We start from the raw sequence: 57,671 nt of genomic DNA, 5'->3' as shown, positions 1-57,671 counted from the left end.
AACTCCATATCACCTAAGCAGATTTCTCCCTGATTGTATTTTAGTAATCCCAGTAATATTTTAATCACAGTGGATTTTCCAGAGCCACTTTCTCCTACAAAAGCTATTTTTTGTCCCCTTTTTATGAACAGGCTCAAATCATCAATAATTTTCCGTTCTTCATATTGGAACGATAAGTTTTTTATCGCTATTTCACCAATGTCCGTATTAATTGCGTTACCATTTCTTAATTGATTATCATCTTTTAAATCTAAAAATTCTTCAAATCTCTTATAGGATGCCTTGTCCAATTTATATTGAACATAAAGTACATTAAAAATAGCGATCGGCGTGTAAGCATTTTCAATCAGCGCAATGAGTGCAACTATAGAACCCACTGTAAGATTTTTTGTTTTCCATGCGTAAAATAAAATACCAATATCTAACATTGCCACAAGTAGCGCAAATATTGTAAAAAATGCTTCATGAATCATATTCATTTTTACTTTTGATGAAACAATATTCTCTTTGGCACTACGAGTTTTCTTTATTTCACTCGGAAACTGTTTGCTCATACGGAATACCAACATTTCCATAAAGCCCCTAACCAGAAAATGATTGAATAGCTCCTCACTGTTCAAAATCTTTTCTTTTATTTTGTATAGAAACTTTAGTAGAATATTGGTTATTATAAAAATAAGCATATAGCCTACAAACAAAATATAAGTAATTATTTTATCAATCTTCCAAATAAAATATACACTAAAAACAATGGTAGGAAGTAAATCACGAATCAAACGTAACCAGAAATTGAATACTACATTTCTGCCTGCGGATGAGCCATTCTCGATCCTTTGAACAAGTTTTCCAGTACCTATTTTCTGATATTCCGTATAATCGATTGTACTTATTTTTCTAAGCGACAAAAGCTTAAAATCCAGATAAATACCATACTCCAATTTCTTTTCTGGATAATTATCCAGATAATTCATACAATAATTTACCAGCAAAATAAGACCGTAGGTTATAACTCCTGCAAATGTAAGTGTTCCAGTCGCCAATCCGTCAATAACCTTCTGAAAATAGTCCGTCTTGTAATTAGCCATAAATGCATTAAATATACCTAGTCCAATGTAAGCTAATACCCATATTCTGTTATTCTTTAGAATTTCTTTTATATAGCGCATAACTGTACTCCTTTATATATTGTAGTTCAATCATTTGGACAGTACAGTTAACGACTGCTAGCAAGTTTATTTTCACCTCAGCACAATCTGCCAACAGTTTACATCAACTGTACTGAGTAATTATCTCGGATATATTTCATATCGTTCTCACCTCTTTCAAATAAAGTATTTCCGTTAATCTTATCATATCAAGTCCCAATATTCTAGCGCCATTTCTATAATTTGTTACCAGATTTTCTTTCCCTTATTTTCCCTTATGAGAGTTCGTAAATAAGGGGAGAACGATATAACACGATACAAAATGTAATGAAAAGGACACTTAATAGTATAGTTATAGTTTGGGTGTGATTTTAAGGCTTGCTTAATTTGAAAATACATGTATAATTATCATATAGAAATACTAGGAAATAAAAGCGATGAAACAGGAATGACTGGAGAAAGAGATAATAAGCAGCGAGATAAACTGAGACAGAGTGAGAAGTTTTTATAGCATAGGATAAAGTTACAAAGAAGACGAAGATATGGCAAAGTTGATTACACCGGAGATTTTTCAAAAGAATACAGCAGAAGATTATTTGAAAGCGGCGATCGATACGGCGGAATGGATCGATACGTTGGCGATTAAGACGGAATATGGAAGAATCTGGCAGGCGTTGCCGGAAGGACAGGATGGATATCGGGAGGATGTTCCGTTATTTACGCCGAAGAGTATGTATGACGGTTCGGCAGGTATTGGTATTTTCTTTATCCGGCTGTATGAAGCAACCGGAGACACACGCTGGCTGACTGAGGCAGAGGAAGCGGCGGCGCATATCATTTCGACGAAGGTTGGTGTGGAATGGTATCAGACGACGCTTCATTCAGAGGTAAAGGGTATTATTCCGGTTCCGGGCTGGGCGGCAGGCCCTTATAATGGTCCGGTTGGTGAGGCATATTTCCTTGAAGACCTATATCAGGTGACAGGAAAACAGGAATATCGGGATTATGTATTATATGTTGCGGATGTCCTGCTTGAAGCAGCAGTAACCGATGAGAGAGGACTGCATTGGAGTGATCAGGAGGATATCACCGCAGATGGCGGATTTATCGTATTCTTAGATATCCTTTACCGTAAGACCGGTATAAAGAAATATCTGGATACGGCATGTGCGGCTGCAGACCGGATCGCACAGGATGCTCTTCCTGCACCAAATGGTGGAAAGTTCTGGAAGCTGCTTGACTTGTCGATGATTGATTTTGCGAAGGATACGACATTCCCGAACTGGTCACATGGAACGACCGGAACGGCATGGATGTTCGCAGCCTTATATCAGGATACAAAGAAAGAGGAATATCTGGAGCTGGCAAAGGAAGGACTTACATAAGCAATGAATATCGCAGTTGGAGATGAAACCGGACGATTGATTCCATATCAGGATCATCCGGTAACAGGTCCGACGTATGACAAATATTATCTCAGTACATGTCATGGCCCGGTTGGAAGTACGCTGGCATTTCGTGAACTGTATGAGATTACCGGAGAGGAGATCTACCGGAACTGGACGATCGAATTATCGCGCGGTATCGTCCGTGCCGGTGCGCCGGAGAAACATTCCTGGGGCTTCTGGAACTGCCAGTGCCAGTGCTGTGGAACAGCAGGTATTCTGGAGCATTTTGCTGCCATGTATGAATATACCGGAGAGAAAGAGTTCTATGATTATATGATCCGTACGGCTGATGTGATGCTTTCCGATTCGGATCACCGGACACCGGGACTTCGTACCTGGTATGACAGTTGGTGGAGAACGATCCCGACCAGAGTTGTGAGCTATCCGGGACTGTATGTTGGTGTGGCAGGTTGTGCATCCTCGCTACTTCGTACCTATGCGGCACTGACAGGTAAGAAGCTGACCAACCTGTACGAATATCATTTCTTTGAGAAGTTTTAAGCGGAGCCTTATATAAAAATGTAGATCATGCTTCTATGGCTACAGTGATCTCGGTAATGTAGTCTTGCGGGTCTTCGGCAGTGAAGCTATCTATAACATTGTGCTCCAGATATTCAGAGGAAGTATGGATGTTGTGTTCATGTTTAAAGGTCATCAGGCGGTCGTAAGTATCGCCGATCGTATCCCAGTGACCGGTGTGGTAGGCGGTGAGATATTTTCCTGCAGGCAAGGTATGGACAGGAAGCCCGTAAGGCTTGTTATCTAACAACAGGGCGACATTATCATAGACAGCGTACTTATCTGATTCGATATGGGAAACATGCTGGAAATATGCCATATCATAATCATTTTTGAAAGTAGAACCGACCGTTAGCAGAAGATTGATCAGGTCATCGGTTTTTCGATACAGTTCAGCATCTGTAGCGGTTGGTGCTTCTGCATAGAGATAGTAGCGTTCCGGGAAGTCGGCGATAAAGATGGCTGTCGGATCAATCTGCATGGCGAAATGGATCTTGCTCTTTTGCTGCGAGATCCATTTTTCCATAGAACGTAATTTGGCAATCTCCGTATTGATCTGATGTTCACGTTCTTCTAATATATGGAGCATCTTTGCCGGATCACGGTTGGCAAGCTGCTGTTTGATCTCTTTTAACGGCATACCGAGGTCTTTTAATAAAAGGATGGTGTCAAGGATCTCGGTCTGATAGATTGAATAATAGCGGTAACCATTTGGCTGGGTGAGCTCCGGCTGAAATAAACCGATCTCATCATAATGAAACAGGGTTTCTTTTGTTATTCGCATGATCCTGGCGAACTCGCCGGTCGTCATATATATCTTTTTATTCATTTGAATTTCCTTTCATTTTCAAAATTACACTTGACTATAGGGTTACCCTATAGTATATGCTTGGCTTTGTCAATTAGAAAAGTGTTATAAAACGGAGAGGACTTGTTAAAATGGGTAAATCATTAAATCGTCGCATTACGCCATGGTCGCTGCTGAGCTTTGCGGCACCGTCAATCATCATGATGGTATTTATGTCATTGTATACCATCGTGGATGGTATCTTTGTATCCCGATTTGTCGGAAGTAATGCATTATCATCGTTAAATATCGTATATCCCGTAGTAAATGTGGCGATCGCTATTGCCATGATGTTGGCATCGGGTGGAAATGCGATCATTAGCAAATATCTTGGAGAGGGAAATAAAAAGAGAGCATGTGAGAGCCTGACTCAGTTTGTCACGGTATGTATTCTGGTCAGTCTTGTGATCGTGGTGATCAGTCAGGTGTTCCTGACAGAAATATCCAGACTGCTGGGTTCCAATGAAGTGCTTCTGGCAGACTGTAAAAGTTATCTGGGAATGGTGAGCTTATTCATTCCTGCCTGTATGCTGCAAACGTTGTTTCAGATGTATCTGGTCACAGCGGGACGGCCAACGATGGGCTTGCTGCTTATGATCGGTGCAGGTATTGTAAATGCTGTTCTTGATTACGTATTGATCGTGATCTGTGATATGGGAGTTGCAGGTGCGGCACTTGCAACAGGAATCGGTCAGTGCATTCCTGCGATTGCCGGACTTGTATTTTTCATGTTTTCCAAAGGTGAGCTTCGGTTTACCGGATTCAAGCTTTCCTTGCGGGAGCTTGGACATGCCTGCTATAACGGTTCTTCAGAGATGGTATCAGAGCTTTCAAATTCTGTTGTAACGGTATTGTTCAATCTTGTTCTGATGCGTCTTGCAGGAGAAGCCGGAGTTGCGGCTATCTCGATCCTGCTGTATGGACAGTTCTTATTCAATGCATTTTATCTGGGATTTACAATCGGGATCAGTCCGATCGTTGGGTTCCAGTATGGCGCAAAGAATAAGAAAAAACTTCGGAGTATTTATAAGATTGCATTCCTTTTTGTGGCGGTATCGGCGGTTATTCTGACGGTTATTGCAGAGGTACTCGCGACCTGGATCATTACGGTGTTCACACATGACCCGGCAACATTTGAACTGGCGGAGATTGGATTCAAGATCTTTGCGATCAATTTCCTGTTCAGTGGATTAAATATCACATCCTCCGGTTTCTTCACAGCCCTTTCAAATGGTAAGGTGTCGGCGATCATTTCATTCAGCCGGACATTTATCTTTACGGTGTTAAGCCTTCTGATCCTGCCGCATTTCCTTAAGATCTATGGAGCATGGCTGGCTGTACCGATCGCAGAAGCGGTGACACTTCTTGTGACTGTGCCGTTTCATAAGGTGTATTTTATTGGCAGGGGGGAGAAGAATTATCTGCGGGGGTAGATTCGCTATTTTTCATTTGTACGTCCGAGAATATAGTCGGCAGATACCTGATAGAGGTCACATAATGTCAGCAGATGGTGAATTGGCAGTTCGTTTGCACCACGTTCGTATCGGGCGTACATTGTCTGGGATGTGCCAAGAACATGGGCAATGTATTCTTGTGTGTAGTCAGCGTCTTCTCTTAAGTTTCGAATTCTCTGAATATATTTCATATACTTACCACCTGTTGTTTGATAGATATAGTATATCTAGTACAAATATTTACTATTGAAATTAGTAAACATCTGTACTAAAATATTTAAAACAACAGGTGCTTTTAATCAAAAAATCTATTTGATTAAGAGCTTTATAAGGACGAAGGAGGAAAAACTATGAAGAAGCAGATGAAAGTTATTGCAATGCTTATCATTGCAGTTGCAGTTATGCTTGGCTGCAGTATTGGCAGTCCTGTGAAATGGAAGGCACAGGCAGCAGAAACAGTGGTGCCGGAGGGATATGAACCGATCAGTTCAGCAGATCAGTTGAATGGTATCCGGAATAATTTGTCCGGTAAGTATATTCTGACGGAGGATATTGATCTGACAGAGTATACAAAGGAAGGAGGCATCTTTGATACCGGTAATGGCTGGACACCAATTGATAATTTTACAGGTACCTTTGATGGAAATGGACATCGTATCATTGGTATGCATATCTATGGAAAGATTGATACGGTTGGTCTGTTTGGAACTGTCAGTGGAGCAACGATCAAGAATCTCAGTCTGACGGATGTGGATATTGAGATGAATACAAATTATGGAGACTATACCGGTGCATTAGTTGGAACGTGTGGTAATAATACTCAGATATCCGGAATCTATGTAGATGGTTTAATATCGGTTAGTGATGGCGGTGCTTGTTTAGGTGGAATTATCGGAAGGATATGGAATGCAGAGCAGAATATAGTACAAAATTGTATTAATAACTGTAGTGTTAGTAATAGTTATTCTGGGTATTTAGGTGGAATTGTTGGACGTAGTTATAGTGGTTATGCGAATTCTGTAACAAATTGTTATACAAGAGGAAATTTGCAGCAGGCTGATGATGGCTATTATAAACCAATAATGGGAAGTTATAACTATAATGATGAAATCAAAAACTGCTACTACGATCCAAAGAGCCTTATGGAATCAAAAAGAAATACACAGTATAATAATGCAACCCCTCTCACCGAAGCTATGATGAAATATTCATCTTCCTATGTAGGTTTTGATTTCAAGAATGTTTGGTTTCTGGATGAATACAGCAGTTATCCATATGCGCAGCTTAGAAGCAATCCAACGGTGCGTGTAAAGAGCCTTATGATCAAACAGCTTCCAACAAAACAGGAGTATTTCCAGGGAGATAAACTCAGTTTGAATGGATTTTCCTTGTATGCAGTGTATGAAGATGAATTAGATGCATTGATGATTCCATCAGAATCTATGCTTGGAAGTTACAATATGAATAAGATCGGTACACAGACGATAACAGTAAGTCTTGGCGGCAAGAGTGTTTCATTTTCAATTCTTGTAAAGGAGATTCCGCCAACATCCATTAAACTGAATGTATCCAGTGCAAATATTCAGAAGGGAAAAACCCAGACATTAAAAGCAACGGTTCTTCCTGCAAAAGCAACATATAAGACAGTAACATGGAGCAGTCAGAATCCAGCGATTGCAACGGTAGATGCAAATGGCGTGGTGAAAGCCAAGAAGGCAGGATCAACAGTCATTACAGCAAAGACAAAGAATGGTCTGACAGCTAGATGCATAGTAAATGTAAAAGTACCTGCAGTTAAGGTTTATCTGGATCGAAGCGAAGATACTGTAGAGCAGGGAAAGAAAATAACCTTAAAAGCAACGATTTCTCCACTTGATTCCACAGATATTGTTTATTGGGGATCGGCAGATGAGACAGTGGCAGTTGTTTCAGGAAAGGGTGTAGTAACAGCCAAGAAAGCCGGAACTACAAAGATATATGCAATTACAGACAGCGGAGCATATAAGACTTATACGATTACCGTTAAAGCATCTGTAAAGAATAAAGCGATTGAATTAAAGAACCTGACAGCGCAGAAGAATAAGAAGGCAAAAGTAAAGTATTCTTCTGTAAAAGGAGCAACCGGATATCAGATCCAGTATGCAACCAAGAAATCATTCAAGGGCGCAAAGACAAAAACAGTAACAAAGACAACCGCTAATCTTACCGGATTAAAGGCCGGTAAGCGGTATTATGTCAGAGTCCGTGCAAAAGGAAAAGCGAGTGGCAAGACTGTTTATTCCAAGTGGAGTAACGTAATGTCAGTAAAGGCTAAGAAATAGAAAAAGGATAAGAAATAAAAAGAGATCATATGGTCAACTATTTTGAAGTGTTAAATGTTTCAGAAAATGCAGAACCAGAGGTCATAAAAGCATCATACCGTGCACTATGTAAGAAATATCATCCGGATAATCAATCCGGACATAGTGCACAGGATGATGAAAAAATGCAATTGATCAATGAAGCGTATCAGGTGTTATCCGATCCGGTAAAAAGAGCGGAATATATATCAAATATTCATTTGAATTCATCAGGTGAAAGTCCCAAAGAGCAGGCTGCAGCAAAAACATATAAGTCAGCGTCAGAACATCCCCCTACAAATACAAAATATACTTATAAAGATGTAACAGATGTGGAACAGCGTAAAGATACATCGACATATTATTCTGGAATTTTTTTCAGAAAAGACTGGCAATGACAAGGACAGGCAGAAGGTATACAGGCAGGCGTGAAATAAAGAGGTGAAGGGAGACTGCTTATGAAATGTGAATGTGGAAAAGAATTTGAAGGTCGGTTTTGTCCGAATTGTGGAAAACCGGCACAATATAATCAACAGAATAATTATAATGGCATGAATGGACAAGGGATGCCAAACCAAAATTATTACAACGGCATGAACGGACAAGGAGTGCCGAATCCGGATTATAACAATATGAACGGACAGGGGATGCCGAATCCGGATTATAACAATATGAACGGACAGGGGATGCCGAATCCGAATTATAACAATATGAACGGACAGGGAATACCAAATCAGAACTATTATAACGGTATGAACGCTCAGGGGATGCCAAACCAGAATTACTACAATGGTATGAATGGTCAGGGGAATCAGACTCAGATTAAAAATGATATTCCGAATCCTTTGACAGGAATGCGTGGTCTTTGCTTTTGGGGCATTATGATTCTGGCAATTATATTTGCAATTGTATATTTTTCTGATGGAGAAATAGTAAGTGGTTTTTGTTTTCTGATTGCTGCATTTCCTTTGTGTCCCCTTGTATTAAACAGACTATCTGCCAAAAGACAGCGGGCGATTGGATTTGTAACAATTATTTTTATATTAGCCGGAATGTTTTGGGCTTGGGCATCAGATGATGAAAATGGTGGTTCTGGTAGAAAAACCACACAGGAAGGATATTTAGGAGATACGATTACCTGTGACGGATGGGAGATTGTTGTTACTGATGCATCAGAGGATGAACACTGGGTATTTGGAGATTCCGTATATGTGTATTGTGATGTTTCAATTACAAATATCAGCAGCGAAGATCAAATATTTTATCCGGATGATATTTTTGTATTAAATGATGCCGGTATTAAAGATCAAGTGGGAATCAGTTGTGATTATTATGGAAAAACCATATCCAGTGGAGCTTCATTTACGGATCACTTTGTTTTTGTTCTGCCCGAAAGTGCAAATAAAGATTTAAACAATATGACATTAGAAGTAGGGGGATTGCCGATACATCTGTATCGTTATAACTAGTATTGATTTTATAAGTAAATTAAAAAAGGAAGGTGAAGAGAATGTTTTGTAGCAATTGTGGGAAAAAATTTGAGGGAAATTTTTGCCCTTTCTGTGGGGCGCAGGCATATGATCTGCAAAAGGGACACAATGGAGGGGATGGAACCGAAACGAAAGAAAGCGGATCAAAGATATTACGGGAAGCCTATCATGAATCAAAGATGGCTCGTTTGAAATGGATGTTTATTGGAATGTTTCTTGTTGCTATTATAGCTTTTCCAATGGGACATATCCTATCGGGTATTGCATTTGCGATAGCGGGAATATTGGCAATGCCATGGTTGATAAAAAAGGCAGGATCAAAGAAAGTTCTGTTGATTATCGGCAGTACCATATTGGTGTTGATTGGTATTTTTACCTGGTACTGGGATGATGCTTTGCGGAAAGAGGGCTGTATTGAATATATTAAGACATATCCAATGGCGACCGCAGATTATACGATAGAGGACTTTTTTGGATTTGCTTATAGTGAGGATGATCTGGATTGGTCGTATGAGAAAGTTGATGATAAAGAATATGTAACAGTCAGTTTTACAGAACCGGATGGTGTGGATGAATCTGTAATATTTGGGTTTAATAGTGATGGCTATCCGGTATTACATGATGTAATTTATGATGGCAAATCAAATGAAAGTCTTTTTGAGGATTACAATAGCCGTTTGTTTGGTGAGAGTGGGGCAAAGCCGGATAAAACAGATGGAAGCGTGGTTACGACAGAGCAGCAGACTGTAAATACAACGGAGGCGGCGGAAGAAAAGAGTGAGAAGGCAGATGTATCTTCCGATGTGTATTATCTAATGGAGACTATAGATCAGGATCCATACTGGAGCGTTCAGGTAAAAAATGCGCGTGTCCGGGCAAGAAATGATGGTCAAGGGTTGGAAGTCCATTGCACGGTTTATGTCTATAATAAGGATGAAATGACATCTGGATTTGTATCATCCAATATATTTAGTGATGTTGACAATGATGGAGTAGCCTGCAAAAGAATCTGGTCAGATTGGGAATCTGGCAATTTGGCGGGAAATACAGGAGCTAATGTGGAGGTAGTTTTTGATTTCCCTGCAAATGCAAATGAAGATACCAGTCGCATCAGCATGACAGTGTGTGGAGAATATAAATTATGTCTGGCAACCCGGCCGGGATCAGATGTAACACAGGATGAATCCGTAAGTTATAACGAGAATGATCTGTATTGGTATACAAATTACAGTGCTATGTATACACAAGTAGGAAATGGTTCCAATCTGCAGGTTATTAATATGAGTGATCGTTATTTGCAGTTAATGTATAGTGGCTATACATTGTCATGGTCGTTTGAATTAATACCGGATTATATTAATGAAAATGGGGTATTTATTTATTATTCAGATGGTGCAATGCTGACATATAATCCTCAATATGAAAGAATTTATCTGGCTATATCTGACCGGGATTTGTTTAATGAATATGGAGGAATATACGATAAAAGTGAGTATGAGTATACACCATAGATAAATGAATAGAAGAAAGGGAAGGTGAAAAATATGTTTTGCAGTAATTGTGGAAAAGAATTACAGGATGGATGGGCGGTATGTCCAAATTGCGGACAACCTGTAGAACAGACCTCACCGGAGCAAATTTCCGGATCTGGTCAGTCTCAGAATATAGAATACAATACTCAGACTTTTGATTATATTCAGCCTGATTTGCAAAATGGCCATAATGATAGAGAGAGCAAGAAGGTAACAGAAACAACTTCATTGACAGGATACCAGAAGTTTCGTTTTTGGAGTGCGATGGTATGTGGCATCATAGTTGCAGTAGTGTTTTTTATTATGGGACAGTATCTGGCTGGAGCAGTTATGATGTTGGCTGCTGTATTATTTTGCCCTCTGATCTTAGGAAAATTTGGCGGATGGAAACGGGCGATATTTATATGCTTCGCTATCCTGGCAGCAGGTTTATCTGCAGAGATCTACTATGTTTCGAATGGGAAAAAGGATGAAGCTTCCGATAAAGTCACTACAAAACAAAGTGAGGTTTCCGAAGATCAGACAGAAATGATAGCAGATGCATCAGAGGATTTGTCAACAGATACATCAACAGATGCCCAGGTTACGGAGGAAAATAGTTCAGAGAATACAAGTGAGGCACAGACTGCATACAGTGCAGATATGGTTATTGATTCCGATATGTCAGCACAGGTAGAAACTGTAAATTATACAGGTGTATATTATTTGCCTTACATAAATTATGACGGTGCAGCATGTGACGAAGTAAATAAAAGAATCGAGAAGCTTGCACAGAATTACATAGAAAATACAGATGAATATGGATCAGGCTGTATGGGAATCAGTTATAAATGGACTCTGTATGGTGATATATTATCGTTGATCATACCGCTTCAATTTGATGCAGATATGGTTGAGTATAATGTGTATGTTCTGGATCTGAAAAAGGATAAGCTGCTTACGAAGAAGGATCTGCTTGCAGAACTGAATATAGATGAAGCAGATTATGAACAGGATGCACAGGACACCATGGATGCCTGCTTTTATTCATTGTATGGAAGCTTTAAAGATACAGATGACTATTATGATGTCGTTTATAATGAAACAATAGCGTCTGAAAATGTTGCAGAGGCACTTCCATATATTGATGAAAATGGAACCCTGGGAGCTGTTGCAAAGATTTATTCTATGGCAGGAGCAAATTATTATTACCATATGGTTACGGTATTGGCGTTGGATGGAGCCTGTGAATATAGCGGAGAAAGTGATAATTATAATTCTAAGGTGCTCGCCAATACAGATAACCAGTCAGGCTCACAGGAAACAGGGGATACTTCAGATTCCGAGTATATGCTTCCGAATAGTGATTCTGAATACATATCAGATAGTGACCTGGATGGGCTGACACCGGATGAATGCCGTCTCGCTCTTAACGAAATATATGCCCGCCATGGAAGAAAATTTAATGATCCGGATTATCAGGCATATTTCAATTCCAAGAGCTGGTACAATGGAACGATTGATCCGGATGATTTCGATGATACAGCAATGTTTAATCAGTATGAGCTTGCAAACAGGGATTATATCATCGATTATGAGAAACGGATGGGGTATCGTTAGAAATATGTGATCGAATAAAATCAATCAGCTCATGATTTATACGTTCATTTTTTTCTTCGTCTTCCATGTATTCTGGAAGTGGTAGATCCGGTTGGCATTCACCGCAGATATCGATGCCGCATACGGTTTCATGGCTTAAGATGATGCCAAGCAGATGTTCCAACATGTCAAGTGACATGTCGCCCTGATTCCAGTTGGTTTCTGTGAAACGGGTAGAGAGAACATCTTTATCAATAGAAATATAAAATGGGACACCTGAGAGGATGTTTGCTGATTTCTTTCGGGCAGTCCCATTTTTTAGTTCTTCAGCAGAAAAGGTCAGAAGACGGTCTTTGCGTACTGCATCAATCTGGAAAATGTCGGCTGCTTCCGGTCCGATCAGAATTAACTGTTTCAGATTTGGATTCTGGTCCAGAACAAGCCCCGCCCAGTCACCACAGCTCATCATTCCGTCAACGAGTGGTCGCTGCATATCTGTATGGTGGTCGAATACTACGAGCGAGAACGGTCGTTTGATCTGGTCGGTTGTTATCTTTGTTACATAATGAAAATTCCCGGAGTCAATAAAATGGATACCGTTGATTCCATATGGCATGATTCGTTTCCGGATCTCGGCAGCGGCTTCATCTGAACAATACAGGTCGCAGCCTTCAATGTCAGAGCAGTCGATCCAGTGAAACCGTGGGTTATCCTTCATATCTTCATCGCAGTATACATGCGTAAAATCCAGGATGTAGTTGTTTGGTTTGTTGTTCATTATCAAAACTTCTTTCTTCAATGCATTCCGCAAAATCAGCATCCTTGCGAGCAAATAATTTTGCGTTCATTATATCATGGTTCAAAAATAATGTACAAATCTTGTATAAACGGACAAAAAATATAAAAATAACCTTGTATAAACGGACAAAAATGCAAAAATAACCTTGTATAAACGGACAAAGATATGGCATAATATATATGAAAATATGAAAGAAGGTGTAGAATGAGAAGAAAAATAAAAAATGATATTTTGAATTTTTTGAATCAGGATGCCAAAAAGAAGGCTTTGCTTGTTACTGGAGCTAGACAGATCGGTAAAACATATATAATTAGAGAATGTATAAAGGAAACCACAGCTTCTTTTGTTGAAATCAATTTTATTGAGAATAAAGAGGCAAAAAAATTATTTTCGGATTTTAAAAATACACGCGATTTTTTGCTCAGATTATCGGCATTTGCAGAAGGTGAATTAATAAAAGGTGAAACGATTATTTTTTTGGATGAGGTACAGGAGTGTAAGGAGATAGTTACGGCAATAAAATTTTTGGTTGAAGAAGGAAATTATAAATATGTATTAAGTGGTTCTCTTCTTGGTGTTGAATTAAAGGATATTCGATCAATTCCTGTCGGATATTTGCAGGTTATAGAAATGTATCCTATGGATTTTGAAGAGTTCTGTATGGCAAACAATGTGAGCCAACGGATATTGGACTCATTAAAGGATTGCTTTATAAACAAAAAAGTCGTAGATGAAGTTATACATGAAAAAATGTTGGAATTATTTCGCTTATATTTGATCGTTGGCGGAATGCCAGAGGTGGTTAAGCAATATATTGATACAAATAATCTTCAGAATGTTATTGATTTGCAAAGCCAGATTATAATGCAATATAAAAAAGATATTGCTAAGTATGATCCGGAAAGCAAATTATATTTGGAAGACATATTTGATCTGATTCCAAGTGAATTGAACAATAAGAATAAACGATTTATTATGAAAAATCTTAATGAAAATTTTAAGCTTTCCAGATATGAGAATAGTTTTATATGGCTGAAGGATGCAGGGGTTGCGCTTCCGGTATTTTGTGTATCGGAACCCATGTTACCGTTGCTTATATCCAAATCGACTAATTTATTTAAGTTGTTTCTTGCAGATGTAGGACTTCTTACAGCCATGTATGCAAATGGAATTCAAAAGAAAATGTTGATGAATGAGCTCAATATAAATTATGGTGCAATATATGAAAATGTTGTTGCACAGGAGTTGAAATGTCATGGATTTAATTTGTTTTATTATAACAATAATCGATCTGGAGAATTAGATTTTATTATCGAATATGAAAATTGCGTATTGCCTATTGAGATAAAATCAGGAAAAGATTATGAAAGACATGCGGCTCTTAATAATTGCATGAAAAATCCTAGATATAATATTCATGAGGCGTTTGTTTTCTGTAATGGTAATGTAAATAAAAAAGACAATATTATATATTATCCTATTTATATGGTAACATTTTTGAATAAGGAAAAAAAACTGGGAGATATGATATATAAGCTTGATCTAAGCGCATTAATAGAATAAAAATAATTCTATGTTCATCCCATCAGATAGACATAGACAAAAATTCCTCTGCATACATTGTAAAAATGAGATTTGCAGGGGAATTTTTTTGAGAGATTATATTGAAGAAAGAGCAGAAGAAATTGGACAATATATCGTGGAAAGCGGAGCAACGGTCCGGCAGACAGCAAAGAAATTCGGAGTAAGCAAAAGCACGGTACATAAGGATGTAACCGAACGTCTGGTAAAGATCAATCCATTTCTGGCGGCAAGGATTCGCGTGGTTCTGGATGTAAATAAAGCGGAGCGGCACATCCGGGGAGGAATGGCGACGAAGGAAAAATATCTGCATGAGCGGGAAGAACAGGAGTGTTGATTTTGCCTGGATAGGAAAAATGATGTTTGAATTTGGCTTTGCTTTAAGATTTTATAAAAAAATAGAAGGAACTCAAATTATCAGAACAAAATTTGAGTTCCTTTTTGAGTTCGTGAATATTATTTGTTTTTTGATAACATGCTGGAAACATTCTGTAAGAAGATTGTATCTGGAATTGCAAATAGAATTAGGTTACAATGAAAAGTAGCTAAAGCAAGATAGCGGTTAAGAAAATGGGTAAAAAATAGATATTGGAGGCGGTTATAATGAGACGAAAGTTATGGAGAAATAAAAAGCTTGTAATGCTGGCGGCAGTATTTTCATGTGCTGCAGCACTGACAGCATGCGGGAAAAAGAATGCAGATTATGATATAGACGGAGGAAATGCAGACGGAGGAAGTGTTCAGAGTAAATATGATATTCCGGAATCCTGTGATGTCACATTTGACTCAGGTTCGACCGGACTTAAGAAGATACAGCTGACAGATGCGGATATCACAGTACCGGAAACCGGTGCGATGTATGTGGCTCCGGTAAAAATGAAAGAGACAGATCCGGAAAGCCGAAAGGAATTGGTAGACACATTATTTGATGCGGATAAAGGGGTCTATGTTTATTATGACATGGAACATATGGACAAGCTGTCAAAGGAAGATATTCAGGCGTATATCGATCTGTATGAAGTGCAGAAAAAAGCAGATCCGTCGCATGCTTCGAATTATGACTCGGATATTGACCGCATGAATCGTTTATTGCAGACGACCTCAAAGCAGAGGGAAAAGGCGGGAGATTATTCCGCTGATGAATATATGGGTATGGTTGGAGATCTGGAGTACAGATTGAGTTTTCCACAAGAGGGAGAAGCAGATACGCTATTCCGGATCAAGGAGGATCTGCTGCAGTACCGTCCGATGGATGGGGCGACCGGAGTTATCACGTCCAGTGCAGAGGAATATAATACCAGCATGAGTGAAGAATATGGAGAATTATCAGATATAAATGAGTGTTCGCTGTCAATTGATGAGGCGCGGCAGATGGCAGAAGAATTTCTGGATAAGATCGGTGGTTCGGAGGCAGTTTTACAGAGTGAGTCAGATCTGTGCTGGTTATATCGGAATGATGGTGAATCCGACCAGGAGCTTCCGGTTGTTGTCGATGGATATTCCTTTGAATATATAAGATCTGTCGAGGATCAGCCTGTGTCAGATGTAGCGGTCTGGACCGCAGATAATCTTCGTCAGGCAAATGGATTTGTGAATGTCCCAATCGAGAAATATACGATTCAGGTAGATGCAAATGGTGTAATTGAAGCTCTCTGGAACAGTTATCTGGAAGCGGATGGCAGCCCACAGGCGGTGGAGCTGTTATCCTTTGATGAGATGCTTAAGAAAGCAAATGAGTCTATAGCAGCATATTATACCAAATATCCGACAGCATATAAACAGATTGCATTTAACGATATTACGTTGTCTTACTATCTGAAACAGAAGGAAGATGGAAGCGGGTTTGAGTATGTTCCGGCATGGATCCTTGCGGAATATGAAGATCCGGAGGATCCGGAGCTGCCGGAGCAGGTTGTCATTCTGGATGCCAGAGATGGCTCGGCCATCGACCTGATGAGTCTTGCCGAAGCAGTTGGCGGTATTTCCAGCGCAACCGAATAGAAAGCACAGCTTGTTTGTTACAGGACAGACTATGATACATGGTGCACATTCGGCTAGCCACTTCTAGTTGACGGTGGAAGTCGGCGTAATGCTCTGGCTGGTATCCCCGGCTGTCAGGGTATAGGTGCTGCCTATTGTAAGCTCCGGACAACTGACGATGATCGAGTTGTAGGATTTTGTGGTTTCGTGTGACAGGAGTACATTTTCATCGTTATCTGTCAGAGTAACCGTGGTGGTTTGGTGGTTCCACTGACATTTGAGGACAGTGTCAGTATGTAGGTGCATTGTGTGGAGTCCGAGCCGAAGCTCTGTGCCATGCCAGAATACCCGGTTGCAAGGAAACAGCCGCCGGTAATGGACGCGGAGATACTGTAATCCAATGCACTGTCGCCATTGCTTTCCGGACCTTCCACATATACAGTACCGCCATTCATATAGAAATAGCCGTTGCTGTCGATTCCATCTCCGCCTGCATTGATCGTAACAGTGCCACCATTGATCGTGAGTACACAGGATTCGTCGGCATCCATGTCAAAGCCGCCCATACCACCTGGAGTGTTGCTCTGTGGCTGGCTGGTGCTGCTGCCTGAAGTATCGGCAGAGCTATTTGATGGAGGATTCTCCGGCATCTGATTGTTGTCAGGGAACTGTGTATTTGTGTATTTTTGAAGCTTGCAGCATTGTCAGAGGAATTTGAAGTCTGGGTTTCTGAGGTGACGGCATTTGCATTCATAGTCACAACACTGTTGTTGGTTGAATTATCATATGGATCGGATTTGTTATCCTTACTATTCACACCTTTCATTTCTTATTTGATTTGCCCCGATTTATGTGGCTGTATACCACTGATCGATTCTGGTGCAAACAAGTTGCGCTTTCTATTCGGTGTATATGCCTAATTTGCTCATGCTCCTGTGCTACGAAAATGCAGCCCAATAATTGCTTATTGTAAAAAAGTTTCTATCTATAAAATAACAGCTATAACTTAAATCAACTTAAAAATATAGCCAAAGTATACCGCACCTGCTTTTATATCGCAAATTAAAAAGACTCGTAGTTTGGGATATTCCGGCTGCTGGCGCAGCGACCGGAATATCCATGTTTGCCAATCTTTTTAATTGCGATATAGGGGCAGGTGGGGTATAATCAAGAGTGAGTTGCCAGAGGTTTTTCTGGCTGAGAAACAGAAAAGGGGTTATCCTATGAGATTTATTCATATAGCGGACGTCCATCTGGGCGCCGTTCCTGATAAAGATAAAAGCTGGAGCAAAGAGCGGGCAGACGAGATCGAATCAACATTTGACCGCCTTTTGGCTGTGGCAGAAGAACGCAAAGTAGACCTGCTGCTGATCGCGGGAGATCTGTTCCATGCACAGCCATCCCTGCAGGATCTGAAGAGTCTGGATTATAAGCTGTCGAAGCTCACAAATACAAGAACGATCATGATCGCGGGAAATCATGATTATATCAGTAAAGGATCACCGGCAGAGAGTTATGAATTTACATCGAACACAGTGCTGATGCCGGCAGACACATTCAGTAATGCATATCTGGACGATATCAATGTCTGTGTGACAGGATTCAGTTTTGGACAGGTGGAATATACAGAAGATGTCTATGCGGATATCATGCCGCAGATGGAGGATGTGGTCAATATTCTGCTGGCACATGGTGGAGATGAGAAGCATATTCCGATCAATTTTCGGCAAATGGCAGAGGCGGGATTTGACTACTGCGCGTTGGGACACATCCACAAACCAAAGCATATCGTGAAGAATAAGATGGCATATCCGGGTTCGTTAGAGCCGCTTGACCGGACAGAGACCGGCAGACATGGATTTATCTATGGACAGATTAAGGATGGCGAGACAAAGATACGTTGGGAGCCATTTAACTGTCGAAGTTATATTAATCTGGGGCTTGCTGTGAAACCGGAATATAGCGAAGCAAAGATTCTGGATGTTCTTGCGAAGCAGATGGAGAATATGGGGACACAGAATATTTACCGTATTATTCTGTCCGGACATATGGCAAATGGATTGAAACCGGATTTTTCAGGTCTGATGAGAAACTACCGTATCTATGAGATCGTGGATAATACATTGTGTGAGTACGATCTGGACAAGCTTCATCTGGATAATGAAGATAATCTGCTTGGAAAGTTTATTGAACGATTCGCGGATGCAGAGGACGAGATCAGCAAACATGCATTAAAGTATGGGGTAGAAGCAATACTTGCAACTGGAGATAAGTGATCATGTATATAAATAAGCTGTTATTAAAGGAATTTGGAAAATTTAATAATAAAGAGATCCGGCTGAAAAAGGGCTTGAATCTGATCTACGGTGCAAATGAATCCGGTAAGACAACGGTGAAAGAATTTATTGTTGGCATGTTGTATGGAATTGATAAGACCAGAGGGATCGGAGCAAGGCTGGATAATTATGAGCTTCGCAAACCGGTAAACGGCGGTGGTTATTCCGGAAAGGCATACGCTGTAACAGATGACAAAAGCTATCTTCTGGAGCGGAATTTCCTTCGTACAAATAAAAATGCAACGCTGACAGAGATTGAAACAGGAAAAGAAGTACAGCTTAAGAATCCGAATTCTTATAAAGGCATCCTGTTTGATGTAGATAAAAGCACCTATACGAATACCCTTTGTATCGGAGAACATGGTGCTGCACCGGGGAAGGAACTGGCAGAGGATCTTGGCAATTATGTGGTAAATCTGACCACAACCCGGAATGCCGATATTGATAAGACAGAAGCGGTCCGGTATCTGAAAAATGAACGCCGGAAATTTGAAAATAAAAAGCTGGCAGCAGAGATCGATCAGTTAAATGAACAGATGGATGCGCTTGGAGATGTAGACGGAGATCTGGAAGCAATCCGGGAAGAACGCCGGGAAGAGCTGGATGCTTATAATATGGAGATCGCGCGGCTGAAACGGGAGGCAAGACAGCTTGTAAACGAGAAGGATGCAGCAATTCCGGATGAAGATGAAGATCGTACCAGAAGTCATATCTTCCTTGATGTGGAAGCGCTGGATGATGACGAGGAGTTCCGTCCGAAGACACAGAAAAAGCTGACTGACAATATATTTATTATAATGCTGACTGGTATTCTGGTTGTTGCCGCAGTTATGCTGGCGGTTCACTTGCTGAATTTCCAGAAAGCTATCCAGCAGTTATTTACAATCTGTACGATCGCATTTGTGGCTGTTACGATCATTGACGGATTATTCCGGAAGGGCTTCTTTGATGGAGCGGATGCAGTACCGGATGAGGCAGAATTTGACCAGATGATCTATGAGCTTGGACGTGCTACAGAATCCAGAACAGTCCGGATCGAGATCGACCGGAATTTTCAGGAAGCACATGATGCAAAATTAGAGCTGTTGAAGTTCAAAGAGCATGATGCCGTAGCAAAGCGGGATTCCTATTATGAATTAAAGGGCAAACGGGATGAGCTTCAGAAACGGTTTGAGGTGATGGAGAAGGAACAGAAGGCGATCGACCTTGCGATCCAGACTATCAATGATATATCGGTGGATATTTATAATGATTTCGGTGGCCGTTTAAATGAGAATATTTCGGAGATCGTCAGTATCATTACAGATGGCAAATATAACGATGTGAAACTGGATGAAAATATGCATATTTCGGTATTTGACGACGATCATTATATGCCGATCGAGTTCCTAAGCAGCGGAACGATTGAACAGATCTATCTGGCTGTCCGGCTGTGCATCGCAGGGCTTCTCTGCAAAGACCGTATGCCGATCATTGTAGACGATATCTTTACAGCCTATGATGAACACCGCCTGAAAAATGCACTCTACTGTATGAGCCGCATTGATACCGATCAGGTCATAATCTTTACTTCAAACAATGCCATTGGAGATATGCTGGATGATCTCTCTATGGAATATAATTATGTAGAATTATAAATGAATAGCAGAATAAATGTAAAAAACCCCTACCTACGATAGAGCTGGATGCAGGCGGGGTTTTTTAGTTATACTTAATTACATCTCATAGTTATCAGAGATGGTATGTTTTTCTTTGTACTCAGCGATACGTGCGTTGATCCGCTCAGCAGGATCTAACAGCTCGCTGATAGAAGCATCGTGATTTAAGTGATCAATGATCAGAGCGATGTACTTGCTCATATCGGCTGATTCGTACCAGTCCTTCTTGAACAGGTCAGGCATCTGGTAGGTCAGGTTGGTTGTGATGACCTTTTCGATCAGACCTTCTTCGTGGCACTTATCGAATACGTCAAGACCCTTTGTAAAGAGACCGAAGGTAGCGATACAGTAAACACGTTTTGCTTTTCTCTGCTTTAACTGTCTTGCAACATCGATCATGCTTTCACCGGAAGCAATCATATCATCGATGATGATAACATCCTTGCCCTCAACAGAATCACCAAGGAATTCATGAGCAACGATCGGATTTCTTCCATCAACAACGCGTGAATAGTCACGACGCTTGTAGAACATTCCGACATCGACACCTAACAGGTTCGCAAAGTAGATTGCTCTGTGCATAGCACCCTCATCCGGAGAAATGACCATCATATGGTTATTGTCAATTTCAAGATCCGGTGTGGTACGGAGCAGGGTCTTGATGAACTGGTAGGTTGGACGTACATTCTCAAATCCGCTCTTAGGGATGGCATTTACGACACGAGGATCGTGTGCGTCAAATGTCACAATATTGTCAACACCATAAGACTTTAATTCCTGAAGCATAACGGCACAGTCAAGAGATTCTCTGGAAGAACGCTTGTGCTGGCGGCTTTCATAAAGGAATGGCATAATTACTGTGATCTTTTTTGGTTTATCAGTCATAGCGGCGATCAGTCGTTTCAAATCTGCATAATGGTCATCCGGAGACATACGCTGTGGCTGGCCTGCCATTGTATAAGTACAGCTATAATTTCCGACATCAACCATAATATAGATATCTTTACCACGAACGGATTCATTCAGAATACCCTTTGCCTCACCGGAGCCGAAACGTGGACAATCGGCACTGATCAGGTAAGTATCAGCTTCATATCCGTGGAAAACAATGTTGTCTTTGTGTACATTGTCTCTGTTAGCTCTCCATTTTACGAGATAATGATCAACCTTTTCACCAAGGCCTGTACAACTTTTGTGAGCGACAATTCCGAGACTGCCCACGGGTATGGTTTCTAATTTGCTATCGTCTGGCATGATAAATATCCTCCATAATCTTATAGTGTAATGATTCGATACCTTATATTGTTAGTATCATTGATAGTATATATGCAAATGCAGAAGACTGCAATGCCATCAGTTAGAAGTTTTATTCTGGATCCGGTCTTTTCGTTTGGTGTAGCGGATATTTGTTCCATATAATGGAAATACCTTAAAGTCACCAATGATACGGGACATGATACGTTCCGTATACCGGTCAGAAAGCTCCCGCATACTCAGATTGGTTGAAATCAGAGTAGCAAGGGATCGGTTGTTGCGCATGTTAATGATCTCAAATAACTGGGAATTAACGAAAGTATTCGGAACCTCGGTGCCGAGATCGTCAATGATCAGCAGTTCACAGTTATAGATATAATCATATAACATCATCTTTTCTTTTTCACGCACATTACCCATTATAATGCCTGATAAAATATTTTCAAATAAATTTATTGAAGTCAGATAAAGAACTGTGTGTCCTTTGTCTAACAAAGCCTTTGCAATACAGTTGGACAGGAAGGTTTTCCCAAGTCCTGTTTCTCCATAGATTAGAATACCGGAGTGGGATTCGTCAAAATGCGCCACATAATCTTTGCAAGCTGCCAGAGTGTTTGAGGCATTCTCGTATGGCGTATGCTTATGCGTGCCATCATTCTCCCGGCTGTAGTAGTTCAGGGAAAAAGTAGAGAAATTCTCTCTCTCCAGGATCTCACGTATCGTGGACTGGTTGTACAGCTCGTCGATCACCTTCTGTGTCATACATTTGCAGGGATGGCTTCCCTGATAGCCGGTGTCGTGACAGAGCGGACATTCATAGATTGGTTCCAGATAGTTCTCCGGATATCCATGCTCTTTTAAAAGAGCTTTTTTATAAGCTGCCAGTTCCCGATTATTCTGGTTGATGTCTTCCATATTAACAGGCAGTTTTCGTATTCTGTTTCTTGCTGCCTGAATAGAAGAGGAAGCGATCTCCTGATCGATCTTTTTTATCTCAGGAATCTTTTCATATATTTCAGCTTTTCTATTGTCTGCCAGAATTTCATTTTCAAGACGCTTCCGTTGAAAGCCTGACAATATACTATCATAATCTATATTTTTCATAATTACACATAATCCTTATTTAGTGAGAATTTATCTCATCTAGGAACAACTGCTCCATTTCATCAAGCTCAGCCGACATGTCTTTTTGCTGGAATGAATTGAAAGCATTCGGTTTAGCATTGTACTGACTTGATTTTTGTGATGTATTTCGTTTTTTTGCTTCGTGATATTCTGTGCTTGCTTTGGCAATATCATCGACTGTTTTGACACCTTGTTTCTGCCATTTTTTCAGGATACCGTTGATATAGGCAAATGTTACATCGTGAGGATGCTGTGCAATTCCACGGTTGCAGGCTTCAATGATGACCGGCAGTTCAAAGCCCATTTCCTTATTCCAGGAATCCATCCATGCGACTTCTCCTGTGGTTGGAGCTTTCCGGTTGATACCAAGTGCCTTAAAGACTGCACGGTACAATGGGTTGCCATTTTCAGCAGCTTCCTTTGCTTCCTCCAGTGTGTGGATGCCGGCCTGATACCAGTTTTTGGCAATGCCCTCTGCATAACGGAGATCCGGTTTCTCAATGCTGACACAGTATTCGATCAGATATTCCATGATCTCGGTGGAGAAGCCTAACTGATCGTGAATATAGATCAGGATCTCGATATCATTCACCGATAATTCTTTTCTGAAATAGGTTTCTGCTTCAAATATCACGTCGGCAAATGCATCATCTTCCTTTGCCTTTGCTGCAAGGGCGGCAGAGTAAGGCTGTTTCTCCGGAAATACAGACGCCGGTTTCTGAACCGGTTCCGGTCCTGATATGGTATTCTTGGTATGTACCGGTTTGCTTGCTGCTGGAACAGCAGGCTTCTTTTTCTTTTCCGGAAACTTTAATAAAGAGATGCTGTCGAGCGACAGGGAGGTGTCTGCCTCTTCCTTTGTTTTTTCATGCAGAGGAAGAAGGGTAATACCTGTAAGCTGGCCGGATGCATCGTAATCCAGACGTAATACGTCCTCGCTGATCCAGTACCGGATCGCACGGCAGATATCCTTCTCTGTGAGGTTGAAATGATCTGCAATATCAGCTACCGAGATCGGTGCTTTTGAGGACAACAGTCGGATAAGATATAGATAGACCTTGACAAATTCGCCATTTGCTTCGGTCATATAATAATCAATAAAATGATTCGATACCAGGGAAAATGTTTCCTTTGCTTCTGTTGAAATTGTGATGTAACTCATGGTAACTTTTCCCGCCTTTCATAACTTTTGGATGTCTCCAAACCTTCTCTGGTCAAGAAGTGCTCACATTATAGCATGTGTTTTTTAAATTGCAAATAGAACAAATAGTCGGTTGGAAAAATGGACAGGGATGTTGATTTTGTGGATAATGTGGAGAAGTTTTGGATAAAAAAATTATTTGTTACTAACACATCGGGAACAGGTGCTAAAACAGGGCATTTGTGAAAAAAAGAAAGTAAATTTTATGTAAACAAATGAAAAGAGCTGTATGAGGAAAACTCCTTCACACAGCTCTGTGGATAATGTGGATAATTATTTTTTTATCAGCTCATTTCCAATAGAATCGACATTTCCGGCACCCATAGTTATCAACAAATCATTTTTTTTGCAATTTTTCAATAAATAATTTTCGATGTCCATAAAGGATGGCAGATAGAACGCATCGGTTCCATAAGAAGCAATCTTTTCGGCGAGCTGCTTCGAGGATACCAGACCTGTGTCTTTCTCTCTGGCCGCATAGATATCAGCAACGATAACATGGTCACAGACACTTAAGACCTTTGCAAAGTCATCGAAAAGGGCATATGTTCTGCTGTAGGTATGAGGCTGGAATACACACCATAATTCATGGTAGTCTGTATTCTTTGCAGCGGCGAGGGTTGCAGCAATCTCAGTTGGATGATGTGCATAGTCATCCATGACCTTTACATTGTCGAGGATCGTTCCTTTATACTCGAATCTCCGCTCTGCACCCTTACAATGCAGCAGACCTGCTTTGATCGCATCGATTTCGATGCCAAGCTCTGTTGCGGCAGCAATAGCAGATAAGGAATTGTATACGTTATGCTTTCCAAATACATGAAGTGTGATGTCGGTGATCTCCTTTCCGTCGATCACAAGGGTATAAGTTGGACGGCCAAACTCATCAAAGCGGATATTTGCAGCGCTGTAATGGTTCTTTGGATCTTCACCGAAAGTAATAACCTGGCACTTCAGATCTCTTGTTACGGTATCAAAATACTGCATATCACCATTTACAATGACTTTTCCGTTTTCAGGAGTCTTTGTTGCAAATGTGTGGAATGACTCCGCGATCTCTTCAATGCCGCTGAAGAAATCCAGATGATCCGCATCAACATTTAAGATAATGCTGATGTATGGTTTGAATGCGTGGAAGCTGTTTGTATACTCGCAGGCTTCTGTTACAAAGTAATCAGAAGAACCTACACGGATATTTCCACCGATATCATCGATGATTCCGCCAACGGAAATTGTCGGGTCAACGTCGGCCTCTAACATAATATAAGAAAGCATGGCAGTTGTGGTTGTCTTACCATGAGTACCGCTGACCGCGATGGAGTATTTGTAATTCTCCATGATCTGACCTAAGAGCTGTGCTCTTGTCAGCATAGGGATATTTTTGGATTTTGCAGCCTGAAATTCTTCATTATCCGGATGGATGGCTGCTGTATATACGACAAGGTCAATCTGATCTGTAATATTGCTTGCGGTTTGTCCGATATTGATCAGAGCACCCATGTCAGAAAGTTTATCTGTCATATGGGATGCTTTCATATCGGAACCGGTGACTTTAAAACCCTCTTTAATAAGAATTTCGGCAAGTCCGCTCATGCTGATACCACCGATTCCCATAAAATGTACATTTATTGGATGATTAAAATCAATTTTATACATGATGTTTCGCCTTCCTGAAAAGAATATTTGTGAGTATTATAGCATAGATAAAAAAGGAGTGGATTATTTTTTCATAAAAATTGAAAAGTTCAGAATTTAGTGTGCGATGCGGACAAAATGAAAACGAAAAATAAAAAATTATACGGTATCATGTCAAATATAGGCAGATTTCCGTGATTATTAACAGAAATTTGTCGTTTTTTTTGACATGGAAAACATAAATAGTTCACATATCGTTCATGAAATGTTCACATATATACTGTAACATACAATACGAAAGCTTTTCATATATTTGAATCCTTTCCCCCCTCATTTGGAGCCACCATTTTGGTGGCTCTTTTCTTTTTATTATCGGATGAAAAGCATTATTTATGGAGATGATAAGGGTATGTTTGGAGATTTTTTTCGATATTGGGATGAACTGCCGCAAGATGGTGGTTTTCGATTATTTGGATGGATTCATATTTGCTGGCTGGTTGGAATTATATTTGTATGTATAGTGACCGGTTATTATTATAGAAAGGCAGATGCTACTGTTCAGGACAGGATCCTGAAAATACTGACGGGGATATGTCTGTGTCTGGAATTAGGTAAGGATCTCTATTTGATATGGATCGGGGAGATGGGGATATCATATCTTCCGTTTGAGATGTGCGGACTGGCGATTTTTGTGGAACTGGGATTTGCATTTTTCCACCGGGAATTTCTGGGCGAAGTTATGTGCGTGATCAGTATGCCCGGTGCAATGGCGGCACTGTTATTTCCGGATTGGACCAGATATCCGTTATTTAATTACATGCACATCAATTCTTTTCTGATACATGGACTTTTAGTGCTCATTCCGGTGCTTGTTCTGACATCCGGAAGATACAAACCTTCTATAAAAAGGATCTGGCAGATCTTTTTGTTCTTGTTTACAGTTGTTCCCTCTGTCTATGTTATAAACAGGATCTGGGGCTGCAATTTTATGTTCCTCTGTTATCCGTCCAATGGTTCTCCATTTCTGTCTGTTTATCTGCGGCATGGCTATGTTCCATATCTGATCACGTATGCCGTTACAGTCATTCTTTGTATTTTGGTTATATATGGAATACTGGACAAAATCGCTTCCTTTTGTGGTAAAAATGTGGTATACATTAATAGGAAGAATTAGTTGAGAAAAAAGTCATAATAATAGAAAATATGCGCAGAAAGAACTGCGTATATGGAAGATAGAATACGGAGAATGAGAAAAAATGATAACAAACGATGCGACGCTTTTAAAAGTAAAACATGAAGTATTGTATGAAGTTGCCAAGCTTGCGTATGCCGGACGATTGGAGGAAGAAAGAGACAGTCTTCCTTATAAGATGGTTCCGGGACCGCAGCCGGCATTTCGATGTTGTATCTACCGGGAACGAGAGGTTATCAGACAGAGGATCCGGCTTGCGGAAGGTAAAGCACCGGGTGCTGAAGATGACGGAAATATCGTACAGGTCATTAATTCCGCCTGTGAAGGATGTCCGATCTCCCGATATGTAGTAACAGATAACTGTCAGAAGTGTATGGGTAAAGCCTGTCAGGCAGCCTGCCGGTTTGGAGCGATCAGCATGGGGCGGGATAAGTCCTATATTGATCCATCTAAATGTAAAGAGTGTGGGCAGTGTGCAAAAGCCTGTCCTTATAATGCGATCGCAGATCTGGTACGACCTTGCATGAAGAGCTGCCCTGTGGATGCGATCTCGGTGGCCGATAATGGTACCGGTATTGCCGTGATCAATCAGGACAAATGCATACAGTGTGGTTCCTGTGTCCATAAATGCCCGTTTGGCGCGATCGGTTCTAAGACATTTATCGTGGATATCATTAAGAAGATGCGTTCAGATATTAAGGTGTTTGCTATGCTTGCACCTGCAACGATCGGCCAGTTTGGTGCAGATATTACGATGGCAAGCTGGAGAACCGCTTTAAAGAAGATTGGTTTTTATGATGTTGTAGATGTATCACTTGGAGCGGACATGACTGCCATGAATGAGGCGAGGGAATGGATCGAAGCCAAGGAGAAGGGGGAGAAGAAGACAACCTCCTGCTGTCCGGCATTTAAGAACTATATTGAGAAGCATTTCCCGACATTAAAGGATGCGATCTCAGAGACAGTATCACCGATGTGTGCAGCATCCCGTTATATAAAGGAAAAATTTCCGGGTGCAGTTACTGTATTCATTGGACCGTGTATCGCGAAGAAAGCGGAATCCATGTCAGGAGAGAAGGATACTGCAGATTATGCACTGACTTATGGTGAGATCCGTGCGATGCTTCGTGCAAAGGGTGTAAAGCTGGAGCCGGAAGAAGATACGGATGATCAGGGCAGTATCTATGGTAAGAAATTTGCAAATGCAGGTGGTGTAACTGCAGCAGTTCTTGAAAGTATGAAAGAACTTGGCTGTACCGGTGATGTATCTGTATGCAAATGCAGTGGCATAACCGAATGCAAGAAAGCATTGACGCTGATGAAGGTCGGAAGACTTCCGGAAGACTTCATCGAAGGTATGGTATGTGAAGGTGGCTGTGTCGGCGGTCCATCGAGACACCGGGATCCAAATCTTGCAATGCGTGACAGAAATGCAGCACTTGCAAAATCATCGGATATATTGATCAAGGACAATCTGGACAAACAGAATGCAGAAACGGTTGATATGATCCGTTAGATATAAGAAGGTAATTGTAATATCGGATGTGGGGACTTCTGATATTACAGGGAAAAGCAGAAACTATTAACAACAAAAGAAAATAAAGCAGAAAGTAAGAAAATTAAATGTCGCCAGACGAAACATAAAATAAGCCCGGCGGCATTTTTTTTCGATGGAGGTTACACGCATGGTAGCACAGATTTTGGCACTTGCCATTTTTGTAGTTATGTTCGGATTGATCATATCCGAAAAATTTGAGCGTCATGTTATCACATTGGTATGTGGACTGGCAACACTTGTTCTGGTATTTGGTGTAGCAATGCACAGCATGGATGCGATACTTGAAACATTAAATATCAGAAACATTTTTACACTTTCGTTCTGGTATGAGGCAGGAGCCTCATCCGAGAGTACGGGTGGTATCAACTGGGCCACGATTATCTTTCTTGTGGGAATGATGGTTATGGTAGAAGGTATGGCAAAGGCGGGTTTCTTTCGCTGGCTATGTATGACGATCGCGAAAGCCGTTCGGTATAGGGTCATTCCGATATTTATTACATTCATGATCATGTCATTTGTCCTTGCTATGTTCATTGACAGTATCACGGTTATCCTGTTCTTAGCAGCAGTTACGGTGGAACTGGCGCAGCTTCTGGACTTTGATCCGATTCCGCTGATCCTGTCTGAGATCTTCTGCGCAAATTTGGGTGGATCGGCAACAATGTGTGGTGATCCTCCAAATATCATTGTCGGAACATCCCTTCGGTATTCGTTCTCCGATTTTATTACAAATACCGGCCTGATGGCGGTACTTTCACTGGTGGTTATTATTTTTTACTTTTATTTTTGTTTCAGGAAAGAACTCACTGCATCTTCGGCGCCACAGACTTCGGAGAAAGATCATCCATCACCGGTATCTGCGATCACGGATAAACGGGCATTTGCCATTAGCTGTGTGATCTTTTTATGTGCGGTTGCCTTACTTATCACACATGCACAGACCGGACTGACAGTTGCATTTATCGGTCTGTTTATAGCAATACTGGTTCTTCTGACATCAGGAAAGAATATCGGACATATTTTAAAAAATGTAGATTATAAGACGATCCTTTTCTTTATTGGTCTGTTTGTTGTAGTCGGTGGTCTGGAGCAGACCGGTATTCTGGAACTGGCAGCCGGATTTATCGGGAAGGTAAGCCATGGAAATGCCAAGGTAATGATAGCCATTATTATCTGGGTATCCGCGATCGCAAGTGCATTTGTAGATAATATTCCATTTGCCGCAACCATGATCCCGGTTATCAAGACTCTGGCAGCATCGACAGGTGTGGATCTCTCGGTTCTTGCATGGACACTGGCAATGGGTACAGATATCGGTGGAAGTGCGACTCCGATCGGGGCATCGGCAAATGTTGTCGGAATGTCGATCGCGGCAAAAGAAGGTCATCCGATCTCTTGGGGCAAATATTGTAAGGTATCGGCTCCGGCATCCGTTATCGTTATTCTGATCTCAATGGTCTGCATCTATCTGCGATATTTCTAGTATTTTTACAGAAACGGGAAATGGCATCACCTGTTATGTAGCAAGCCTTTTTCAACGCCGGTTCTTAGCGAATTGCCAAAGGCGAAGAGCTTAGCACCGTTGCGTTGGAATAGAGTGCAAACGACTTGCGAAATAACAGGTGATGCTATTTCCTGTTTTTTGTAAATAAAAAACTACAAAGGAATTGAAAGCAAAAAACTGTTGACAGATAAGTGAAATATGGTACTATAGGTAAAGTAGTTTTTAAAACTACGTTTGAAGTTAACGAAAAACTTGGAATAAAGTCTGGAAAAACCGAGAACGAAGTTGCAAAAACTTGAAAAAAGGAAACATATTTTTCATTATATAGATCATTATTTTACGGAGGAACAGACAGTATGATAACAGAGTTAAAACCGGAAGAAGGAATTGCCGGAAAGTTTGTCAAGACAGCATTTGATGAGAATGGTGTATTAAGCAAGATTGAATTTACAAATGATGAGACCTTTAATTTTGCATTTGATGTAGTGGATGCATTAGCAGAAAAGACACCGGATAAGACAGCATTGATCTATGTGTCCAGAGATAAGGAAGAAAAGAAGTTTACATTTAAAGAGATCAAAGAGTATTCCAATATGGCAGCAAATTATTATAAGAGCCTTGGTATCAAGAAGGGCGACAGAGTGCTGCTGGTATTAAAGCGCCATTATCAGTTCTGGTTTACGATCCTTGCACTTCACAAGATCGGAGCAGTAGCAATTCCTGCAACCAATATCTTAAAGGTAGAAGATTACAGATACAGAATTGAAGCTGCAAATGTAAAGGCTGTTGTATGTACAGCTGATGACAAGATTCCGGATGCAATGGCAGCCATCGATCCGGATGATAAGGTGATCAAGGTTATCGTAAATGGTGAGAGAGAGCATTTCCATCCATTTGATAAAGATATCCTTTCATTCAGCAAAGAATTTGCACGTCCGACAGGTGAAGATACAGTCTATGCACATGATACCATGATTATCATGTTCACATCAGGAACAACCAAGCATCCAAAGATGGTTGCACATAATCATCTGTATGCACTTGGACATTATATTACAGCAAGATATTGGCATAACGTAAAGACGGATGGTATTCATTTTACAGTATCCGATACCGGCTGGGGTAAGGCTCTCTGGGGCAAGCTCTATGGTCAGTGGTTATGCGAGACCTGTATTTTCGTTTATGACTTTGATGTATTCAGTGCAGACAATATCATGAAGCTTGTAGAACAGTACAAGATCACAACCTTCTGTGCGCCACCAACCCTTTACAGAATCCTTGTTAAGATGGATCTGAGCAAATACGACCTTTCCGCACTGACTTACTGCACAACCGCAGGAGAAGCCCTGAATCCGGAAGTATTCTATAAATTCAAAGAGATGACAGGATTTACGATCTTTGAAGGCTTTGGTCAGACAGAGACTACACTTGCAATAGGAAATCTGAAAAATACAACACCGAGACCGGGTTCCATGGGTAAGGCAAGCCCACTCTATGATGTTCACATTATGAGACCGGACGGAACACTTGCTGATGTAGATGAGACCGGTGAGATCGTTATTAAGATTGCAGATGGCGAACCATATGGTCTGTTCTCTACTTATAATAATGATGAGAAAATGACAAAAGAAGTTAAGCACGACGGTTATTACCACATGGGTGATACCGCATATATGGACAAGGATGGATATTTCTGGTTCGTAGGCCGTGTGGATGATATCATCAAGGTTGCCGGATACCGTGTTGGACCTTTTGAGATTGAAAATGAGATTATGAAGATCCCATATGTTCTGGAATGTGCAGTTACAGCTATACCGGATGGAACCAGAGGACAGGCGATCAAGGCAACGATCGTTCTGACAGAAGGAACGGTTGGCGATGATAACCTGAAGAAAGAGCTGAAGCGTTATTTCAAGGAGAACATGGCGAGCTACAAACGTCCTCGTGTGATCGAATTTGTCGATGAGATGCCAAAGACGATCAGTGGTAAGGTAAGACGTGTAGAGATCAAAGAGAAAGACTGGAAATAAGTCTGGACGATTATCTGCTGGGATAGATTACAGGCAGATGAAATGACATAGCCTGTGAGAAGCAGGCAGGAAATGGAGATGTTCATAAAATGATAGATATGGAAATTAAGCCATATGAGCGTATGGTTTATTACTATGAAACTGACAGAATGGGAATTGTTCATCATTCTAACTATATCAGATGGTTTGAGGAAGCGAGACTGGACTGGATGAAGCAGATTGGATGGGATTACAAGACCATCGAGGACGACAATATCATTATTCCGGTATTGTCGGTATCTGCGGAATACAAAACCATGTCCAGATATGGAGACAACATTGTGATCTATGTAAAGCTTGCAGAGTACACAGGCATCCGTATTGGATTTTCCTATGAAGTACATGACAAGAAGACTGGAGAGCTTCGGTGCGTCGGCACATCCTGCCATTGTCTGCTGGATGAGAACAATAAGCCGGTGTTCATGCGGAAACGTTATCCGGAGAAGGATGCGTTCTTCAAGGAGCTCATGAAGCAGCAGGCTGAAGAGAATGCGTAAATTACACAATATAACAAGGGGATAGTCAATATCCATTTTACAGCACACTTGCGTTCGTGTCTCACGTAACGGTACTAAATTCACCGCAGGGGCGGTTCATTAAGGACCGACGTGAGACAAGGTCTGTAAAATGGATATTGACTATCCTCTTTTGTTATATTGTGTAATTTTATATAGTGGATTGCTGGGCAATACTGTAAAGCATCCTCACCATGTCCAGATATTTCTTTTGGCAGACCTTTTTTCACGTTGGTTCTTGATGAACCGCCTAGCGGTGAATCTAGTACCATTACGTTAAAATAGAACGAAAGTGCTCTGCATAAAGAAATATCTGGACATGGTGTGGGTTTTATAGAATTGCCAAGTTCCCCTGCCAGATCCTCGCTGTTGACACATTGTTTTATAATTGCTAGTATAGGCTTGATATAAGGGATTTCCATGCGGAATCAGGTATTATGTATGAGCATTATGGATGAGCTTGTTAGGAAAACTTGTTAAGAAAGATTATGAAGATCATGGCTGCAGGGCATGATGTATTTTGAAATGATATGAGGTTAGAATGAGAAAGATAAAAGAAAACAGAGAGAAAATGTATAGATCGCGTTGGACGAAAATTGTTAGTTATATGTTGGTAATGGTGATGGCTGTTTCCTTGTTTGGACAGGTTGCTGTGAATGGAGCATTTGATGGAACTGGTAAACAGGCAGGCACAGGTGTGATCGCGGGGCTTAGCCAGGTAGAGGCAGCTTCGGATACTTCTATTGATTATAAGGCGGCTTTGAAGGAAACGTCTGTTGCAATCGAGAAAAAGCTGACAACCTATAAGGTGGAAGTGGCAGATGAAACAGGCGGAACTTCTGTCGTAGACTGGTATGGCCCTGCAAATGCTTCAATCGGTGGCGAGTGGGCTGTGATCGGAGAAAGCCGTTATGGACGGAAGAATGTATTGTGGTATCGTGCCTATTATGAGAATCTGGTACGGGTATTACAGGTAGCCGGAGAAGCACAGGCATCTGCTGATGGAACAACTACAGGCGGAAGTGCAAAGACTGTGCCATTGAAGCTCGACAGCAGAAAGGGAACGGAAAATTCCAGAGCCATTCTTGCACTGACTGCTATGGGGATAGATGCGTCAAACGTAGAAGGGTATGATCTGACAGCAGCTTTGTCGGATATGACATATGTAAAAAAACAGGGCTTAAATGGACCAATCTGGGCGTTGATTGCGTTGGATTCCGGTAATTATGAGATACCGCAGATCTCATCGGGTAAAACAACAGCCCAGGTATCCAGAGAAAAATTGTTATCTTATATATTAAGCAGTGAGCTTACAGATGGTGGATTTAATCTGACGAAAAGTGATTCACAGGGGGCAGATCCGGATGTGACAGCAATGGCATTGCAGGCATTTGTACCATATTATACCGGACGGATAACTGTTGGAACAGAGCTTCAGAAGCAGATCAGGGAAGCAGTGGACCGGAACATACAAGTTCTCTCAGATATGCAGAAAACCTCCGGGGCATACAGCTCATATGGAAGTGAGAATGCAGAAAGCACGGCACAGGTGCTGGTGGCTTTATCCAGTCTTGGAATTGATGGAAGAACGGACAGTCGTTTTGTAAAAAATGGAAAGTCTGTGCTGGATGGTCTGTTGTATTTTTATATACCATCAACCGGTATGTTTAAACATGTAGACACGGAAAAATCCGGCAATCAGATGGCGACCGAGCAGTCGTTTTACGCATTGGTAGCGTATCAGAGGTTCCGGAATAAAAAAGCAACCTTATATGATATGACAGATGCGGATAAAGCATGTGTTATGGAGCTGGCAGATTGCAGCGTAACCATTTCAAAGACCGCATACACATATACCGGAAAGACGATCAGACCTGCAGTGACTGTTACCTGTAAAAAGCTGGATGGAACAACGATCACTTTAAAAAAAGACACAGATTATACAGTCACATATAAGAATAATAAAATGCCAGGCAAGGCAACGGTCGTAGTAAAAGGTAAGGGTGATTATACCGGAAGCGTAAGCAGAACGATCACGATCGCACCGACGGCAACGGTGATTTCTTCGGCGACAAATACAGAAACCGGAATCCGGCTGAAATGGAAAAAGACGACAGGCGCAGAGAAATATATCATATATCGTAAAGCGGGAAATGGCTCCTGGAAGAAATATAAGGCGGTAAAGGCGGCAAATGGATGTTCCTTTACAGATACTAAAGTTACAAATGGAAGCAAATACGCATATAAGATACGGGCGTATGCGGATGGTGTATATGGAGCATACAGTTCCATACACACAGTATACCGGGTAAAACAGCCGGCCCTGAAAGTGAAAAAGACAGGAAAAGGCAGACTGAAGTGTTCCTGGAAGAAGAATACGAAGGCGAACAGTTACCAGATCATGTATGGAACGAAGGCATCCATGCAGGGGGCAAAGACGATCGCGATAAAAAAAGCCGGAACCGTGAAAAAGACTATAACCGGATTAAAAGCCGGAAAGAAATACTATATACGGATCCGGAGCTGTAAAACGGTGAATAAAAAGAAGTATTACAGCAGTTGGAGCAAGACCGTAAATATCCGGGCATGATCGGGATCGTAGAAGATGAATAAACATGCAGATGCCCGGAAAGCAGAAATTACAGGTACAATAAATACCATATGACAGAAAGCAGCAGCATATGAAGTTCATTAAAAAAAATATAAAAAAAATAATTGGTATTCTGGCGGTGGTGCTGATCCTTACCGTGGCATTCTGGTATGGTGGAAATGCACCGGGTTCCAGAGGCTTTTCCGGATTTGGAAAGCAGCATACGGAATTCCGGAATTCGACCGAGCTGGCAGAAACTGAAACCGGTCAGGAGAAAACCGGAAGGTCATCGATGACGGAATCGGAAACAACAGACGGTCAGGACGCTGATAGTCAGGATACAGACCGTACAGATGAGACATCAGAAGGAGTGGCAACAGAAGATGGACAGGATCCATATGGTCCGGATGGACAAGGCTCCTCAGGGACGACAGAGGTTCTGACCGAACAGCCAACGACGGAACAAACGACTGAAACAAAAGAACCGAAAACAACGGAACAGCCAACGACGGAAGAAGAATCGGGGCAGAATACGACAGAAGCTCCAACGACGGAACGGCCGGCGCATCAGAAACCGGAGAAGCCTGCAACAACGGAAGAACCGGAAACGACAGAGCAGAAGCCGACCGAGGAGCAGACATATACCTGCACGATATCGATTAATTGCGATAATATTCTGAAAAACTGGAATATGTTAGATAAGAGCAAGCAGTCCTGTGTACCTGCCGATGGCTGGATCCTGAAGGAAGTCGAGGTAGAATTTAAAAAGGGACAGACCGTATTTGATGTATTAAAGGATATTACGAAAAAAAAGAGTATACAGCTTGAATATTCCTTTACTGCATTATACGGAAGCTACTACATTGAGGGAATCCATAATCTGTATGAATTTGACTGCGGAGAATTATCCGGTTGGGAGTATTGTGTCAATGGGAAGTTCCCGGCATTTGGATGCTCGAAATATGTATTGAAAGATGGAGATAAGATTGAATGGAAATACACCTGTGACCTTGGAGCAGATGTAGGAAATCCATATTTTGAATAACAGACAGGAGAAACAGGTGAAGAAGATCAGAAGGGATGCATTTGCAGACAGTCATCCAATCGTGAATTTGATATATTTTATATTTGTCATCGGATTTGCAATGATGTCGCTTCATCCGGTTAGTTTAGGGATCGCTTTTTTGGGAGCGGTCTCATATTCTATCTGCCTGAATGGCAGACGGGCACTATATCAGAATCTGCGCTATATGCTGCCGGTTGTGATATTGACGGCACTCATTAATCCGGCATTCAGTCATCAGGGGGTGACGATCCTGCGGTATCTGCCGTCCGGCAATCCGCTGACGCTCGAATCTATTCTGTATGGTATAGCGGCTGCTGTAATGCTGGTGACAGTACTGTGCTGGTTCTCATCCTTCAACAGGATCATGACTTCTGATAAAATGATCTATCTGTTTGGGCGGCTGGCACCGTATCTGTCGATCGTTCTGTCTATGACGTTGAAGTTCCTGCCGGAATTTACCGCAAGGATCCGACAGGTATATCAGGCACAGAAAGCGTCAGGCTGTGTGATGTCTGGGAAATATTTTAAACGGCTTCGAACCGGTATGCGGGTGATCTCTTCGGCAGCAACCTGGGCGTTAGAACGGGCGGTCATAACAGGTGACAGTATGAAGAGCCGGGGATATGGGTTAAAAGGCAGGACAGCATATTCGTTATTTCATTTTAGAAAAAGTGATGGCTGCTGTCTGGCCGTGATTCTGGCAGCGGGAAGCTTTGTTGCGGCAGGAATGATCCAGGGCGTGATCGACTGGCAGTATTATCCGGATATAACAGGAAATGAATCAGGCGGAATGGGAACTGCGGTATTTGCAGGCTATCTGTTATTAGTAAGCCTGCCATGTGTGATGCATTTGTATCAGGAAATCCGGGAAAGGAAGAAAAGATGAAATTATATGAGATCGATAATCTGACATTTGCATATCCGGATATTGCATCGGAGAGGGATGATGTTTATCTGAAGCCGGTATTAAAGGATATCGGCCTTTCCATAGAAAAGGGCAGTTTTGTCATTGTCGCAGGTGGTTCCGGAAGTGGGAAGACGACATTGCTCAGACAGTTGAAATCCGTTTTGACACCTCGTGGAAAACGGGAAGGAACTGTCTGTTTTCAAGGGAAAAAACTTGGAGACATAGATGATCGTGTACAGACGGAGCAGATCGGATTTGTTGTACAGGATGTAGATGCACAGCTTGTAACGGATAAGGTATGGCATGAGCTTGCATTTGGGTTGGAAAGTCTTGGATATGACAATGCCTTTATTCAGAAGCGGGTAGCGGAAATGTGTTCGTTCTTTGGTCTGGATGGGATTTTTCACAAAAAGGTAAATGAATTGTCCGGCGGACAGAAGCAGTTGGTAAACCTGGCGTCAGTCATGGCAATGGCGCCCGAGGTGGTGATCTTAGATGAGCCGGCAAGCCAGTTAGATCCAATGGCAGCGAGGGAATTTTTCCAGTGCCTGTATCGTATTAACCGGGAACTTGGAACTACGGTGATCCTGACAGAACACAGACTGGAGGAAATCTGGCCGATGTGCAGCCAGTTCATTCTGATGGAAGATGGCAGAGTGATCTATGATGGAAGCATTGCAGATGGCGTGGTGCTGTTGGCACAGAATGCACCGGCAATCGAGATCCCTGCGGCATGCAGGATAGCATTTGGATTGTCTGGTTATGGAGTTTCAGACTGTCCGGTTACAGTTGCAGAGGGCAGAGAATGGCTGCGGCAGTATGATGAAGACCATGAACAGGCGATAGCAAAGGGACAGGCAGAGCGGGCGGATACACAAGGGAAAAACCAGACAGCGGAGAACGTGATCGATATTAAGGATGTATTTTTTCATTATCCATCCATGGAGAAAGAGGTATTGTCCGGACTTACCTTGTCGGTAAAGCGGCAGGAGATCCTTGCCATAAATGGTACAAATGGATGCGGAAAGTCAACATTGTTATCCCTGATCGCAGGGAACTACCGGCCGGACAGAGGCAGGATCCGGCGGGAGAAGCAACTCCGGATCGGATATCTTCCACAGGATCCCAAGCTGTTATTTACTGCAAATACAGTTGGAGAAGAACTGGGACTGATCCGCAGACATGGGACGTTTGAGGTGGCGGAGCAGGAGATTTCGAAGGAAATGATCTGGAAAAGTATTCATTTCTGTCGGCTGGAATCTGTACTGACGCAGCATCCATATGATCTATCAGGGGGAGAACAGCAGAGACTTGGACTTGCAAAGGTACTGCTTGCTGCTCCGGATGTGATACTGATGGATGAACCGACAAAGGGCATGGATGCAGCATTTAAAAAACGGTTTTCGCATATGATGAAGAAGCTTAAAGCTTCCGGACATACGATCGTGATGGTAAGTCATGATATTGAATTCTGCGCAGAAACGGCTGACAGGATCTGTCTGATCTTTGATGGCAGAGTGGCAACGGTTGCGGGAACAAACGATTATTTTTCAGGAAATGAATTCTATACGACTGCGGCAGCCAGAATAGCAAAAGGAACAATCCGGGGCGCTGTAACGGTTGGGGATATCCTGCATGCATATGGCAAAACCGGTGCATGGGATTACCCGGATGACGATATAGATGACGGAACTGTATGGACAGATGCCGGGAACAGACAGGAAAATGACGAAGTAGAGACAGAAGAAGATCGGATAGGAAGCGGCGTTCAAAGCGAGATATCAATACAGGAGAAAAAAACGGAAAAAATGTCATTTGTCCGAAAACTGGGACTTCTCCTTACAACGGTTATCATGATGTTCTGCTTTTATAAGACAATGACACAGGCGGATCTGACGCGTCTGATCGAGGATGGAGTGGTGACCGGAGAAGGTATACAATATCTGATCTTGTATGGTATATTTATATTAGCGACGGTCATATATATTCTGTTGCTGCGTCCGGTCGGAAGAAACAGGGATCAGGATATTGACCTGCGCAGAAGGAACCGGATCAGCAGAAAAAAATTGATCATAACGGTTCTTTGTATTGCAGCAGTGGCAGGAACGATCTGGTTTGGCAAGACGGTTCTGTCAGACCGGAAGTATTATTTTATTTCCCTTCTGGTTCTGATCGAAATGATGATACCATTCCTTGCAGCCTTTGAGACAAAGACACTGGGAGCACGGGATATTGTAACGGTGGCAGTTCTGTGTGCACTTGCTGCGGTCGGAAGAACAGCTTTTTTAATGATACCGAATTTTAATCCGGTTATGGCGATCGTGATCATCAGCGGGGTAGCATTTGGATGCGAAACCGGATTTGTGACCGGAGCGGTGACGATGCTGGTATCGAATATGGTATTTGGACAGGGACCGTGGACACCATGGCAGATGTTTTCGCTTGGCCTGGTTGGTTTTGCGGCGGGACTTGTATTTAATAACAGCCGGGTCAGAAGTCAGAATGTGACGAAACTTGGCCTGTGTATCTTTGGCGGCCTGTGCTGTATTCTGATCTATGGCGGTATCATGAATCCGGCATCGGTGATCATGTGGCAGCCGGCAGTGAACCTTAAGATGATCGTGGCAGCGTATGTAACCGGCTTTCCGTTTGATGTAGTACAGGGATTTGCGACGGTTCTGTTTTTGTGGATCATGGCCCGGCCATTTCTGCTGAAACTGGACCGGATCAAGATAAAATATGGAGTATTGTGTGAGGTAAAACAGCATGCTTAGAAATTGTAGTCTGGAAGAGATATCGGATGGTCGTTTATATGATCAGACGGATATGGTAAAAGCATATTGTAATGAATGTAAAGGGTGTCATGCCTGCTGTGAGGGAATGGGAAATTCCATCATCTTAGATCCGTTGGATGTGAGCAGACTGACAAAGGAGACAGGGAAGAGTTTTGAAGCTCTGCTTGCCGATACGATTGAGTTAAATGTTGTAGATGGGCTGATCCTTCCAAATATCAAGATGGTAAATGGAGCATGCACTTTTTTAAATGAAGCAGGCAGATGTGGGATCCATGCGGCAAGACCGGGATTCTGCAGACTGTTTCCGCTTGGCAGATATTATGAGGATGGCGGATTTAAATATTTCCTTCAGATCCACGAATGTGATCGGGCAGGCAAGGTGAAGGTCAAGGTATCGAAATGGATCGATACCCCGGATCTGCCGAGATATACAGAGTACATTAATGCGTGGCATGATTTTCAGAAGCAGGTGCAGGAGGCATTTGCACGGATCCGTATGCAGGACGGGGAAGAAGAAAGAAAAAATGCACGGATCAAGCAGATGTGTATGTATATTCTGAATATCATGTATGTTGCAAGATATGAGGAGAACAGGGATTTTTATGAGCAGTTTGAGATGCGATTGGAGCATCTGAAGGAACTGCTTGAGTCAGGAATCTAGCAGACAGATCCTGATCGGGAACGGTATAAATGCGGATAAGAGGCGGGGAGTGTGAACGATGGTAAAAAGAGCATATAAAAGACTGGTATTTTATATAAGTATATTTGTGATCCTTATGGCAGGCGTGATCCTGATCTTCTGTGCAAGAGAGATCCGGGAGACAACGGAACAGGTGGATGATGAGATGAACAATAATATGGATTATGCCGCCATGTCCTGTCAGAACTGTCTGTCGGATGCGGTCGATATTCTGACAGTGAATTATTTCACCGTGCAGTATATGCATGAGTCAGGACATAATATGGATGAGTTCCGTGCATATTTTACCGAACAGACCGATTATCTGAAAAATGAAGAAAGTATGCAGTATCTGGGGATTTATGGATATATTGACGGAGAACTGATGTTAAGCACTGCATGGGAACAGCCGGATGGGTATCAGGTCGAGAAACGTCCCTGGTATCAGGAGATGAAGCAGAATGGTACAGAGCTTACGATCACGACACCATATCTGGATATGAAGACGAACCGGCAGGTGGTATCCGTTGGACGTATGTTCCGGGACGGTTCGAACCTGATCGGTGTAGATGTTGATCTGGAGGAACTGTCAGATCTTCTGAAAGAGTTGGATGCAGGAACGGGTGAGATCTATATTGTTGATCAGACCGGAAGCATTATTGCAGGCGGAGAGCCTGCATATATGGGAAAGACGCTGGACAGTATGTATCACAGAACGGACGCATATGAGACTTATGTTTCAGATATTGATAAGGAACTTGCGTTGAAGACAGAAGGTACTGTCAGCTATAAAACAGACAGTGCATGGATATCTGTGAAGCCAATCCTGGATAACTGGTATGTGGTTGCGATCGTGGATAAGAATGAAGTCAGCATGCTGGCAGCAAAAAATGCGATCCCTTCTGCGGTGACACTGGCTGTTGTATTGCTGGTATTCTTTATGCTTTATATGAACCTGTTTGTTCGTGTATACCGGACGGGAAAAAAAGGCAGAGATTCGATCGAAGTTGAGAGATATGCTTCAGGTTCTGTTCTGCAGGATGATAAACGGGTGAAAAAGGTTGTGTTTTATGTATATATCCTTTTTGCCACATATTTTATCATGATGTTTTATCGGTTTCAGAAAGCCCCGATGTTTATTATCATGACATTGGCAACTATGTTGGTCAGCTTTCTTGTGACTTTTATCAGAAAGACTACGGTAAAGATACATGGATTATGTATGTCGGGCTGCCTGTTCGCGATCGTTGCGATGTACGGACTGATTCCGGGTGAACATAACCGCCTGACTGATATGTTTCTTGCGGCAGCTGTTGTTGTGTCATTGTACCAGAAGATGGAACTGAATATATTTATGCTGATCAGTACCATTGTTTATTATTTGTATATGGTTCTTGCCGGTCGCTATATATCACAGACAGGTTCATTCGATGTCAGCGAGACGATTTTGGATCTGCTTATCATATTGATTGGCAGTCTGATGCTTCTTGTGGTGATCGCATGGAACAAGCAGCTTCAGGTTCGTTTGAAACAGAAGGCAGAAGAAGCAGAGACTGCGGCGAACAGCAAATCTGCATTTCTTGCAAACATTTCACATGAGATCCGGACTCCGTTAAATGCGATCCTGGGTATGAATGAACTGGTGCTCCGGGAGAGCAGACAGCCACATATCAAGGAATATGCCATGTATATCAAGAATTCCGGTAAATCGTTGCTTACGATCATCAGTGATATTCTGGATCTGTCCAAGATCGAATCCGGAAAGGTATATCTGGTGAACGAGAACTATTCACTGAGCAGCCTTGTAGAGGATGTCGAACGATCCATCCAGAAGCGTATTATGGAAAAAGGGCTGGAACTTAAGATCTATGTAGAACCGGAGCTGCATGAGAATCTGAAGGGTGATGAGGTGCGTATCAAACAGATTATCATGAACCTTTTAACAAATGCAGTAAAATATACAGAAAAGGGTGAAGTTCGTCTCTATATCACAGGAACCGTTGTGGATAATAAACAGGACCTGACGATTGAAGTTTCCGATACTGGAATTGGTATGCGGAGTGAGGATATGGATAAGCTGTTTACAAATTTTGAACGACTGGATCTGAAGAGGAACCGCTCAGTTGAAGGTACTGGACTGGGACTTCCGATCACCAAGAATCTGCTGGTTGCAATGGGTGGAGATATTACAGTCAGCAGTGTATATGGTGAAGGTTCCACGTTTACGGCAACGGTTGGACAGGAGATCGTAAATGAAGAACAGATCGGGGATTACAGAAAGAAATACAAAGAAAAGCTTCATCATGAGGTTCGTTATCATGAGTCCTTCCATGCAGAGGATGCCCGGATCCTGGTTGTAGATGATAATGAGGTTAATCTGAAGATCGTGGTCGGACTTGCAAAGAATACAAAACTTCAGATCGATACGGCACTTAGTGCGGCGGAAGGCCTGAAGCTGATTCGCCAGCATTCCTATCAGCTTCTGCTGATCGATCATATGATGCCGGAGATGGATGGAATCGAGATGCTCCAGCATGTGAAGACCATGGATGGCGGTATCTATAAGGATATTCCGGCAGTTGCGATCACGGCAAATGCATTATCGGGTGCAAAGCAGACTTATCTGGATGCCGGTTTCTGCGGATATCTGTCGAAACCGATCGATCCGGAACGCTTTGAACAGATCATAAAAGATAATCTTCCGCAGGAATATGTAACGGAATGTGGAGATGGGAATGGAGATACTGCCACAGAAGGACAGGAAACAGACGGCACATCGGATCCAAAGCAGGAAGAAGAATGGAGCATACCGGGAATTGATATCGCGAAAGCCTTATCCTATATTGGCGGAAGCAGAGAACTGTATATCAGTCTGCTGCAGACTTATCTGGATGGAAGTGAAGAACGGATCCGGAAGCTTGAAGAATGTAAGAACAAAGAAGACATCTTTAATTATGATATAACGATCCATGGTCTGAAGGGAATATCCGCAAGCATTGGTGCAGATTCTATGGCGATAGCCGCTGCAGGGCTGGAAGAAGCCTGTAAGGATCCACAGACGGCAATGACGTACATTCAGATGAATCATGACCAGGTAGTAAGCCGGTACCGGGAGCTTCTGGAGCAGATAAAAAAATGGCTTGCGAATATAGAAACAGATGGTAAAATAGAAAAAGAAGCGGTCACAAATATAACGGAGATGCTTACGATCATCAGTGATTTAAAAACTGCTGTTTTTGAGTATAAAGAGAAAGCTGCATGCACCTGTCTGGAACGATTGTACAAGACAGAGATACCGGAGTTAGCAGATGAAATGGGTGCAAAGTATTATGGAATACTCGATAAGCTGTATCAGTATGTTTCGGATTATGATATGGATAAAGCTTATGAACTGGCAGAAAAACTGGAAACGGATATTAGGAGGATACTTAAGTGAAACGAACAGTATTGGTTATAGATGATGATAAGATGATACTTGATATGATCCAGGGAATCCTGGAGGACAAATTTGAAGTATCAGCCGTGAATGATGGACAGAAGGCGTTCCGTGTCCTGGAACGGATTCATCCGGATGTCATCCTGCTTGATCTGAAGATGCCGGGTATGGATGGATATGATGTGATATCCAGACTGAAAGTAAATCAGGAATATAAGAGTATTCCGGTTATTTTCCTGACGGCAGTTACAGACGAGTATTCAGAGACAAAATGCTTTGAAGCAGGAGCGGAAGACTACATCTGTAAACCATTTACAGCGAATGCATTAACAGCACGGCTCGAACGTGTTCTGAATATTCATGAGTGTGTAAGGATATAAGAAACGATGGGAAAAGAGACAAAGACAAATGCGATGCGGATTCTCGATCGTATGAAGATTCCGTATACGCTCAATCAATATAACTGTGAAGAGTTCATTGATGGTGTGCATATTGCAGATATGCTCGGACAGAGTTATGAGGAGAGCTTTAAGACGATCGTAACAGTTGGAAAGAGTCAGGGCTATTATGTATTTGCATTACCGATCGACAAAGAGATCGATCTGAAAAAAGCAGCCAGAGTGGTTGGCGAGAAGAACCTGGAACTGCTTCCGGTGAAAGATATTAACAAGGTTACCGGCTATATCCGTGGCGGCTGTACACCGATCGGCATGAAGAAAGCATATCCGACCGTGATCCATGAAAGTGCGGAAACACTTCCTCAGATGATCGTATCCGGTGGACGCCTGGGTGAACAGATCATGCTGAAACCGGATGATCTGCTTCGTGCGGTGAATGGCAGGTATGCGGATATTATTTCGGAGAAATAAAAAAATATCGGATAAAGAAAAAGAACGGGTTGTTATGACCTGTTCTTTTTAATTACAAAAAACTTGAATAATAACTAATAAAATGTTATTTTATATAAAAATATGTTACTAAAGGAGGCACTTTATGATAAATACAATGAATCAAATGTTTGGAACTGATTTTGAAATGAAAAAAATTGAAAAAATAAAGGGACTTCCGGTTTATATGCTGTCCCAAAGAAGCATTTACGAGGTATTGGATAAAGAAAATGCATTTATATTAGTTAAATTAGCAGATTCTGAAAAATTTGGCGTAATTGCTTTAAAAAAACAGCAAATGCAATATGAAGAAAAGACAAATCTGCCTGTTGCTTATTGGTTTGGAAATATTACCAGAGCTCAGCGGGATGCACTTATTGGGCATCGGATTCCTTTTGTGGCGGATGATAAACAGATGTACCTTCCATTTTTGGGAATCGCAATACACAATTCATTCAGGAAAAAGAAAGAAATAAAAACCGAAAAAATGATGCCTGTTACACAGAGCTTATTTTTGTATTTAATATACGAGTGCAAAAATAAGAAAATTATGAAAAAACAGGCTGCAGAATATCTGAATGTTACAAAGACATCGATTACAAGAGCCAGTGAACAACTAGAAAAGATGGGACTGATATGTCAGAAAACAGATGGAAAAGAATGTTATATGTGGACCGAGGATAGTGGCTATCAATTATTTATAAAAGCAAAACGATATCTGATCAATCCGGTGCAGAAGTCGTTTGTAGTAGAGAATCTGAATCAGTTTACCGACATGCCTGTATCAGGCGAAAGCGCTCTTTCTAATTATTCGATGTTGAATCCTTCGGTTATTGAAAGTGTTGCCATTGATAAATCTATGGCAAAAGAATATACATTTAAAAAAATAGATGAAAGATGGGAAGATAATAAGGATATGATAAGAATTGAATTTTGGAAATATAATCCTGATCGGTTTTCAAAAAATGGCATGGTAGATCCTATATCTTTATGTATGTCTTTATCAGATGTAGAAGATGAAAGAGTTGAAGGCTCGATTGAAGAAATGTTGGAGGAATATGCATGGTAGTTGGGATAGATACATTTCGGGAGAAATTAAGGCATATGTAGATTGTTATACAATTATTGGAGGAACAGCTTGCGATATTATTAAATGATGATTTTTATAATTTTATGTTACAGGGACGTAAGATTATAAATGACATATGTGTTCTGGGAGCAGAATATCTGATACCTTTTAAGATGTATGCCTGGTTAGACTTGAAAAATAAAAAACAAAACGGTGAGCATGTAAATGAGAAAGATTTGAAGAAACATAAATATAAAGAAGAGGCAATTACAATTCTTCATGAGTTATATTCGGTATAAAAATATATTATATATGAATACATAATAAGGAAAATAATATTTGTATAGAAAAAGGAGAATGAGTATCGAAAACTCATTCTCCTTTTAAAATCTAAAATTCAGATCCTGTTATTTTGCATGATGAATAGCGGGTATGCGGATCTTGGTGATAAGATTTGTCAGGCGGTTTAAAATCAGCGCCAGTACGATGGATATAGCAACCATGATCAGTTCGTATCGTCCATAACAGGTATGGTAGCCGTAATCTCTCATAATGCCTCGTACAGTAACGTGCGTCAGATATAATTCCAGGGAATATTTGCCAAACCACTCAAAAAACTTTTTTATGCAGTTATGTAATTTCTCAAAACGCTTCAATTTACCAAATAGAATTGCAATTAAGATACATGCACTGATATTAAGAAAAGCAGCAGAATATCGCGCAAATATAATTTTGCTGCCCTTCCGAAATTGGATTGCGAATAAAGATAAAAGCATCAAACCATATGTACCATAGGATATAGGGCGCTTTTCATAGGAGTATTTACCAATAAAGCAGCCAAGACAGAAAAATGGAATACGTAATAAAGCCAGATTGATATTGCTGAAAAAGCCTTTATTTGATAATTGGACTACTATGGCTATCATAGTGAAAAATGTGAAAAGATTGATCAGACGCATTTGTTCGGATTCTTCATCTGGCGCTTTATCCAATACCCGGAATATGAATGGAAAAATAAGATAACAAAAGCATATTAACAGGATATACCAGAACCATGCCATTCCCCGTGTAAAAAATGAATAGAAAAATATATCAGAAAAAAATGCCTTTATTCCTGTTTTTTCAAAGAAAAGATCATTCCAGCAAAGAGCGGGTATAGATACCAGAAAATATGGAATCAGGATTTTGGTAAATCTCCGCTTATAAAACTGGGAAATATCCGGATGCTTTTTCATTGCGTAGTACAAACCAAAACCGGATAAGAAAAGAAAACCGTCTACACTTGAACTGGTGATATAGTTACGGAAAAATTCTACCCATCCGTTTTTGTGGACGTGATAGATGCCACAGTCCTCCACATAATGAAATACTATAATGCATATAATAGATATTCCCATCAGAACACCACGGTAATCGGAGATGATATCCCATGTGTTTTTCTTTTTTGTTGTAATTGTTTTCATAGATAAAACCCTCTTTAATATATTTTTAAGTCAAATAAGTAAAAATAATCATACAGCAAAAAAAGCGACTTGTACATAGGTGGAATCTTAATAAATATAACAGGTACTTGTATGCAACAGGGATATGATTTATAATAAATTCAATTATGTTTACAAATAATAGAGGAGTTAGGAAGAGATGCGTTTAAGCGGATTGAAAAAGTTTTTTAGTAGAGATACAGATAAAAAAGATGAAAAACTTGAAATAGAGATTAAAACAGAAGAACGGGATATAGAGCAGGAAAAACAGGCACTGGAGCAGGAACGCCTGGAGGAAAAGGAACGTCAGCAGGCATTGATCGATGAGGAAAATGAGAGAGAGGTAGCAGAGGTTCACCAGATCTGCGCGGGAAAAGAAAAGGACAAGGTATGGGCGTTCTGTGCCGGACAGTACAGTAATGATTTTCGGGGGAATCCAAAATATCTGTTTTTGTATATCAATAATTATAGAAAAGATATTGTTCCATACTGGCTGTGTGATGATGTAGAACTGATCGAGATGATCCGTGGTATGGGCTTTCATGCATATCGCATGGGAACACCTCAGGCAGAAACGATCATCAGCTATACCGGCGTACTGGTTTCTGAGCAGGTAAAGGCATTTATTCCGGATGGACTGGAACAAGCAAAGTATCTGAATCTCTGGCACGGTGTTGGCGGTGTAAAGGTTGTAGAGCGTAAGATCAAAGAAGGACGTTTACTGCCGGAACTTGCAAAGAAATATATTGCAAGAAATGAATATTATCGTACCTATGAATTATATCTGGCACCATCTGCATTTATCGAGAATATAGCAAAGGCGGAGCTTGGATTAACGGAGAAGCAGATCGTAAGAGCCGGATATCCAAGATGCCTGTATCAAGCGAATTATAAGAAGATTGAAACATATGATCATGATCTGATCGGACAGAAGGGGCTTCCGGAGGATACCAAGATTGTTGCATATACACCAACGTATCGGAATAATCCGGATGGTGAGCTGTTCTCCAAGGCAATTCCGGATATTGACCGTATCATAGAGGTATGTGAGAAAGAGCATCTGTTGATGATATTTAAGATGCATCCGCTGCTTGAAAAGGAACAGGGCTTCCTCTGGGCAAAGCAGAGATATGCAGATTGTAAATGGCTTTTGTTCTGGGATAACACCAATGATTTCTATGAGATCTTGGATAAGATCGATCTGTGTATCATGGATTATTCCTCTATATTTACAGATTTTATTGCGGCAGGCTGCAAGCATTTCCTGCGGTATGCGTTTGACTTTGACAATGACGATCTGGATTTCCCGATGGATTATGATGAGGTTACACCGGGCCGAAAATGTAAGAATTTTGATGAATTGGTTCAGGCACTTTCGGAATATGAGAAAGACGACATCAGCGATAGTCTGGATCGGATCAGTAAGCTGTACTGGGAGTATTCTACTTCAGACAGTATGGATAAGATCATTGACAGCACGATCGCATTTGTACCGGAGAAGGTAGAGCTTCCAACTCTGTATAGCTTTGATATCTTTGATACGCTGTTTTCCAGAAAGGTACTCGATCCGGTTGGCATCTTCTACTATGTACAGGAAAAAATGCAGGAGGATGGAGGGTTCCCAAGAGCGCTTGTTCTGAATTATCCATCGATCCGTAAAACATCAGAAGCAAATGTAAGAGAATATTATAATAAATCAATTGCACTTCGTGAATCAGAAAAGGTTGAGATTCAGTTTGATGAGATCTTTGCCCGTATGGCATCCGTATATAATCTGACAGATGAGCAGGTACAGAAGCTAAAGGCTTGGGAGCTGGAATGTGAATATGACAATGTAATCCCGTTGCCGGAGCAGATCGATATGATTAAGAAATATCTGGCACAGAAAGATACGGTTATTCTGGTCAGTGATATGTATCTGCCGAAGGATGTGATCCTTGAGATGCTCCGCAGAGCGGAGCCGATGTTAACAGAACTGCCACTGTATCTGTCCTGTGAATATGGAGTCCAGAAGGTATCACAGCAGTTATTCTTTGAAGTATTTGCAAGTTTTGAACCATATTATGATTTTAAGAAGTGGGTTCATTATGGTGATAATCCGATTGCCGATCACAATCCGCCAAGAAAGATTGGAATCGAAGTAAGACAGGTTGCAAAACCGGAATTTTCCGATATTCAGACACAGTTGGTAGAACAGCTTGGAACGTATGATTCCTATCTGGTGGCTGCACTTCAGACCAGAATGGCTGCAAAGGCAGTATATACAAGAGATGAATTTGTATCCACATTCGTGACGATCTGCATGGTTCCATATGTAGACTGGGCGCTTCGGGATGCAATCAGAAGAGGATATCAGACGTTATATTTCATTTCCCGTGACGGACATCCATTAAAACGGATCGCAGATGCGATCATTGAGGCGCGGGGACTTAACGTAAAGACAAAATACATCTATGCATCCAGAAGAACATGGAGAATCCCTTCTTTTATCCATGAGGTTGACCGTGAATTCTGGGAGCCATATGGCAGTTTTGGAAATATCACTTCTAAGGACAAGCTGTTAAAAGCAATGGATCTGACGGACCGTCAGTTCCGTAAGTTTTTCCCGGCGGTTGTTTTGGATGGAGTTAATTTTACAGATAAGAAAGTATTAAATGGTCTGATCGACATATTTAAAAAGTCTGAAAGCTATAATCAATATTTGATGAAAAAGGGAGCAGAAGAACGTGTACTTGTCAGCAGATATCTGGAGCAGGAGATTGACCGGACAGAGAAATTTGCCTTTGTGGAATACTGGGGCAGAGGTTATACACAGGACTGCTTTGTCAGACTGTGGCATGATATTGTAGGGGAAGAAGTGGATGTACCTTACTATTACAGTAGAACGGTACTTCCGACGATTGGTCATTCCGTACGATATAATTTCACGACCAATAATACGGCACAGTTTTTTATGGAAGGTATCTTTGCCAATATGCCATATAAGAGTATTGAGAAATACCAGGTTGTAGATGGTAAGGTAGAACCGGTCATTGTTCCGGTTCCACACGATACGAGCCTGTTTGACTCCATGCAGAGACTTCTTCCGGAATTTGCATATCAGTATGCGAAGCTTCCACTTCATACACCGGAAGATACAGACCGGATGCTGTATGAATTTGCATTGAATTATTATAGAAATAATCTGGAAAATGAGGAATTTGCTGAGCAGATCGGTGGGCTGGTAGATTCGATTTCCCTCTATGGTAAGAAGCGTGAATTTGCACCGCCATTTACCATGAAGATGTTAGACAGCTTTGCGTCGAAGGAGAAAACCCGTGGAATGGGAAGTGTTACGACGAGTATCACCATGTCTGTAACCCGTGCTTCGGAAGAAGTAAAGAGACGGTATTTTGAGATGTACCAGATCATGCCGGGTGATGGATATGCTTCCGGCAGACTGTTATCAGAAGGAGAACTGGAAGAGAACAGAAAATACAAAGAGAAATACGAAGAGATCAAGGAGCGTGCAGAGCGATTTGCCGAATTATATGACGAGGCATCGGATGTATACGGTATTGAGAACAAGATCGTATTTGTAACAAATGCGAAGAATTTTACATCCGGATATCTTGGCAAGATGGCAGAAATGATGAAAGCACATAAGGAATTTTCGGTTGTTTTGCTTCGTATGGGTAACACCAAAAAGACGGATGAAGAGATTGCAGCGATTGTTGCATCTGCAAGATACATTATTGTTCCGGCAGCGATCCACCTGTTCTGCCGGACATCCTTCAGAATGGGAACAGATATGATCATGCTTCGTGATAATGCATTTAACCTTTATAATCAGGGGTATGAGGTTCGCTATTTCCTCAAATGGAAGCAGAAATATTTTGATTATGTCCTGAATAATGATACGGATATCCTTCAGGTTCCATCGGAACATCAGAGAGCGGAATTTGATAAGCAGTTCTCGCCAAAGGAAATGGATCGGGAAGTTCTGTATGGAAACTGCAGTACGGATATGTATTTTGATAAGGACTTCATCAGTGAGGCAAAACAGAAGCTGCAGGATCTTTTCCCGGAGACAGCAGACAGAAAGGTTATCCTGTACATGCCAACGCTTCGTAGAGTGAATTCCAGCAGCATATGGGCGAGAATCTTCAATATGCAGGCATTAAGCAAACTGATCGGTGATAAGTACTGTGTGGTTGTCAGCCTGAATGCGATCCAGAGCAAGAATGGATTTAAGAATGAACTGGAAGTAGAAGGCTTCAGTAAATGTATTAACAAGAACAATGGTATGACGATCCGTGCCTTAATGGTAGCAAGTGATGTGATCGTAGGTGATTACAGAGATTCCTTCTTTGAGACAACGATTCTGCGTAAGCCGGCATATTCGACCGCCTATGATTATGAGAAGATCATCAAGGGGCTGAATATGTCCCTGCATGCAAATGCATTTGATCAGAACCTGTTCTGCCCGATCGTCAGAACCGAACAGGAGCTTGCGGATCAGTTGAAGCAGATCGATCACTATGATTATCAGAAGATGGATCAGTTCCGGGAGAAGATGTTTGCAAACTGCGACGGACATTCCATGGAGCGTGTGCGTGATTATCTGCTTGCACATTACAAGGATTACGATAATCTGGTTACAAAGGATGAGCAGAAAAAGAATAAAGAATTTTATGAGAAATATCAGGAGCTGAAGAAGGTTGCGGATGAATTTGCAGAGGCATATGAGCTGGTCGTTCCGGAAACGGATATTGTAGATCAGATCGTTCTGTTATCTGAAAGAGCACTCACAAAGAATGATCCATTGTTCCAGTTGAAGGAATATCTGAAGGAACAGAAGATCTCCTGTAAGGTATTAATGCTGGATCAGAAAAAGAAGGATCTTCTGCTATTAGCAAGGGAGCTTGCAACAGCAAGATATATTGTGACTTCAAAACCTGTTTCGATCCTGTGTCGCTGTGAACTTCGGGAGAAAACAGAGCAGATTATGTTGCCGGAGCTTGCATTTTCATTATATAAGAAAGAACTTCAGGCTGTTGATGAGATCAGGTGGAAGAGAAAGGGTGCGCATCTTGCTGCACAGAATCCGGTTTCGGTGCTTCAGATTCCGTCTGAAGGACAGGAAGATCTGTTCCGTAAGACCTATTCCGGAAATGGAAATGTTTATTGTGGACTGAAGGGAAGCTGCAATACGGATCAGTATTTTGACCAGAAGCTGATAGAGGAATCCAGAAATGCACTTATGAAGTTGATACCGGAACTGAATGGACGTAAGATCATTCTGTATATGCCAAGCTGGAGAAAAGATAAAGAAACCAGAAAGACGGCGATGCTTTCTCTGAGCAAAATGCAGACAGCGCTTCAGGATAAGTACATGGTTGTGCTTCATTTTGATCAGGCAGTTCAGAAGGAAAAGAACCTGAAACAGTACGAGATCCCTGGTTTCTGCAAGGTGCTCGAAAAAGAGATTCCGGCACGAAGACTGCTGATGGCAGCCGATGTGATCGTAGGAGATTACAGTGCTTTATTCTTTGAGAGTGTGCTGCTTGGAAAACCGATGTATTCATCTGCATATGATTATGAGACATTTATAGAAAAAGACAGCATTCAGATGACAGCAGAAGAATTTGCAAATGAAATGTTCTGTCCGATCGTGAAGTCTGCAGAAGATCTGGTGAATGAGATCCGACAGATTGAATCATATGATTATCAGAAGCTGGAAGTATTTAGAAAAGATGTATTTGCTGACTGCGATGGTAATTCAGTCAGACGAGTTGCAGAATATCTGCAGCAACAGAGATAGAAAATGTGACAACAATACAGGAGCCGTTCCCGATTATGGGGAGCGGCTCTTTTTACTTTATAGGAAAGTTTGTCTTATAAAGTAAAAAACTTCAGAAATTTGTTATGCGAAGAGAGCGTTTCTTTACGGAATAAACGAAATATGGGATTCCTGTTTATATTTATAAAGAATTAAGGCGAAAATATATTGAAATGAAGATCCGGTTGTGTATAATATTAAGTATCTATATTCAGGTATAGTAGTTTTCTGCGCTCAAAATTAAAGAGGTGCGTATAATAATATATCTGAAGGAAGCAACAAAAGAGCAAAGAACAACAAAGAAAAAGTGAACAAGAACAACAAATGGAGGTAAAGAGAATGGGAAGGAAAAGCAAAAAAGTAGTTGCGCTTTTACTGGCATTGCTCATGGTCTTCTCAGTTTGTTCACCAATCAGTGGTGGAGCAGGTCTTGGAAGTACCAGTGCAAAAGCTGGAAACAGTGCACAGCCAGCAACGGCATCGGATGCGGAGGAAAGTGAGAAAGGAATCACGCCCTTGGCAAATCCGGATGGCTTGACGCTTAGTGATTTCACGATCAAGGTGAATGGAACTACGGTTTCAGACGATTCCAATGTTAAGAATGGTGATAAGGTTGGAGTTTCATTCAAATGGGCAATCGCAAATAATTCCAGACTTAAGAGTTTTAATGTAGATCTGGCAGCACAGGGAATTACGATTAATGATTATGCAGAAACAGAATTGTATGATGAAACCGGTGTTGATGTTGGTACCTGGTATATTCAGGACGGAAAATGTTATATTACATTAAAAGATGAATTCCTGGATGAAAGTGAGATCAATGGATGGGCAAATATTGATGGCTCTGTTGATTTTGCAGATACTGATCTGGATACAGAGAATAAAGGAACGATCAAGATCGGAGATGCCAGCTTTACGGTCAATGTTGATCTGAATGAGTCAGAAAGCTATGCAGGCTCCAACAAGAGCAAGGGTACTGTAACATGGAATCCGGATGGTTCTATCACACAGTCCTATGAAGTAACGGTCACAGCATATAATGGCAAGGTTACGCTTGGGGATGCAACAGAGACGATGGGTTCTGCGCTTACGAATATATCAAATATACAGGTAAACGGAACCGGTTACACAAGCTGGTCAGATGCACAGGCAGCAATGTCAGGCATGGTTCTTGATTCGAAGGATGAATCAGCAAAAACAGCGAAGATCATCTATGATGTAACAGTCAGTGCAGCAGATGTAAAGCAGGCATTTGCGGAAGGTGATGTGAATATCTTCGACAATAAGTTCTCAGTAAAATATAAGACGAATAAGGACAATGACAAGGATACAGGCAGTGTTACAACAGGGCTTAATATCAGAAAACCATCGTTGTCCAAGAACGGAACCTGGAACACGGATGCATCCGGCAAGAAGACATCGATCACATGGACAGTTGAGCTTCAGTTGGGAGATCTGACAAAGGATCCAACCTTTGATATTAATAACGTAGCGATCAAGGATACATTAGGACAGTATCTTACAGCTTCCGGTCTTCCGGCAGGGGTAAGCCTTGCTGATCTGAAGCTTAGTGACTTTACCAAGAATGGTGATACATACAAATTCACATATACAACGGATGTAGCAGATACTGCCTTGGATTCTGCACTTCCGACAGTGCTTACAAATGATGTAGATGTAGATTTTGATGGAACGAAATATAAAAAGACCGGTACCATGCAGACAGATGGCAAGGGTATTCTGGATAAGGAATTTGTAAAAGCAAATGCAGATGGTACATTAACATGGAAGATATCGATCAATATACCTGCATCAGATACGATCACAGAAGTGTCATTAAATGAATCCGATAAATCAAATGGAAGCTGGCAGTCATTTGTGTCTAATGTGGATATTGAGGGAACAAATGTCATCAACAATGGTTCTCTGGTAGCCGGAAATGGAATTGTAGCTTCTGTCACGAAAGCAGATCAGTGGGGTATCCAGTTCCGATTTGATGATGCGTATATCGCATCAAAGAAGGGACAGGTTATAGAGGTTACAATTATTACCAAGCCGGAAAATCTTACAGATGGGGCAAATTTTATTAACCATGCAAATCTGACTTATAAGGATAAGAATGATACAAAGTTCTCTGCGGATGCAGAAGCAAATTATAAATATACAAATAGTCTGGATAAGACAGGAACGGTCAGCACAACAAAACTGAATACGATCGATTATTCGTTATCTATTAATTTATCTGAGATTTCCGATGATCTGAAGGTTGGCGATGTGATCACAGTTACTGATACGTTGCCTGATACGCTGCAGTTTAATGATGATGCTGAGCTGCAGCTGAAAAAATGGGCAAACCAGTGGTATTCACAGGCAGATGGCAGTGCAGCAGCCATCACGGGAAGCATCAGCGGACATACGATCACATACTCGATCCCTGTTACACAGCAGATATTGGATGGTATAGCAGATGTAGCATCGAATACTTCATTTACCAAGTATGTGGCAGAGATTACATATTCTGCATCGGTAGCAGATGATATATTAACAGATTATGTTAAGAATGGAGCATCGATCAATGTTACAAATAATGCAGAGGTTTCCTACAACGGAGAATCCAAGGGAAGCAGCTCCACAACAAATACGATCACACCTGGAGATACAGTCAAGAAGTCAGGTGTATATATTCTGGAACAGAAGAAGAACAACGGCGAATTAACATCTGTCAAAGATCAGGTTGTAGAATATACCGTATATGTCAATACAAATGCGGCTAAGCTTGCAAATGGAGGTACGATCCATGCAGAAGATACAATGGGAAGTGCCTTGTTGTTCCAGGCAGACTCTCTCCATGTCTATGCATATAATGGAGACGGTAATCCGGAAAAGGATGCTTCCAACTGGACAGATATCACATCAAACTGTGCATACTCCTATGATGCAGGAAGCAGAACAGTAAAGATGAATCTGCCGGATGGCAAAGCATTAAAGCTTGTATACCGTGCAGAAGTGAATCAGGTGGTTGGAGGAAAGCTGGATGCATCAAATGCATCAAACAGCTTCAGCCTTACAGGTTACACAGGCTCAAAGGGATCAACAAGTTCAACTATTTCAACAACTGTTCAGGAGCCACATGCGGGCGTAGAATCAATATATGGTTCTATTACATTATATAAATATTGGACAAATGGCAACAATCAGATGCAGATGTTAAATGGTTCAGTATTTGCATTATATAAATGTAAGACAAATGCTGCAGGCGAATGGATAAAAGATATTGAGCCTGCTCCGGTTATGAGTAATATCTCATTAGGCGCAGATGGAACTAAGGAAATCAACAGACTTCCATATGATCAGGTATTTGCATTGTATGAAAAGACGGCGGATGATGGTTTCTCTGTTCAGAAGGAGCCATATTACTTCATGGTCAGCAAGAGTAGCAGTGATGTCGTAGCTCCAAGCTGGGTTGATCAGCGGTTTAACAGCGGATATCTGTATTATGAGAACAAGCCGGGCAGCTTTACAGTAGAGAAAACGGTAGATGGAGATATAGATTCTCTGCAGAGCTATGAAGAATTTACATTTGATCTGATGGAGATCAATGCTCCAAGTATGGCGGACGGAAAAGTAGTATACAGTGGAAAATCAGGCGGTGTCAACAGACAGACCACCTCCAGCAAAACGACCGGTGCCGGAAGCTTTGGTGAGATTCAATATACAACAGCAGATATAGGAAAGACCTTCTATTATAAGGTGTCAGAGCAGAAGGGCTCTGTCGATGGAATGACTTACGACACTTCTTTCTATATTATATCTCTTGATGTTGATGCAAATGCAGCCCAGGGTATTTATACGAAGAATGTGTCAGTTAAGAAATATAAATCGGATGGTACGCCGATTGCAGGAACTTATTCTGCAAGTGCCTTAGGATTTGACAATTCAACTGCACCACAGAAGGGCGATCTGAAGCTTGAAAAGATAGTAAGCGGTGATTATACACCAACAGCGGGAACAGTCTATAAGGTTTCAGTAAAAAATAAGGCAACAAACAAGTATTACGATAAGGACAGCAAAGAAAGTACTTCTCAGGTATATATCGAAGTACCGGCAAATGGAGAAGTAACGATCAAGGATCTTCCAATTGGAGATTATACAATAGCTGAGAATGAAACGGATGCAGCAAA

Annotated in this window: 39 protein-coding genes (1 of these 39 running past the window's edge); 29 read left to right on the top strand and 10 right to left on the bottom strand. The window is 41.4% G+C overall.

All coding sequences use genetic code 11. The features are described from left to right. Nucleotides 1-1,166, bottom strand: the 5' portion of a protein-coding gene (locus tag WKT03_RS00195) for an ABC transporter ATP-binding protein (protein WP_117784471.1). The gene continues 520 nt to the left of window position 1, outside the view; only the first 1,166 of its 1,686 coding nucleotides appear in the window; the start codon lies at nucleotides 1,164-1,166; its stop codon lies off the left edge, out of view. 521 nt (nucleotides 1,167-1,687) lie between these two features. Here WKT03_RS00195 and WKT03_RS00190 point away from each other — a divergent pair. Next, nucleotides 1,688-2,530, top strand: coding sequence for a lanthionine synthetase LanC family protein (locus WKT03_RS00190; protein ID WP_340390741.1), 843 nt, complete (start codon nucleotides 1,688-1,690; stop codon nucleotides 2,528-2,530). Between the two features lie 3 nt (nucleotides 2,531-2,533). Next, on the top strand, nucleotides 2,534-3,094 hold the full coding sequence (locus WKT03_RS00185) for a lanthionine synthetase LanC family protein (RefSeq protein ID WP_340390740.1): 561 nt from the start codon (nucleotides 2,534-2,536) through the stop codon (nucleotides 3,092-3,094). 25 nt (nucleotides 3,095-3,119) lie between these two features. Here the strand turns inward: WKT03_RS00185 and WKT03_RS00180 are convergent, their stop codons facing one another. After that, nucleotides 3,120-3,941 (bottom strand): MerR family transcriptional regulator, encoded by an 822-nt coding sequence (locus WKT03_RS00180; RefSeq protein WP_340390739.1) that lies wholly within the window; start codon nucleotides 3,939-3,941, stop codon nucleotides 3,120-3,122. Nucleotides 3,942-4,051: 110 nt separating this feature from the next. On the opposite strand from WKT03_RS00180, the gene WKT03_RS00175 reads away from it, so the two are divergent. Beyond that, nucleotides 4,052-5,392 carry an MATE family efflux transporter gene (locus WKT03_RS00175; protein ID WP_340390738.1) on the top strand — a complete coding sequence of 447 codons (1,341 nt, stop codon included), beginning with the start codon at nucleotides 4,052-4,054 and terminating at the stop codon, nucleotides 5,390-5,392. A 5-nt stretch (nucleotides 5,393-5,397) separates the two neighbouring features. Here the strand turns inward: WKT03_RS00175 and WKT03_RS00170 are convergent, their stop codons facing one another. Further along, nucleotides 5,398-5,604, bottom strand: a complete 207-nt coding sequence (locus WKT03_RS00170) for a helix-turn-helix domain-containing protein (protein ID WP_340390737.1) — start codon at nucleotides 5,602-5,604, stop codon at nucleotides 5,398-5,400. Nucleotides 5,605-5,763: 159 nt separating this feature from the next. Here WKT03_RS00170 and WKT03_RS00165 point away from each other — a divergent pair, with 159 nt between their 5' ends. From WKT03_RS00165 to WKT03_RS00145, 5 genes are read left to right on the top strand one after another with little or no spacing between them, the layout of a single operon-like run. Then, nucleotides 5,764-7,734: an Ig-like domain-containing protein gene (locus WKT03_RS00165; protein WP_340390736.1), complete on the top strand. Its 1,971-nt coding sequence runs from the start codon at nucleotides 5,764-5,766 to the stop codon at nucleotides 7,732-7,734. 29 nt (nucleotides 7,735-7,763) lie between these two features. Continuing rightward, a complete protein-coding gene (locus WKT03_RS00160; RefSeq protein WP_340390735.1) occupies nucleotides 7,764-8,150 on the top strand; it encodes a J domain-containing protein in 387 nt (128 codons plus the stop codon). Nucleotides 8,151-8,210: 60 nt separating this feature from the next. After that, the gene (locus tag WKT03_RS00155) at nucleotides 8,211-9,221 is read left to right on the top strand and encodes an MARVEL domain-containing protein (protein WP_340390734.1); all 1,011 of its coding nucleotides are present in this window, start codon (nucleotides 8,211-8,213) and stop codon (nucleotides 9,219-9,221) included. A gap of 41 nt (nucleotides 9,222-9,262) precedes the next feature. After that, nucleotides 9,263-10,753 (top strand): zinc ribbon domain-containing protein, encoded by a 1,491-nt coding sequence (locus tag WKT03_RS00150; RefSeq protein ID WP_340390733.1) that lies wholly within the window; start codon nucleotides 9,263-9,265, stop codon nucleotides 10,751-10,753. A gap of 33 nt (nucleotides 10,754-10,786) precedes the next feature. Next, on the top strand, nucleotides 10,787-12,373 hold the full coding sequence (locus WKT03_RS00145; protein WP_340390732.1) for a YARHG domain-containing protein: 1,587 nt from the start codon (nucleotides 10,787-10,789) through the stop codon (nucleotides 12,371-12,373). Here WKT03_RS00145 and WKT03_RS00140 read toward each other — a convergent pair. After that, nucleotides 12,339-13,130, bottom strand: a complete 792-nt coding sequence (locus WKT03_RS00140; RefSeq protein WP_340390731.1) for an arginase family protein — start codon at nucleotides 13,128-13,130, stop codon at nucleotides 12,339-12,341. The two genes, WKT03_RS00145 and WKT03_RS00140, sit on opposite strands and share 35 nt — an antisense overlap. 225 nt (nucleotides 13,131-13,355) lie before the next feature. Here WKT03_RS00140 and WKT03_RS00135 point away from each other — a divergent pair, with 225 nt between their 5' ends. The 3 genes from WKT03_RS00135 (at nucleotide 13,356) to WKT03_RS00125 (ending at nucleotide 16,733) form a co-directional block, all read left to right on the top strand. Continuing rightward, nucleotides 13,356-14,714 carry an ATP-binding protein gene (locus tag WKT03_RS00135; RefSeq protein ID WP_340390730.1) on the top strand — a complete coding sequence of 453 codons (1,359 nt, stop codon included), beginning with the start codon at nucleotides 13,356-13,358 and terminating at the stop codon, nucleotides 14,712-14,714. A gap of 88 nt (nucleotides 14,715-14,802) precedes the next feature. Beyond that, entirely contained in the window at nucleotides 14,803-15,069 is a 267-nt protein-coding gene (spoIIID, locus tag WKT03_RS00130) for a sporulation transcriptional regulator SpoIIID (RefSeq protein WP_340390728.1), read from the top strand. 266 nt (nucleotides 15,070-15,335) lie between these two features. Continuing rightward, complete coding sequence (locus WKT03_RS00125; RefSeq protein WP_340390727.1) at nucleotides 15,336-16,733, top strand: DUF6034 family protein; 1,398 nt, start codon at nucleotides 15,336-15,338, stop codon at nucleotides 16,731-16,733. A gap of 218 nt (nucleotides 16,734-16,951) precedes the next feature. On the opposite strand, the gene WKT03_RS00120 is transcribed toward WKT03_RS00125, so the two are convergent. Beyond that, nucleotides 16,952-17,362: a carbohydrate-binding domain-containing protein gene (locus tag WKT03_RS00120; RefSeq protein ID WP_340390726.1), complete on the bottom strand. Its 411-nt coding sequence runs from the start codon at nucleotides 17,360-17,362 to the stop codon at nucleotides 16,952-16,954. Nucleotides 17,363-17,935: 573 nt separating this feature from the next. Here WKT03_RS00120 and WKT03_RS00115 point away from each other — a divergent pair. After that, nucleotides 17,936-18,988 carry a metallophosphoesterase family protein gene (locus WKT03_RS00115; protein WP_226801102.1) on the top strand — a complete coding sequence of 351 codons (1,053 nt, stop codon included), beginning with the start codon at nucleotides 17,936-17,938 and terminating at the stop codon, nucleotides 18,986-18,988. Nucleotides 18,989-18,990: 2 nt separating this feature from the next. Next, nucleotides 18,991-20,685, top strand: coding sequence for an ATP-binding protein (locus WKT03_RS00110; protein ID WP_186847175.1), 1,695 nt, complete (start codon nucleotides 18,991-18,993; stop codon nucleotides 20,683-20,685). A 78-nt stretch (nucleotides 20,686-20,763) separates the two neighbouring features. On the opposite strand, the gene WKT03_RS00105 is transcribed toward WKT03_RS00110, so the two are convergent. From WKT03_RS00105 to murC, 4 genes are all read right to left on the bottom strand, one after another. Continuing rightward, entirely contained in the window at nucleotides 20,764-21,960 is a 1,197-nt protein-coding gene (locus WKT03_RS00105) for a ribose-phosphate pyrophosphokinase (protein WP_340390725.1), read from the bottom strand. Nucleotides 21,961-22,059: 99 nt separating this feature from the next. Then, on the bottom strand, nucleotides 22,060-23,064 hold the full coding sequence (locus WKT03_RS00100) for an ATP-binding protein (RefSeq protein ID WP_340390724.1): 1,005 nt from the start codon (nucleotides 23,062-23,064) through the stop codon (nucleotides 22,060-22,062). Between the two features lie 19 nt (nucleotides 23,065-23,083). Further along, nucleotides 23,084-24,247, bottom strand: a complete 1,164-nt coding sequence (locus WKT03_RS00095) for a DnaD domain protein (RefSeq protein ID WP_118663180.1) — start codon at nucleotides 24,245-24,247, stop codon at nucleotides 23,084-23,086. A 312-nt stretch (nucleotides 24,248-24,559) separates the two neighbouring features. Continuing rightward, the gene (gene murC, locus WKT03_RS00090) at nucleotides 24,560-25,942 is read right to left on the bottom strand and encodes a UDP-N-acetylmuramate--L-alanine ligase (protein ID WP_021944689.1); all 1,383 of its coding nucleotides are present in this window, start codon (nucleotides 25,940-25,942) and stop codon (nucleotides 24,560-24,562) included. A 388-nt stretch (nucleotides 25,943-26,330) separates the two neighbouring features. On the opposite strand from murC, the gene WKT03_RS00085 reads away from it, so the two are divergent. From WKT03_RS00085 to WKT03_RS00020, 14 genes are all read left to right on the top strand, one after another. Further along, complete coding sequence (locus tag WKT03_RS00085; RefSeq protein WP_340390723.1) at nucleotides 26,331-27,095, top strand: YwaF family protein; 765 nt, start codon at nucleotides 26,331-26,333, stop codon at nucleotides 27,093-27,095. Between the two features lie 82 nt (nucleotides 27,096-27,177). Beyond that, entirely contained in the window at nucleotides 27,178-28,629 is a 1,452-nt protein-coding gene (locus WKT03_RS00080; protein WP_340390722.1) for a 4Fe-4S dicluster domain-containing protein, read from the top strand. 169 nt (nucleotides 28,630-28,798) lie between these two features. Then, nucleotides 28,799-30,154 carry an ArsB/NhaD family transporter gene (locus tag WKT03_RS00075; RefSeq protein WP_340390721.1) on the top strand — a complete coding sequence of 452 codons (1,356 nt, stop codon included), beginning with the start codon at nucleotides 28,799-28,801 and terminating at the stop codon, nucleotides 30,152-30,154. 377 nt (nucleotides 30,155-30,531) lie between these two features. Beyond that, nucleotides 30,532-32,205 (top strand): AMP-binding protein, encoded by a 1,674-nt coding sequence (locus tag WKT03_RS00070; RefSeq protein ID WP_117784457.1) that lies wholly within the window; start codon nucleotides 30,532-30,534, stop codon nucleotides 32,203-32,205. A gap of 89 nt (nucleotides 32,206-32,294) precedes the next feature. Beyond that, nucleotides 32,295-32,741, top strand: coding sequence for an acyl-CoA thioesterase (locus WKT03_RS00065; protein WP_021944694.1), 447 nt, complete (start codon nucleotides 32,295-32,297; stop codon nucleotides 32,739-32,741). A 559-nt stretch (nucleotides 32,742-33,300) separates the two neighbouring features. Beyond that, nucleotides 33,301-35,349, top strand: coding sequence for a hypothetical protein (locus WKT03_RS00060; RefSeq protein WP_340390720.1), 2,049 nt, complete (start codon nucleotides 33,301-33,303; stop codon nucleotides 35,347-35,349). Between the two features lie 91 nt (nucleotides 35,350-35,440). Then, nucleotides 35,441-36,394 carry a DUF4430 domain-containing protein gene (locus WKT03_RS00055; protein WP_340390719.1) on the top strand — a complete coding sequence of 318 codons (954 nt, stop codon included), beginning with the start codon at nucleotides 35,441-35,443 and terminating at the stop codon, nucleotides 36,392-36,394. After that, the gene (locus WKT03_RS00050; RefSeq protein ID WP_340390718.1) at nucleotides 36,387-37,301 is read left to right on the top strand and encodes an energy-coupling factor transporter transmembrane component T; all 915 of its coding nucleotides are present in this window, start codon (nucleotides 36,387-36,389) and stop codon (nucleotides 37,299-37,301) included. Before WKT03_RS00055 ends, WKT03_RS00050 begins: the two co-directional genes overlap by 8 nt. Beyond that, nucleotides 37,298-40,096: an ECF transporter S component gene (locus tag WKT03_RS00045; protein ID WP_340390717.1), complete on the top strand. Its 2,799-nt coding sequence runs from the start codon at nucleotides 37,298-37,300 to the stop codon at nucleotides 40,094-40,096. The genes WKT03_RS00050 and WKT03_RS00045 overlap by 4 nt, the downstream gene beginning before the upstream one ends. Next, a complete protein-coding gene (locus WKT03_RS00040) occupies nucleotides 40,089-40,778 on the top strand; it encodes a YkgJ family cysteine cluster protein (protein WP_340390716.1) in 690 nt (229 codons plus the stop codon). The genes WKT03_RS00045 and WKT03_RS00040 overlap by 8 nt, the downstream gene beginning before the upstream one ends. A 58-nt stretch (nucleotides 40,779-40,836) precedes the next feature. Further along, nucleotides 40,837-44,232: an ATP-binding protein gene (locus WKT03_RS00035; RefSeq protein ID WP_340390715.1), complete on the top strand. Its 3,396-nt coding sequence runs from the start codon at nucleotides 40,837-40,839 to the stop codon at nucleotides 44,230-44,232. Further along, the gene (locus tag WKT03_RS00030) at nucleotides 44,229-44,612 is read left to right on the top strand and encodes a response regulator (protein WP_117822343.1); all 384 of its coding nucleotides are present in this window, start codon (nucleotides 44,229-44,231) and stop codon (nucleotides 44,610-44,612) included. The genes WKT03_RS00035 and WKT03_RS00030 overlap by 4 nt, the downstream gene beginning before the upstream one ends. Nucleotides 44,613-44,618: 6 nt before the next feature. Beyond that, the gene (gene ybaK, locus WKT03_RS00025; RefSeq protein ID WP_021944702.1) at nucleotides 44,619-45,101 is read left to right on the top strand and encodes a Cys-tRNA(Pro) deacylase; all 483 of its coding nucleotides are present in this window, start codon (nucleotides 44,619-44,621) and stop codon (nucleotides 45,099-45,101) included. 124 nt (nucleotides 45,102-45,225) lie between these two features. Beyond that, nucleotides 45,226-46,188 (top strand): MarR family transcriptional regulator, encoded by a 963-nt coding sequence (locus tag WKT03_RS00020; RefSeq protein ID WP_340390712.1) that lies wholly within the window; start codon nucleotides 45,226-45,228, stop codon nucleotides 46,186-46,188. Nucleotides 46,189-46,595: 407 nt separating this feature from the next. On the opposite strand, the gene WKT03_RS00015 is transcribed toward WKT03_RS00020, so the two are convergent. Then, entirely contained in the window at nucleotides 46,596-47,585 is a 990-nt protein-coding gene (locus WKT03_RS00015; protein ID WP_182428137.1) for an acyltransferase family protein, read from the bottom strand. A 244-nt stretch (nucleotides 47,586-47,829) separates the two neighbouring features. Between WKT03_RS00015 and WKT03_RS00010 the strand changes: the two genes are divergently transcribed. Both WKT03_RS00010 and WKT03_RS00005 read left to right on the top strand, forming a co-directional pair. Beyond that, a complete protein-coding gene (locus tag WKT03_RS00010) occupies nucleotides 47,830-53,472 on the top strand; it encodes a CDP-glycerol glycerophosphotransferase family protein (protein ID WP_340390710.1) in 5,643 nt (1,880 codons plus the stop codon). Nucleotides 53,473-53,829: 357 nt separating this feature from the next. Continuing rightward, nucleotides 53,830-57,671: Spy0128 family protein (locus WKT03_RS00005; protein WP_340390708.1), on the top strand; the 3,842-nt coding region annotated here is incomplete at its 3' end.

This window comes from Coprococcus sp. HCN-4056 (assembly GCF_037892645.1).
GTDB lineage: Bacteria > Bacillota > Clostridia > Lachnospirales > Lachnospiraceae > Coprococcus > Coprococcus ammoniilyticus.
This window is presented reverse-complemented; position numbering and strand designations above follow the sequence as displayed.

Coding starts and splice junctions, on each gene's coding strand:
- WKT03_RS00010 (WP_340390710.1), top strand. CDS start 47,830: ATGCGTTTAAGCGGATTGAAAAAGTTTTTTAGTAGAGATACAGATAAA.
- WKT03_RS00120 (WP_340390726.1), bottom strand. CDS start 17,362: ATGCCGGAGAATCCTCCATCAAATAGCTCTGCCGATACTTCAGGCAGC.
- WKT03_RS00070 (WP_117784457.1), top strand. CDS start 30,532: ATGATAACAGAGTTAAAACCGGAAGAAGGAATTGCCGGAAAGTTTGTC.
- WKT03_RS00075 (WP_340390721.1), top strand. CDS start 28,799: ATGGTAGCACAGATTTTGGCACTTGCCATTTTTGTAGTTATGTTCGGA.
- WKT03_RS00135 (WP_340390730.1), top strand. CDS start 13,356: ATGAGAAGAAAAATAAAAAATGATATTTTGAATTTTTTGAATCAGGAT.
- WKT03_RS00080 (WP_340390722.1), top strand. CDS start 27,178: ATGATAACAAACGATGCGACGCTTTTAAAAGTAAAACATGAAGTATTG.
- WKT03_RS00105 (WP_340390725.1), bottom strand. CDS start 21,960: ATGCCAGACGATAGCAAATTAGAAACCATACCCGTGGGCAGTCTCGGA.
- WKT03_RS00165 (WP_340390736.1), top strand. CDS start 5,764: ATGAAGAAGCAGATGAAAGTTATTGCAATGCTTATCATTGCAGTTGCA.
- WKT03_RS00055 (WP_340390719.1), top strand. CDS start 35,441: ATGAAGTTCATTAAAAAAAATATAAAAAAAATAATTGGTATTCTGGCG.
- WKT03_RS00015 (WP_182428137.1), bottom strand. CDS start 47,585: ATGGGAATATCTATTATATGCATTATAGTATTTCATTATGTGGAGGAC.
- WKT03_RS00175 (WP_340390738.1), top strand. CDS start 4,052: ATGGGTAAATCATTAAATCGTCGCATTACGCCATGGTCGCTGCTGAGC.
- WKT03_RS00185 (WP_340390740.1), top strand. CDS start 2,534: ATGAATATCGCAGTTGGAGATGAAACCGGACGATTGATTCCATATCAG.
- ybaK (WP_021944702.1), top strand. CDS start 44,619: ATGGGAAAAGAGACAAAGACAAATGCGATGCGGATTCTCGATCGTATG.
- WKT03_RS00100 (WP_340390724.1), bottom strand. CDS start 23,064: ATGAAAAATATAGATTATGATAGTATATTGTCAGGCTTTCAACGGAAG.
- WKT03_RS00125 (WP_340390727.1), top strand. CDS start 15,336: ATGAGACGAAAGTTATGGAGAAATAAAAAGCTTGTAATGCTGGCGGCA.
- WKT03_RS00110 (WP_186847175.1), top strand. CDS start 18,991: ATGTATATAAATAAGCTGTTATTAAAGGAATTTGGAAAATTTAATAAT.
- WKT03_RS00065 (WP_021944694.1), top strand. CDS start 32,295: ATGATAGATATGGAAATTAAGCCATATGAGCGTATGGTTTATTACTAT.
- WKT03_RS00145 (WP_340390732.1), top strand. CDS start 10,787: ATGTTTTGCAGTAATTGTGGAAAAGAATTACAGGATGGATGGGCGGTA.
- murC (WP_021944689.1), bottom strand. CDS start 25,942: ATGTATAAAATTGATTTTAATCATCCAATAAATGTACATTTTATGGGA.
- WKT03_RS00060 (WP_340390720.1), top strand. CDS start 33,301: ATGAGAAAGATAAAAGAAAACAGAGAGAAAATGTATAGATCGCGTTGG.
- WKT03_RS00095 (WP_118663180.1), bottom strand. CDS start 24,247: ATGAGTTACATCACAATTTCAACAGAAGCAAAGGAAACATTTTCCCTG.
- WKT03_RS00140 (WP_340390731.1), bottom strand. CDS start 13,130: ATGAACAACAAACCAAACAACTACATCCTGGATTTTACGCATGTATAC.
- WKT03_RS00040 (WP_340390716.1), top strand. CDS start 40,089: ATGCTTAGAAATTGTAGTCTGGAAGAGATATCGGATGGTCGTTTATAT.
- WKT03_RS00155 (WP_340390734.1), top strand. CDS start 8,211: ATGAAATGTGAATGTGGAAAAGAATTTGAAGGTCGGTTTTGTCCGAAT.
- WKT03_RS00160 (WP_340390735.1), top strand. CDS start 7,764: ATGGTCAACTATTTTGAAGTGTTAAATGTTTCAGAAAATGCAGAACCA.
- WKT03_RS00115 (WP_226801102.1), top strand. CDS start 17,936: ATGAGATTTATTCATATAGCGGACGTCCATCTGGGCGCCGTTCCTGAT.
- WKT03_RS00085 (WP_340390723.1), top strand. CDS start 26,331: ATGTTTGGAGATTTTTTTCGATATTGGGATGAACTGCCGCAAGATGGT.
- WKT03_RS00190 (WP_340390741.1), top strand. CDS start 1,688: ATGGCAAAGTTGATTACACCGGAGATTTTTCAAAAGAATACAGCAGAA.
- WKT03_RS00035 (WP_340390715.1), top strand. CDS start 40,837: ATGGTAAAAAGAGCATATAAAAGACTGGTATTTTATATAAGTATATTT.
- WKT03_RS00020 (WP_340390712.1), top strand. CDS start 45,226: ATGATAAATACAATGAATCAAATGTTTGGAACTGATTTTGAAATGAAA.
- WKT03_RS00180 (WP_340390739.1), bottom strand. CDS start 3,941: ATGAATAAAAAGATATATATGACGACCGGCGAGTTCGCCAGGATCATG.
- WKT03_RS00170 (WP_340390737.1), bottom strand. CDS start 5,604: ATGAAATATATTCAGAGAATTCGAAACTTAAGAGAAGACGCTGACTAC.
- WKT03_RS00045 (WP_340390717.1), top strand. CDS start 37,298: ATGAAATTATATGAGATCGATAATCTGACATTTGCATATCCGGATATT.
- WKT03_RS00150 (WP_340390733.1), top strand. CDS start 9,263: ATGTTTTGTAGCAATTGTGGGAAAAAATTTGAGGGAAATTTTTGCCCT.